This is a genomic window from Actinoplanes sp. NPDC048988 (assembly GCF_043197815.1).
GTDB lineage: Bacteria > Actinomycetota > Actinomycetes > Mycobacteriales > Micromonosporaceae > Actinoplanes.
In genome coordinates, this window is record NZ_JBICTW010000010.1 from 228,124 (window position 1) to 285,411 (window position 57,288).

General features: G+C 72.5%; 48 protein-coding genes (2 of these 48 cut by a window edge). 22 read left to right on the top strand and 26 right to left on the bottom strand.

Going from position 1 to position 57,288, the window contains the following annotated elements:
• A protein-coding gene (locus ACGFJ7_RS28700; protein WP_392644762.1) for an ATP-binding protein crosses the window boundary here: on the top strand, positions 1–916 show its end. 1,829 nt of this gene lie to the left of the window's left edge; 916 of the gene's 2,745 nt are visible here — the last part of the coding sequence; the start codon falls outside the window, past its left edge; the stop codon is at positions 914–916.
• Here the strand turns inward: ACGFJ7_RS28700 and ACGFJ7_RS28705 are convergent.
• Together ACGFJ7_RS28705 and ACGFJ7_RS28710 are read right to left on the bottom strand one after the other, a co-directional pair.
• Positions 903–2,285 (bottom strand): Na+/H+ antiporter, encoded by a 1,383-nt coding sequence (locus tag ACGFJ7_RS28705; protein ID WP_392644764.1) that lies wholly within the window; start codon positions 2,283–2,285, stop codon positions 903–905. The genes ACGFJ7_RS28700 and ACGFJ7_RS28705 overlap by 14 nt on opposite strands.
• A gap of 35 nt (positions 2,286–2,320) precedes the next feature.
• Positions 2,321–3,313: a DUF4331 family protein gene (locus ACGFJ7_RS28710; RefSeq protein WP_360255088.1), complete on the bottom strand. Its 993-nt coding sequence runs from the start codon at positions 3,311–3,313 to the stop codon at positions 2,321–2,323.
• Positions 3,314–3,492: 179 nt separating this feature from the next.
• Here ACGFJ7_RS28710 and ACGFJ7_RS28715 point away from each other — a divergent pair, with 179 nt between their 5' ends.
• Positions 3,493–4,596 (top strand): helix-turn-helix domain-containing protein, encoded by a 1,104-nt coding sequence (locus ACGFJ7_RS28715; RefSeq protein WP_360255086.1) that lies wholly within the window; start codon positions 3,493–3,495, stop codon positions 4,594–4,596.
• 71 nt (positions 4,597–4,667) lie between these two features.
• Positions 4,668–4,988: a nuclear transport factor 2 family protein gene (locus ACGFJ7_RS28720; protein WP_360255083.1), complete on the top strand. Its 321-nt coding sequence runs from the start codon at positions 4,668–4,670 to the stop codon at positions 4,986–4,988.
• Between the two features lie 80 nt (positions 4,989–5,068).
• Here ACGFJ7_RS28720 and ACGFJ7_RS28725 read toward each other — a convergent pair whose 3' ends face one another.
• The 6 genes from ACGFJ7_RS28725 to ACGFJ7_RS28750 all read right to left on the bottom strand — a co-directional run bounded on the left by ACGFJ7_RS28725 (position 5,069) and on the right by ACGFJ7_RS28750 (position 10,453).
• Positions 5,069–5,308, bottom strand: coding sequence for a MoaD/ThiS family protein (locus ACGFJ7_RS28725; RefSeq protein WP_360255081.1), 240 nt, complete (start codon positions 5,306–5,308; stop codon positions 5,069–5,071).
• A 32-nt stretch (positions 5,309–5,340) separates the two neighbouring features.
• Positions 5,341–6,357 carry a GTP 3',8-cyclase MoaA gene (gene moaA, locus ACGFJ7_RS28730; protein ID WP_392644767.1) on the bottom strand — a complete coding sequence of 339 codons (1,017 nt, stop codon included), beginning with the start codon at positions 6,355–6,357 and terminating at the stop codon, positions 5,341–5,343.
• Positions 6,354–6,794, bottom strand: a complete 441-nt coding sequence (locus ACGFJ7_RS28735; RefSeq protein ID WP_360255077.1) for a molybdenum cofactor biosynthesis protein MoaE — start codon at positions 6,792–6,794, stop codon at positions 6,354–6,356. Before ACGFJ7_RS28735 ends, moaA begins: the two co-directional genes overlap by 4 nt.
• Before the next feature lie 76 nt (positions 6,795–6,870).
• Positions 6,871–8,973, bottom strand: a complete 2,103-nt coding sequence (locus ACGFJ7_RS28740) for a xanthine dehydrogenase family protein molybdopterin-binding subunit (RefSeq protein ID WP_392644769.1) — start codon at positions 8,971–8,973, stop codon at positions 6,871–6,873.
• Positions 8,970–9,977 (bottom strand): FAD binding domain-containing protein, encoded by a 1,008-nt coding sequence (locus tag ACGFJ7_RS28745; RefSeq protein WP_392644771.1) that lies wholly within the window; start codon positions 9,975–9,977, stop codon positions 8,970–8,972. Before ACGFJ7_RS28745 ends, ACGFJ7_RS28740 begins: the two co-directional genes overlap by 4 nt.
• On the bottom strand, positions 9,977–10,453 hold the full coding sequence (locus tag ACGFJ7_RS28750; RefSeq protein ID WP_360255071.1) for a (2Fe-2S)-binding protein: 477 nt from the start codon (positions 10,451–10,453) through the stop codon (positions 9,977–9,979). The genes ACGFJ7_RS28745 and ACGFJ7_RS28750 overlap by 1 nt, the downstream gene beginning before the upstream one ends.
• A gap of 193 nt (positions 10,454–10,646) precedes the next feature.
• Between ACGFJ7_RS28750 and ACGFJ7_RS28755 the strand changes: the two genes are divergently transcribed.
• Positions 10,647–11,723, top strand: a complete 1,077-nt coding sequence (locus tag ACGFJ7_RS28755; protein ID WP_360255069.1) for a hypothetical protein — start codon at positions 10,647–10,649, stop codon at positions 11,721–11,723.
• A 24-nt stretch (positions 11,724–11,747) separates the two neighbouring features.
• The gene (locus tag ACGFJ7_RS28760) at positions 11,748–12,812 is read left to right on the top strand and encodes an XdhC family protein (protein ID WP_392644773.1); all 1,065 of its coding nucleotides are present in this window, start codon (positions 11,748–11,750) and stop codon (positions 12,810–12,812) included.
• Positions 12,813–12,970: 158 nt separating this feature from the next.
• Here the strand turns inward: ACGFJ7_RS28760 and ACGFJ7_RS28765 are convergent, their stop codons facing one another.
• Both ACGFJ7_RS28765 and ACGFJ7_RS28770 read right to left on the bottom strand, forming a co-directional pair.
• Complete coding sequence (locus ACGFJ7_RS28765) at positions 12,971–13,981, bottom strand: aldo/keto reductase (protein ID WP_360255064.1); 1,011 nt, start codon at positions 13,979–13,981, stop codon at positions 12,971–12,973.
• Between the two features lie 9 nt (positions 13,982–13,990).
• The gene (locus ACGFJ7_RS28770; protein WP_392644775.1) at positions 13,991–14,692 is read right to left on the bottom strand and encodes a response regulator; all 702 of its coding nucleotides are present in this window, start codon (positions 14,690–14,692) and stop codon (positions 13,991–13,993) included.
• A 101-nt stretch (positions 14,693–14,793) separates the two neighbouring features.
• Here ACGFJ7_RS28770 and ACGFJ7_RS28775 point away from each other — a divergent pair, with 101 nt between their 5' ends.
• Positions 14,794–17,403, top strand: coding sequence for a LuxR C-terminal-related transcriptional regulator (locus tag ACGFJ7_RS28775; RefSeq protein ID WP_392644778.1), 2,610 nt, complete (start codon positions 14,794–14,796; stop codon positions 17,401–17,403).
• On the opposite strand, the gene ACGFJ7_RS28780 is transcribed toward ACGFJ7_RS28775, so the two are convergent.
• The gene (locus ACGFJ7_RS28780) at positions 17,387–17,956 is read right to left on the bottom strand and encodes a histidine kinase (protein ID WP_360255058.1); all 570 of its coding nucleotides are present in this window, start codon (positions 17,954–17,956) and stop codon (positions 17,387–17,389) included. The two genes, ACGFJ7_RS28775 and ACGFJ7_RS28780, sit on opposite strands and share 17 nt — an antisense overlap.
• 80 nt (positions 17,957–18,036) lie before the next feature.
• On the opposite strand from ACGFJ7_RS28780, the gene ACGFJ7_RS28785 reads away from it, so the two are divergent.
• The 4 genes from ACGFJ7_RS28785 to ACGFJ7_RS28800 all read left to right on the top strand — a co-directional run bounded on the left by ACGFJ7_RS28785 (position 18,037) and on the right by ACGFJ7_RS28800 (position 25,863).
• Positions 18,037–20,745: an AAA family ATPase gene (locus ACGFJ7_RS28785; RefSeq protein ID WP_392644780.1), complete on the top strand. Its 2,709-nt coding sequence runs from the start codon at positions 18,037–18,039 to the stop codon at positions 20,743–20,745.
• 57 nt (positions 20,746–20,802) lie between these two features.
• On the top strand, positions 20,803–22,161 hold the full coding sequence (locus tag ACGFJ7_RS28790) for an FAD-binding oxidoreductase (protein WP_392644782.1): 1,359 nt from the start codon (positions 20,803–20,805) through the stop codon (positions 22,159–22,161).
• A gap of 99 nt (positions 22,162–22,260) precedes the next feature.
• Positions 22,261–23,880: a methyl-accepting chemotaxis protein gene (locus ACGFJ7_RS28795; protein WP_392644784.1), complete on the top strand. Its 1,620-nt coding sequence runs from the start codon at positions 22,261–22,263 to the stop codon at positions 23,878–23,880.
• A 90-nt stretch (positions 23,881–23,970) separates the two neighbouring features.
• On the top strand, positions 23,971–25,863 hold the full coding sequence (locus ACGFJ7_RS28800; RefSeq protein ID WP_392644786.1) for an acyl-CoA dehydrogenase family protein: 1,893 nt from the start codon (positions 23,971–23,973) through the stop codon (positions 25,861–25,863).
• Positions 25,864–25,866: 3 nt separating this feature from the next.
• Here ACGFJ7_RS28800 and ACGFJ7_RS28805 read toward each other — a convergent pair whose 3' ends face one another.
• Positions 25,867–26,187, bottom strand: coding sequence for a hypothetical protein (locus ACGFJ7_RS28805; protein ID WP_360255045.1), 321 nt, complete (start codon positions 26,185–26,187; stop codon positions 25,867–25,869).
• Positions 26,188–26,322: 135 nt separating this feature from the next.
• On the opposite strand from ACGFJ7_RS28805, the gene ACGFJ7_RS28810 reads away from it, so the two are divergent.
• The 3 genes from ACGFJ7_RS28810 (at position 26,323) to ACGFJ7_RS28820 (ending at position 29,463) form a co-directional block, all read left to right on the top strand.
• Entirely contained in the window at positions 26,323–27,009 is a 687-nt protein-coding gene (locus tag ACGFJ7_RS28810; protein ID WP_360255043.1) for a CBS domain-containing protein, read from the top strand.
• Positions 27,010–27,118: 109 nt separating this feature from the next.
• The gene (locus ACGFJ7_RS28815) at positions 27,119–28,813 is read left to right on the top strand and encodes a histidine kinase (protein ID WP_360255041.1); all 1,695 of its coding nucleotides are present in this window, start codon (positions 27,119–27,121) and stop codon (positions 28,811–28,813) included.
• 5 nt (positions 28,814–28,818) lie between these two features.
• The gene (locus ACGFJ7_RS28820) at positions 28,819–29,463 is read left to right on the top strand and encodes a response regulator (RefSeq protein ID WP_392644857.1); all 645 of its coding nucleotides are present in this window, start codon (positions 28,819–28,821) and stop codon (positions 29,461–29,463) included.
• On the opposite strand, the gene ACGFJ7_RS28825 is transcribed toward ACGFJ7_RS28820, so the two are convergent.
• On the bottom strand, positions 29,460–30,908 hold the full coding sequence (locus ACGFJ7_RS28825) for an alpha/beta hydrolase (RefSeq protein ID WP_392644788.1): 1,449 nt from the start codon (positions 30,906–30,908) through the stop codon (positions 29,460–29,462). The two genes, ACGFJ7_RS28820 and ACGFJ7_RS28825, sit on opposite strands and share 4 nt — an antisense overlap.
• A 24-nt stretch (positions 30,909–30,932) precedes the next feature.
• Positions 30,933–31,739, bottom strand: coding sequence for an ABC transporter ATP-binding protein (locus ACGFJ7_RS28830; protein WP_392644790.1), 807 nt, complete (start codon positions 31,737–31,739; stop codon positions 30,933–30,935).
• A 23-nt stretch (positions 31,740–31,762) separates the two neighbouring features.
• Here ACGFJ7_RS28830 and ACGFJ7_RS28835 point away from each other — a divergent pair, with 23 nt between their 5' ends.
• Positions 31,763–32,089, top strand: a complete 327-nt coding sequence (locus ACGFJ7_RS28835) for a hypothetical protein (RefSeq protein WP_392644792.1) — start codon at positions 31,763–31,765, stop codon at positions 32,087–32,089.
• On the opposite strand, the gene ACGFJ7_RS28840 is transcribed toward ACGFJ7_RS28835, so the two are convergent.
• The 3 genes from ACGFJ7_RS28840 to ACGFJ7_RS28850 are packed head-to-tail and all read right to left on the bottom strand — an operon-like array spanning position 32,084 to position 34,784.
• Complete coding sequence (locus ACGFJ7_RS28840) at positions 32,084–33,094, bottom strand: FecCD family ABC transporter permease (RefSeq protein WP_392644794.1); 1,011 nt, start codon at positions 33,092–33,094, stop codon at positions 32,084–32,086. The two genes, ACGFJ7_RS28835 and ACGFJ7_RS28840, sit on opposite strands and share 6 nt — an antisense overlap.
• Positions 33,091–33,822: a class I SAM-dependent methyltransferase gene (locus tag ACGFJ7_RS28845; RefSeq protein WP_392644796.1), complete on the bottom strand. Its 732-nt coding sequence runs from the start codon at positions 33,820–33,822 to the stop codon at positions 33,091–33,093. The genes ACGFJ7_RS28840 and ACGFJ7_RS28845 overlap by 4 nt, the downstream gene beginning before the upstream one ends.
• Positions 33,819–34,784, bottom strand: coding sequence for an ABC transporter substrate-binding protein (locus tag ACGFJ7_RS28850; protein ID WP_392644798.1), 966 nt, complete (start codon positions 34,782–34,784; stop codon positions 33,819–33,821). The genes ACGFJ7_RS28845 and ACGFJ7_RS28850 overlap by 4 nt, the downstream gene beginning before the upstream one ends.
• A gap of 67 nt (positions 34,785–34,851) precedes the next feature.
• Here ACGFJ7_RS28850 and ACGFJ7_RS28855 point away from each other — a divergent pair, with 67 nt between their 5' ends.
• Complete coding sequence (locus tag ACGFJ7_RS28855; RefSeq protein WP_392644800.1) at positions 34,852–35,181, top strand: hypothetical protein; 330 nt, start codon at positions 34,852–34,854, stop codon at positions 35,179–35,181.
• A 65-nt stretch (positions 35,182–35,246) separates the two neighbouring features.
• On the opposite strand, the gene ACGFJ7_RS28860 is transcribed toward ACGFJ7_RS28855, so the two are convergent.
• Complete coding sequence (locus tag ACGFJ7_RS28860) at positions 35,247–36,776, bottom strand: M4 family metallopeptidase (RefSeq protein WP_392644802.1); 1,530 nt, start codon at positions 36,774–36,776, stop codon at positions 35,247–35,249.
• Positions 36,777–36,821: 45 nt separating this feature from the next.
• Positions 36,822–38,012, bottom strand: coding sequence for a cysteine desulfurase-like protein (locus ACGFJ7_RS28865; protein WP_360255023.1), 1,191 nt, complete (start codon positions 38,010–38,012; stop codon positions 36,822–36,824).
• 78 nt (positions 38,013–38,090) lie between these two features.
• Here ACGFJ7_RS28865 and ACGFJ7_RS28870 point away from each other — a divergent pair, with 78 nt between their 5' ends.
• Together ACGFJ7_RS28870 and ACGFJ7_RS28875 are read left to right on the top strand one after the other, a co-directional pair.
• Positions 38,091–38,276, top strand: a complete 186-nt coding sequence (locus tag ACGFJ7_RS28870) for a hypothetical protein (protein WP_360255021.1) — start codon at positions 38,091–38,093, stop codon at positions 38,274–38,276.
• 276 nt (positions 38,277–38,552) lie between these two features.
• On the top strand, positions 38,553–38,741 hold the full coding sequence (locus ACGFJ7_RS28875) for an amidase family protein (protein ID WP_360255019.1): 189 nt from the start codon (positions 38,553–38,555) through the stop codon (positions 38,739–38,741).
• Here ACGFJ7_RS28875 and ACGFJ7_RS28880 read toward each other — a convergent pair.
• From ACGFJ7_RS28880 to ACGFJ7_RS28890, 3 genes are all read right to left on the bottom strand, one after another.
• Complete coding sequence (locus ACGFJ7_RS28880) at positions 38,731–41,370, bottom strand: FtsX-like permease family protein (protein WP_392644805.1); 2,640 nt, start codon at positions 41,368–41,370, stop codon at positions 38,731–38,733. The genes ACGFJ7_RS28875 and ACGFJ7_RS28880 overlap by 11 nt on opposite strands.
• A 68-nt stretch (positions 41,371–41,438) precedes the next feature.
• On the bottom strand, positions 41,439–42,170 hold the full coding sequence (locus ACGFJ7_RS28885) for an ABC transporter ATP-binding protein (protein ID WP_392644807.1): 732 nt from the start codon (positions 42,168–42,170) through the stop codon (positions 41,439–41,441).
• Positions 42,171–42,273: 103 nt separating this feature from the next.
• Entirely contained in the window at positions 42,274–42,999 is a 726-nt protein-coding gene (locus ACGFJ7_RS28890) for a hypothetical protein (RefSeq protein WP_392644808.1), read from the bottom strand.
• Positions 43,000–43,155: 156 nt separating this feature from the next.
• Here ACGFJ7_RS28890 and ACGFJ7_RS28895 point away from each other — a divergent pair, with 156 nt between their 5' ends.
• Genes ACGFJ7_RS28895 through fxsT form a run of 3 tightly spaced genes read left to right on the top strand, consistent with a single transcriptional unit; the run spans position 43,156 to position 48,482 of the window.
• Positions 43,156–45,888: an alpha-amylase family glycosyl hydrolase gene (locus ACGFJ7_RS28895; protein WP_392644810.1), complete on the top strand. Its 2,733-nt coding sequence runs from the start codon at positions 43,156–43,158 to the stop codon at positions 45,886–45,888.
• Between the two features lie 51 nt (positions 45,889–45,939).
• On the top strand, positions 45,940–46,350 hold the full coding sequence (locus ACGFJ7_RS28900; RefSeq protein ID WP_360255009.1) for a hypothetical protein: 411 nt from the start codon (positions 45,940–45,942) through the stop codon (positions 46,348–46,350).
• 50 nt (positions 46,351–46,400) lie between these two features.
• Positions 46,401–48,482: an FxSxx-COOH system tetratricopeptide repeat protein gene (gene fxsT, locus ACGFJ7_RS28905; RefSeq protein WP_392644812.1), complete on the top strand. Its 2,082-nt coding sequence runs from the start codon at positions 46,401–46,403 to the stop codon at positions 48,480–48,482.
• A gap of 326 nt (positions 48,483–48,808) precedes the next feature.
• Here fxsT and ACGFJ7_RS28910 read toward each other — a convergent pair whose 3' ends face one another.
• Positions 48,809–50,215: a protein kinase gene (locus tag ACGFJ7_RS28910; protein ID WP_392644814.1), complete on the bottom strand. Its 1,407-nt coding sequence runs from the start codon at positions 50,213–50,215 to the stop codon at positions 48,809–48,811.
• 197 nt (positions 50,216–50,412) lie between these two features.
• Entirely contained in the window at positions 50,413–52,338 is a 1,926-nt protein-coding gene (locus ACGFJ7_RS28915) for a Xaa-Pro dipeptidyl-peptidase (RefSeq protein ID WP_392644816.1), read from the bottom strand.
• A 132-nt stretch (positions 52,339–52,470) separates the two neighbouring features.
• Here ACGFJ7_RS28915 and ACGFJ7_RS28920 point away from each other — a divergent pair, with 132 nt between their 5' ends.
• Complete coding sequence (locus ACGFJ7_RS28920; protein WP_392644818.1) at positions 52,471–53,829, top strand: UTP--glucose-1-phosphate uridylyltransferase; 1,359 nt, start codon at positions 52,471–52,473, stop codon at positions 53,827–53,829.
• Here the strand turns inward: ACGFJ7_RS28920 and ACGFJ7_RS28925 are convergent.
• Positions 53,826–54,206, bottom strand: a complete 381-nt coding sequence (locus ACGFJ7_RS28925) for a nuclear transport factor 2 family protein (RefSeq protein WP_360254997.1) — start codon at positions 54,204–54,206, stop codon at positions 53,826–53,828. The two genes, ACGFJ7_RS28920 and ACGFJ7_RS28925, sit on opposite strands and share 4 nt — an antisense overlap.
• Before the next feature lie 180 nt (positions 54,207–54,386).
• On the opposite strand from ACGFJ7_RS28925, the gene lon reads away from it, so the two are divergent.
• A complete protein-coding gene (gene lon, locus ACGFJ7_RS28930; RefSeq protein WP_392644859.1) occupies positions 54,387–56,639 on the top strand; it encodes an endopeptidase La in 2,253 nt (750 codons plus the stop codon).
• 48 nt (positions 56,640–56,687) lie between these two features.
• Here lon and ACGFJ7_RS28935 read toward each other — a convergent pair whose 3' ends face one another.
• Positions 56,688–57,288 carry the 3' portion of a DNA-formamidopyrimidine glycosylase family protein gene (locus ACGFJ7_RS28935; protein WP_360254995.1) on the bottom strand. 203 nt of this gene lie beyond the right edge of the window, so only the last 601 of its 804 coding nucleotides appear in the window; its start codon lies beyond the right edge, outside the window — the gene reads right to left on this strand; the stop codon is at positions 56,688–56,690.

Here is a 57,288-nt window from a genome sequence, read left to right on the forward strand (position 1 = left end):
TTTCGTGACCGGGCGGTGGGCCGAGGGGCAGGAGCTCGCCGACGAAGGCCTCGCCCTGTGCCGCAGCCACAACTACGACTTCATCGTCTGGTACTTCCTCTATCACCAGGGCGTCCTGGCCGCCGTGCGCGGCGACCACCTGGCGGCGGCCCGCTGGGCCGACGAGCTGACCGACGTCGCCGAGCGGCGCCACGCGCGGGGAGCGGCGCGGTTCGCCCATCAGGCCCGGGCCCTGTCGGCCCTCGGCCGGGGTGATCACGAGGCGGCGTTCCGGCACGCGAGCGGCCTGAGCCCGGCCGGCGAGCTGGCCCCGTACACCCCGCACGCTCTCTGGGTCGTCCTCGACCTGGTCGAATCCGCATGGCACACCGGGCGCCGAGCGGAGGCCCGCGCCCACGTCGAGGCGATGCGGGCCGCCCGGCTGCCGGAGATCTCGCCGCGGCTGGCGCTGCTCACGGCCGGGTGCGAGGCGGTGGTGGGTCACGAGGAGCTGTTCGCCGTGGCCGAGGCGACGCCGGGCGCCGGGCAGTGGCCGTTCGATCTGGCCCGGATCCGGCTGCTGCACGCCGAGCGGCTGGTCGGGCGGCGGGCCGTCGTCGAGGCGCGGCCCATCCTGCGGGAAGCGCTCGCCGCCTTCGAGGAGCTCGGGGCCGCGCCGTGGGCCGAACGGGCCCGGCGGGCGCTGCGGGCGGCCGGCGGCGATCAGCGGCAGTCCGGACCGGAAAGCCTGACACCACAGGAGACGCAGATCGCCCGGATGGCCGCCGCCGGCCTCACCAACAAGGAGATCGCGGCCCGGTTGCGGCTGTCGCCGCGATCGGTCGGCGCCCACCTCTACCGGATCTTCCCGAAGCTGGGCATCGGCAAGCGGGCCGCGCTGCGGGACGCGCTGGACCGGGCGCCTACTGGCGCTTGAGAAGGGTCTCCTCGGCGTCCAGCCGCTCCTCGACGTACCGCAGGACGCTGTCGTCGATACGCCCGGCGTCGCGCAGGCCGACCAGCGCCCGGCGCCGGGCCGCGATCACCGCCAGACGCCGATCGGTGTCGCCGTCGCCGTTGGCGGCGACGTGCCGGGCGGCGTCGGCCATCTCGTGCTCGGCCAGGCGCAGCTCGTCGTCGAAGGCGGTGTCGGCCGGCAGCCGGGCCCAGCGCACGACACGGGGGAACAAGGCCGCCTGGACCAGCAGGGTGGCGATGATGACGCCGCAGACGGTGAAGACGATCAGGCCGCGCGACGGGTACGCGGCCGGGATCGACAGGGCCACGGCCAGCGACACCGCGCCCCGGAAGCCGGAGACGCCGCTGACCACCCGGGCCCGGGCCCCGACCCGGCGGGCCCGCTGGCCGGGGCGGCGGTCGAGGGCCCGGATGAGGTACGGGGTGGTGAACAGCCACAGGAAACGGGCACCCACCACGGCGATCGAGGTGGCGGCCACCGCCAGCAGGCCCCGGGTCACGGTCACGCCGGACAGGCCGCGGACCGCCGCGTGTGCCTGCACGCCGATGAGGACGAACAGGGCGCCGTTGAGCAGGAACGTGGCCAGCCCCCAGAACGCGAACGTCTGCTGCCGGGTGCGGGGCTTGCCCAGCCGGGGCCCGGCGTGGCCCATCATCAGGCCGGCCACCACGACCGCGATGACGCCGGAGGCGCGGGCCTGCTCGGCGATCAGGTAGGCCGTGAACGGGATCAGCAGGATGGTCACGTTCTCCAGCGTCGGATCGGTCAGTCGCCGGCGGATGCGGGTGGCGGCCGCGCCCACGAGCGCACCCGTGGCGCAGCCACCCGCGTACGACCAGATCAGCAACCACCCGGTCAGCGCGACGCCCGGGCGGCTCGAACCCACCGCCAGGCCGAAGATGACCAGCGCCGTGCCGTCGTTGACCAGGCTTTCCGCGCGCAGCACGGAGATCGTGCGGCGCGGCAGCGAGCCGGCCAGCGCGCCCACGGCGGTCGCGTCGGTCGGCGCGACCGCCGCCCCCAGCACCCAGGCCGGCCCCCACGGCAGGCCCAGCGCGTGCGCGGTGGCCGCGACGATCGCGGCCGTCGCGGCCACCAGCAGCGTGCTGGTCAGCACGATGACCCGCAGGTTGCTGCGGATCTCGCGCAGGGAGGTGGTCAGGCTCTCCCAGAAGAGCAGGGCCGGCAGGAACAGCAGCAGCACCGCCTCGGGCTCCAGCCGCACCCCGCGCAGCTGCGGGGCGAAGCCGGCCAGCACGCCCAGGCCGACCAGCAACACCGGCGGGGCCAGGCGCAGCCACGGCGACAGGAGGTTGCCGATCAGCAACGCCAGCCCGAGGACGACGACGAGCTCGAGGCTTTTCAGGACGCGGCGGGGACGTAAGGGAACGTCTCCCGCGGCTTGGCCGTGATCGATTCCTTGCCGATGCCCAGGGCGATCGGGGTGTTGGCGGCCAGGCTGAACATGACGTCCGGGGCGTTGTCGGTCAGCGAGCGCCCGTTGAAGCCGGCGAAGCCGAACACGGCCGGCGTTCCGACGGTGTAGGGCAGGATGTTCGGGAACAGGCGGCGGGTGACGGTCTCGGCGTATGCGGCCGGATCCTCCGCGGTGCCGTAGGCGCCCACGATGCCCGCGATCTCCTTGGTCACCAGGTCGCCGTAGACGGCCGGGTCGTCCTTCGGCTCGCCCGCGTTGAGCCGGTCGCCGAGGTCTTCGTTGTACTGGGTGAACAGTGGGTGGATCATCGGCAGGCCGATCCGGTTGATCGAACGCCAGCCGCCGGCGTCGGTCTGCAGCGACGCGACCGCCCAGACGCCGATCCGGCCGCTGACGACCGACTCCGGCAGCTCCAGCACGATCGCGTGGACGGTGTGGCCGGCGAACAGGTTCTTCGCCCGCGCCGGAGTCCAGTCGCCGAGGTCGAGCTTCGTGCCGTCCTGCACGGCGTGGCCCATGGCGTGCAGCACGTCCGGTTCGATCCAGAACGGGTCGCCGGCCTTGCCGGCCCACACCCGCAGGCCGTTGTCCGTGGTGACCTCGGCGCCGGTGACCCCGCTCGCGATCGGCGTCTCGGCGCCGCCGACCTGGACCAGGTCGTAGCGCTGCCGGCCCTCGGCGTCGCGCTCGGCGAAGGTGAACCGGTAGGTGATCTCCTCGACCGCGTCGCCGTTCGTGTCGATCTTGAACTCGTACTTGCCCTCGGGGTGGAAGCCCGGCTCCGGGATGTCACCGGCGATCGAGTGGCAGACGTTGATCACCAGGGCGGTGCCGGTCTCGCCGCGGAACGCGTACAGGTCGGTGATGTCCAGGCGGACGTCCTGCCGCGCGAGCGGCGAATCGAGATGGTGCGACATGGGATTCCTCTCCTCGCTTGCTGTCTCCTCATCGTGTGGCGGCCCCCGGCCGCCGTCTGTCGTGCCGGCCAGTGGTCCGGCGTGGGGTTTTCCCGAGTACGGGGTCAGGGCAGCGTCATGGCCGTCCGCCGTCGCCGGGCCGAGGATCGAACCCGTCGGAGGCAACAGTGGAGGAACACATGACGACGATCGACGCGGACGAGCGGCTGCGGCTGGTCGACGACCTCGTGGCGCTGGTGACCGGCGAGGAGCCGTCGGCCGGCCGGATCGTCCAGCTCCTCGGCCGGCACTTCGGCGGGGAGTGCCGGCTCCTGGACAGCGGCTTCCGGCTGGTCGCGGGCACGGCGCCGCGCGACCCGGAGGGCTTCCGCCGCCGGGTGCGACAGGCCGCCGACACCACGGCGGTCGTCGCCCTCGACCAGGGCCTGCTGGTGCTGGACACCGGCGAGCCGCTGAACGACGAGCGGCGCGTGGACCTCCACCGGGCCGCCCGGCTGGCCGGGCTCGGCCTGCGTCGCCGCGACGAGCTGGCCCGCGCCCACGCCCAGCTCCGCGGCGAGCTGCTCGACGAGTTGCTCGCCGCGCGGGGGCCGTTGCCGCCGGGCGTCAGCGCGCTGGCCGGGCTCCGCGGCTTCGACCTGGACACGCCGTACGTCGTGGTGTGCGTGCGAACCCGCGACGCCCGCGCGGTGACCGACGTGGCCGCGCTCCTTGAAGGCCTGGGCGGCCGGCACGGCGACGCCTCGGTGGCGGTCCTGCCCGGCGACGACCCGGTGGCCATCGGTCACCGGGTCGCCCAGCGCCTGCGGGCCCGCCGGCACGCCCCGGTGGCCATCTGCGTCTCCGACCCGGTGCTCCCGCGCCGCGACGGGCTGGCCGCGGCGGCCGCGGCCGCCGCGCACGGGGCCGAGCTGCTGGCCGCGCTCGGCGTCGACGACCGCGTGGTCACCGCGCACGACCTGGTCGTCTACCGCAAGCTGTTCGACGCCGAGCGGGCCGGAGAGCTGCGCACGTTCGCGCTGGGCACGCTCGAGCCGTTGCTGAGCCACGACCGCGACCACCGCGGCGACCTGCTGCGCACGGTGCGGGTGCTGATGGCCAACAACGGCAACGCGACCCGGGCCGCGCGCGAGCTCTACATTCACCCCAACACCATGGGCAAGAGGCTGGACCGGATCGGGCGGCTGCTCGGTCCGGACTGGCAGAGCGGCCCGTTCAACCTGCACCTCCGGCTGGCCCTGCACCTGCTGGAACTGGGCGCCGACATGGACCGGGCCGCATGACGCTGATCAGACAGGCCGCCGCGTTGCTGGCCGCATTGCCACCCCTTCGCCATCGCCACCGAGGAGAGAAGATGAACCACCTGACCGAACCCGTCCAGCGCGCGCTCGACGCGGCCAACGCCAACGACATCGACGCCTTCCTGGCCTCCTTCACCGACGACGGGGTGGTCGACGACTGGGGACGCGAGTTCCGGGGCGCCGAGCGCATCCGGGGCTGGAGCGACAACGAGTTCATCGGCAAGCAGGTCGCTCTGACCGTCAAGGACATCCACGTCCAAGGCGCCGACATCACCGTCACCGTCGAGGTCGGCGGCAACGGCTACACCGGCCCGGGTCACTTCACCTTCCGCGTGGACGGCGACCGCGTGTCCCGGATGACGATCCGGGCCTGACCGGCGGGCAGCTCCGTGGGGCGCGGGCCGGCTCGGCCGCGCCCCACGGAGCTTCGGCGTGACGCCGATGGATCTCGCGGCTATCCTCCGGCGAACGGAGGCAGGACATCGACGACGGCGCCGGCCGGCAGCGGCCGATGTGGATCATGACAGGCCGTGCTGTCGACCAGAAAGCTCGACGATGCCAGGACGGCGGCCAGACGCTCACCGTGGCGCGCGGCGAGAACGCGATTCATCTGGCCGAGGGTCGTCGCTGAGATCGTCTCCGACGAGAGACCGCCGGCGGCGGCGCGAGCCGCCGCGAAGTATCGAACTATCATGATCTGCCCCTTGTGTGAGCGCCGTGGCGACGTCATCCACCGATGGCGGACATCGGCCGGTCCGGCTGGCGGAACGAAGGATCATCGATGCCGTGGCCGACGGGCTTGCCCCGCATGGCGGCTCGCCAGGCGGCGGCGATTTCTTGGTCGGTGGCGCCGTTGCGCAGCAGCGAGCGCAGATCGCTCTCCTGCGAGGCGAACAGGCAACTGCGGACCTGCCCGTCGGCGGTGAGGCGGGTCCGGTCACAGGCGCCGCAGAACGGCTGCGTCACACTCGCGATGAGGCCCAGGCGTGCCGGTTCGCCGGCCGCGTCGACGTGCCCGGGCACCAGCCAGATTTCGGCCGGGGCGGCACCGCGCCGGTTCTGATCGGGGACGAGCCCATAGGAGACGAGGCTCGCCGTGATCTCCTCGGCGGTCACCATGTCCAGGCGGCGCCAGCCGTGCTGGGCGTCCAGCGGCATCTGTTCGATGAAGCGCAGCTGGTAGCCGTGGCGGAGGGCGAAATCCAGCAGCGCTGGTGCTTCGTCGTCGTTGACGCCGCGGATGAGCACCGCGTTGATTTTCACCGGGGTCAGGCCGGCGGCCGCCGCCGCGCTCAGCCCGCGCAGCACGTCGGCGTGCCGATCGCGCCTGGTCAGGGTGTGGAAGCGGTCGGGTCGCAGAGTGTCGAGGGAGACGTTGACCCGATCGAGGCCGGCCCCGCGCAGCGCTGCGGCGAGCCGATCGAGCCCGATGCCGTTGGTGGTCAGCGACAACGCCGGGCGTGGGCGGAGCCGGGCGATCCGGTCGACGATGCCGACGAGGCCACGACGGATCAGCGGTTCCCCGCCGGTGAAGCGAACCTGGGTCACCCCCAGAAGCTCGACCGCCACCCGAACCAGCCGCACGACCTCGTCGTCGCTGAGCTGTTGCTCGCGCGGCATCCAGGCGAGCCCTTCCTCGGGCATGCAGTAGCCGCAGCGCAGGTTGCAGCGATCGGTCAGGGACACGCGGAGGTCCGTGGCGACCCGGCCGAAGCGGTCGGTGAGCCCGCTGGTCGATGTCATGGGCAGTTCACCCATTCGTCGGTGCCGTCGAGGAACACTTGGTGCTTCCAGATCGGCAACCGCGCCTTCGCTTCCTCCACCAGCCGGGCACAGGCGGCGAACGCGTCGGCCCGGTGCGCGGTGCTCACCGAGGCCATCAGCGCCAGGTCGCCGACGCGCAGCGGGCCCACGCGGTGGGAGACGGCGAGGCGGACGACGTGGGGGTCGGCGGCGACGTCCTCAGCCACCTGGCGCAGGATCTCGTCGGCGTCCGGGTGGCATTCGTAGTTGAGCTCGAGGACGGCGCGGTCGTGGTCGTGGTCGCGTACGACACCGTGGAAGGACACGACGGCGCCGGCCCGCCGGTCGGCCACCGCCGCCTCGTGCTCCGTCGCTCGCAGCTTCGCCCGGGTCACCCGGGCGAGCGCGACCTTGGTGGCGAACGTATGAGTGGTCATGGTGCTACTCCTTCAGCCGGGAGGGTGGGACCGGTGACGGGCTGACGCCACCGGCCCCGCCCGACAGCGGACCCCGCTACAGCAGGTCCGCGAGGGTGATGGGCAGTTTTCGGATTCGCCGCCCGGTGGCGTGGAACACCGCGTTGGACACCGCGCCGGCGACGCCCACCATGGAGACCTCGCCCAGCCCTTTGACACCGACGGGATTGAGCTGATAGTCGGGCTTGTCGATGAAGTCGACGTCGATCTGCCCGATGTCGGCGTTGACCGAGACGGGGTATTCCTCCAGGGTCGCGTTGACGAACCCGCCGTAGCGGCTGTCGACCTCGAGGTGTTCCCGCAGAGCCGCGCCCAGCCCCCAGGTGACCGCGCCTCTGACCTGGCTCGCCGCTGTGACCGGGCTCGCCACGGCGCCACAGTCGGCGACGCTGACCACACGGGGCACCCGGATGCGGCGAGTACCCTTCTCGACGCGGACCTCCACGAAATGCGCGACATAGCTGAAGGTCACGAAGCTGTCGTATACCGGGCCGGCCAGTGTCACCAGGCCGGTGCGCGCTCGCTCGACCATCGCCTCGGGCAGGCCGTTGCTCGCGGTCACCGTGACCGGCAACGTGCCCCCGAGTTGCGGCCGCAGTTCCAGGACGGCGGCGCGGACCGCGGGCAGCGCCGAAGCGGTGCCCCACGAACCGGCGGTCAGATGCTGGGTCGCGACTCGGGTGTCACCCACGCCGACGCGGATCAGAGCCGGGTCCGCCTCGAGGAGCTCGGCCGCGAGCAGGGCGATCGCCGACCGGATGCCCTGGCCCATCTCGTGGCCGTCCACATCGATCTGGAACGTGCCGTCGGCGTTGGCCGTGACCCGGGCGACGGCCGGGGTCATCGAGGCCGGATAGGCTCCGATGGCCACGCCCCAGCCGATCTGCGCGCCGTCCGGGTCCAGCCAGCTCCCCGGCCGCGCCGGCCGCCGGGACCAACCGAACATCTCCGCCCCTCGGCGTAAGCACTCGGACACATGCCGGGAGGAGAAGGGCAGGCCGGTGACGGGGTCGTGCGTGGCGTCGTTGGCCAGTTTGAGCTCGAGTGGGTCCATGCCGAGCTGGTACGAGATCTCATCGACGGCCGATTCGACCGCCCACGCCGCGGGATGCTCGAACGGCGCCCGCATGTATCCCGGCGTCTGCACATCCGTTTGCACCAGCCGTTGGCGCCCGCGGAACGCGGGCACGCCGTACAGCCGCGAACTGACCTCGGTGAAGGTGGCCGGGAACAGATCGTGCCTCGACGTCTGCTGGTCGGCCTCGTGCACGATCGCCGTGAGACGGCCGCCGCGGTCGGCGCCCACTTTGATGCGGTGACGGCTCTGCGGCCGAAAGCTTCCACTGTGGAACGTCTGAGGCCGGGTCAGGACGAGTTTGACGGGACGGCCGAGCCGGCGGGCCGCGACGGCGAGCGGTCCGGTGTGATTCTGCAGGGAGTTCTTCTGGCCGAAGGCGCCACCCAGGTAGGGGGAGATGACCTCGATCTTGGATGCGTCCAGGCCGAGCTGTTGCGCCAGGCCGTTACGGACGGCCGCGGCATTCTGGGTGCCCTCGTGCACGACCAGCGTGTCACCGCGCCACTCGACCACACTCGCCAGCAACTCCATCGGAGCGGGGTTCTGCGGCGGATGGTCGTAGGTCTGCTCGACTCGGACGTCGGAGCCGGCGATCGCGGCGTCGGCGTCGCCGAACTTGATGTCCTTGAGGAACGGCAGGGGGATCGCCTCCTCCTGCACCACGGCCGTCGCGCCGGGGTCGTCCAGGCTCACCGCGAACGGTTCCGTGACGTACGTGGCGCCGATCAGAGACGCCGCGTAGGTCGCGGTGACCGGGTCGTCGGCGACCACGAGCGCGATGGGCTGGCCCTTGTAGGCGATCCGGTCGGTGGTCAGCGGCTGGAAGCTCTGCACGGCGAAGCCGCCGCCCATGACGAATCCCGCCGGGCGCAGTTCGTCGATGTGGGTGAGAACCAGGCGCACGCCGGGCACCTCGGACGCCCTGGTGGTGTCCACCTCGGTGATCTGGCCGCGGTCGATGGTCGCGGTGGCGAAGGCGGCGTGGGCCAGCCCGTCCGGCACCTGATCGGAGCCGTACAGTGCGGCGCCGCGCACCTTGTCTCGGGCATCTACGCGGCTCACGACTCACTCCTCGACAGGCTGAGCAGGGACTGGGCGACGGTGTGAACGCCCAGCTCGACCTTGAACGCGTTGGCCCGCCCCGGTTCCGCACCGCGCATGGCGATCTCGCCGGCGGTCCGGGCCGCGTCCTCGGTGAGCGGCCGGCCGATCAGCCATTGCTCCGCCGCCGCGGCACGCCACGGCACAGTCGACACGCCCCCGAGGGCGATGCGGCACTCGATGACCGCGGCCTCCGCCGGCGAGCCGGCCAGCACCAGGCCGACCGCGGCCGAGGCGAACGCGAACGCGTAGCTCTCCCGTGGCCGGATCTTCAGGTACGCCGATTTCGCAGCCACGGCGGTGATCGGCAGCCGGACCTGGGTGATCACCTCGCCCGGCCGCAGGACGTGCTCGACGTGCGGGGTGTCGCCCGGCAACGGGCGCAGCTGGGCCACCGGCAGGCTCCGTGCGCCGTCGGGCCCGAGCACGTCGACGACGGCGTCGAACGCGACCAGCGCGACAGCGAGGTCCCCGGGGTAGGTGGCGATGCAGTCGTCGCTGGTGCCCAGCACCGCCATACCGCCGTCCACGCCGTCACGCGCCGCGCAGCCGGTACCGGGATCGCGCTTGTTGCACGGGTACGGCACTCCACCGCGGAAGTACGCACACCGGGTGCGCTGCATCAGGTTCCCGCCGATGGTGGCCATGTTGCGCAGCTGCTGCGACGCCGAGCGCCACAGCGACTCCGAGACCGCCGGGAACAAGCGGCGCACCTCGGGATGAGCCGATACCGCCGACATCCGCGCGCCCGCGCCGATCACCAGTTCGCCGGCGCGAACCTCGAGGTGGTCGAGCTCACGCAACAGGTGGATGTCGACCACGGCCGCCGGTGCCTCGACGCCGATCTTCATCAGGTCGTACAGCGTCGTTCCGCCGGCCAGGAGCTTGGTGGACTCCCCGCCCGCGCGCAGCGCCTCGATCGCTTCGTCCAGCGTCCGCGGGCGGAAGTAGGTGAACGGCAGCATCAGGAAGCCTCCGTACGGTGCGCGCACTGCCGGATCGCCGCGACGATGCCCGGGTAGGCGCCGCACCGGCAGACGTTTCCGCTCATGTACTCGCGGATGTCGTCGTCGGTGCCGGCGTTGCCCTCGGCGATGCAGGCGATGCCGGACATGATCTGTCCCGGGGTGCAGTAGCCGCACTGAAGGGCGTCGTTCTCGATGAACGCCTCCTGCAGCGGGTGCAGGCCGCCGCCGGGCCCGCTGATCCCCTCGATGGTGGTGACGTGCCGGCCCTCGACCTGTACGGCCGGAGTCAGGCAGGACAGCACGCGCTGCCCGTCCAGGTGCACGGTGCATGCCCCGCAGTGCCCCTGATCGCAGCCCTTCTTGGGGCCGGTGATCCGCAGCCTTTCCCGTAGCACGTCCAGCAGGCTCTCGCGCGGATCGAGGTCGAGCTGCTGGTGGGTGTCGTTGACGGTGAACGTTGTCGGTACGACCACGACGAGTCCCTCCAAATGTCGGTGACGGACGTCCACCTCAGGGTGCGCGCCACGGGCGGCCCGGTCTGTATGGCCTTCTGTACGGCGAGCAGGGGTTTTCCGCGGGCGGCCGTGGGGTTTACCCCATGGCCGGTGCCGCGTCACCGCCCAACACTCGACTCGAGACGATCGGAGCGGCTCAGGGGGAGAACCGGTGACACATCACATCAGGCTGCGGCAGCCGGCGGCGGGAGCTGCCGGGCTCCTGTTCGTCCTGCCGGTGTTCCTCGTGCTGGTTTTCGCCGCCGGAGGTGCCGAGACGGCACTTCGGGTGGTCGGCCCGGTCGCCACCTTCGGGCTGCCGACGGTGGCGATGATCGCCTTCTGGTGGGACGACTGGCCGGGTACCGGCCTGCCGGGGGAGTGGTCGGCGGTGACGGACACGGTGATGGCGCTGGTCGCGGCGGTTCTGTTCACCCTGCTCGGTCAGGCGGTGATCGACCGTGTCGACGTGACCGCTCTTGTGCATCCCTACCCCGGGCCGGGTCATACGGCCATCTGGCCCGCGACGCTGCCTCTGGCGGCCGGAGTGTTCACGGCGATGCTGCAACTGACTCTGGTCGGGGAGGGCTTTCCCGTACGCCACCTGCCGCGGGCTGCGGCCGGGGTGACCGCACTGACGCTGTGCTGGGTCGTCGGCGCGGCCGGCTACCTGCTGGTGGTGCGAGGTCACCTGATGGAGCCCGGTGCCTACGGCGCTTGGCTCACGGTGATCGGTGCGTGGCAGGTGGTCCCGTACGTGGCGTTGCGCGGCTGGCCGATCACACTGATCCGCCGACCCCATCTGCGCAGGTTGACCGGCAACCTCGTGGTCCTGGGCGGCGCGAGCCTCACCTATCTCGTGGCCCGGCACGGGGCGGCCTGGCCCGCTACCCGCATCACCGCGATAGCCGGATGCGCCGTAGCCGGATCGCTCCTGGTCGGCATGCTGTTCGACTCATGGATTCTCGACCGGCTCCGGCCGGCTTCCGGGCGCGCGACCGTCCTGGGGGCCGTGGTCTCGGCCACCGCCGTGATCTATGGCCTGCTCCGTCTCTGCGTGGCCGGACACGTCTGGCGGCCCGGCGCGAACACCGATGACTGGATCGCCTTCGCGGCGCTCAACGGCATCGGCTTGGCGATCATCCTGCACGTGGCGATCTGGCACCGCTGGCCCGTGACAGTGGCCGAGGACAAGCAAACCCGCGGGACCGACGGCGCCGCGGCGCCGGCTGGTACCGGCGCCAACTGACATCAAGCGGCATAGGAGCCTACGGTGCTCGACGTATTGGACGATCTCTTGCGATGGTGGAACGACGGGCAGCCCGTCGGCGTCGCCACGGTGGTGAGCACCTGGCGTTCGGCTCCGCGGCTGCCGGGCGCGACCATGCTGGCCGGACCGGACGGCACGGCTGTCGGCAGCCTGTCCGGCGGTTGCGTCGAAGGAACGGTGTACGAACTGGCCCGCGAAGCAGCCGAGACGGGAATCTCCGGCCTTCACCGCTTCGGCGTGAGCGATGATGACGCCTTCGCCGTAGGGCTCACATGCGGCGGGACTCTTGAGGTGTTCGTCGAACGTGTCGACCGGGCGACCTTCCCGCAACTCGGGTCGGTCGCCGCCGCGATCCGGGCCGGAGCGCGGGTGGCCGTGGCCACCACCGTCTCCGGACCCCCGCGGCGCGCCGTGATCTGGCCACGGCACACCGACGGCGACCCAGGGCACGGTGAGGCCGTCCGCGCCATGTGGCAGCAGGGCCGCACCGGCCTGGTGGAGCAGGACGGAACGCAGGTGTTCGTAGCTTCCTACCAGCCGCCGCCCCGCCTCATCATCTTCGGCGCGACCGATTTCGCGGCAGCCCTGGCTCGGGTCGGGAAGATCCTCGGATACCGGACGACCGTGTGCGACGCCCGCCCGCTCTTCGCCACCGAACGGCGCATGCCCGGCGCGGACGAGGTGGCGGTGGACTGGCCGCACCGATATCTCGAGGCTGAGGCCGAGGCCGGCCGTATCGACGAACGCACCGCGATCTGCGTTCTGACGCACGATCCCAAGTTCGACATCCCCGCCCTGCGGGTGGCCTTGCGGTTGCCTGTGGCCTACGTGGGGGCCATGGGATCCCGCCGCACACACGACCAGCGACTCGAACGTCTGCGCGACAGCGGTGTGCCCGCCGAACATCTGGCTCGGCTGTCATCACCGGTCGGCTTGGACCTCGACCCGCGAACTCCCGAGGAGACGGCGGTCAGCATCGGCGCCGAACTCCTGCTGCTTCGCTCCGGCCGCAGCGGGCGCCGGTTGTCGCACACGAGCGGGCCGATCCACCACCCGGCTGCCCCATGAGCGCCCGCCGTGACCGCGACGGCGGGCGCTCGTTTTCTCTCCTCGAGGATCAGCTTCAAGGGGCGCTGGTACGAGAGGGCCGACTTGGACCGCGTGTCAGTTCAGGTTCCCTTTTTAAGGGCGCGCACGTGCATGCTGTCGATGCTTGCCCGCGACCCTTAACGCTCGCTGTCGAGCATGGCCATCATCGGGGCGGCGTAGCGGTCGCCGGCGGCGGACCCGGCCGGGACGGCCTCCTCGATCTGGCGCAGCACGGTCTCGCTCAGTGTGAGGTCGGCCGCGTGCAGCGACTCGGCCAGGCGGTCGCGGCGGCGGGCGCCGACCAGCGGCACGATGTCGGCGCCCTGGGCCAGCACCCAGGCGATGGCCACCTGGCCGGTCGTGGCGCCCAGCCGCTCGGCCACCCGGGACAGCGCCTCGACCAGGCGCAGGTTCGCCTCGAGGTTCTCGCCCTGGAAGCGGGGGCTGTGGGCCCGGAAGTCGGCGCCGGTCAGTGCCCGCTCGGCCGACCAGTGGCCGCTGAGCAGACCGCGGGAGAGCACGCCGTACGCGGTGAGGCCGATGCCGAGCTCGCGCAGCACGGGCAGGATCTTGCGCTCGGGGCCGCGGGACACCAGCGAGTACTCGATCTGCACGTCGCTGATCGGCGCGGCCGCGGCGGCCCGGCGCAGGGTGTCGGCGCCCACCTCGGACAGTCCGATGTGCCGGATGTAGCCGGCCTGGCGCATCTCGTCGAGCGCGCCGATCGTCTCCTCGACCGGGATGTGCGGGTTCAGCCGTGACGGCCGGTAGATGTCGATGTAGTCGGTGCCGAGGCGGCGCAGCGAGTACGCCAGCCGGTCCTTCACGGCGGCCGGTGACACGTCGTACGGCACCTGCTGGAAGCCGCCGTCGGGAGTCCGCCGGGCGCCGAACTTGACGCTGAGCACCACCTCGGACCGGTCGCGTTCGCGCAGGGCGCGGCCGATCAGCATCTCGTTGTGCCCGGAGCCGTAGAAGTCGCCGGTGTCGATGAGCGTGACGCCGGCGTCGATGGCCGCGTGCAGCGTCGCGATGCTCTCCCGCTCGTCGGCCGGGCCGTACAGGTCGGACATGCCCATGGCGCCCAGGCCCAGGGTGGAGACCTCAGGCCCGTACGAGCCGAGCTTGCGTGTTCCGATCGTTGTCATGGTGCCATCTCACCTTCGGGTGCGGCCGGCGTCAGTGTGGAAAGCACACTGCTCCGAGCTCAGATAGTGGAGAACGGCCTGGACCCGGCGGTGCTGGTGACCGCCGGGACCGCCCAGGCCGAGCTTGGCGAAGACGCCGGTGACGTGCCGTTCCACGGCCGGGACGGTGATGAACAACTGGGCCGCGATGCCGGTGTTGGAGCGGCCCTCGGCCATCAGGGCCAGGACCTCGCGCTCGCGGGCCGTCAGGTGGGCCAGCGGGCCGTCCTTGCGCCCGCGCCGCAGCAGGCCGGAGATGACGTCGGGGTCGAGCGCGGCGTCGCCCGCCGCGACCCGGCGGACCGCGTCGACCAGGGTGTCGGCGACCGCGATCTTCTCCTTGAGCAGGTAGCCGACGCCGGTCGGGCCGGCCGCGACCAGTTCGAGGGCGAAGTCCTCCTCGATGAACTGCGAGACCACGACCACCGCGCACGCCGGGTCGTCCCGGCGCAGTTGCAGGGCGGCCCACATGCCGTCGCGGCCGTCGCCGGAGGGCATGTGCAGGTCGGTCACGACCACGTCCGGCCGATACGCGCGGGCCTGCCCGAGCAGGCCGTCGGCGGTGGCGGCGGTGCCCAGCACGTCGACCCCGCCGCGTTCCAGCACGCGCACCATGCCCTCGCGGATCAGCGCGTGGTCGTCGGCCACGACGACCCTCAGCGTGCTGTTCATCCAGAAACCTCCTCATTCGGCGATCCTCTACACCATGATTGACGCCACCGCGAGGTGAGAGCACCAGTCGTTTGACTCGAACGACGGGGAGAATCGCCACCGTGAACGTTCTCGTGGGCCGGTCGGCGGACCTGGACTACCTCACCGCCTTCCTCGCCGAGCGGGGCGGCACGCTGCTGCTGACCGGCGAGCCCGGTGTCGGCAAGACCGCGCTGCTCGACGCGGCCGAGGCCACGGAGACCGGCGTCATCCGGGTTCCGGTGGCCGAGTACGAGGCGGAGGTCGCCTTCGCCGGCCTCAACCGCGCCCTGCTGCCGCTGCTCGACGAGATCGAAACGCTGGGCGAGGCCCACGAGCGGGCCCTGCGGGTGGCCCTCGGCCTCGGCGCCGGGCCCATGCCGGAGCCGCTGCTGCTGGCCAGCGCGGTCACGCTGCTGCTGCGCCGCGGCTCCCATCTGCTCATCGTGGACGACCTGCAGTGGATCGACCGGGCCAGTGCGCAGGTGTTCAGCTTCGTGGCCCGCCGGCTCGGCGGCAGCCGGGCGGCCGTCCTGGCCGCCTTCCGCACCGGTGGTTCCGGTTTCTTCGACCGTTCCGGCCTGCGGGAGTACGAGGTGAGGCCGCTCGACGAGCAGACGTCGGCCGTCCTGCTGGCCGAGCGGTTCCCCGCCCTCGATCCGCGAGCGCGCGACCGCGTGCTGGCGACCGCGCGGGGCAACCCGCTGGCGCTGCTGGAGTTGCCACAGGCACTGGGTGACGACCTCCCCTCGGTGCTCCCGTTGGGGGAGCGGCTGCAGCGGTTGTACGCGGACCGGATCGCCGCCCTGCCCGCCGAGACGAGGGCCGTGCTGCTCACCGCGGCCCTGGAGGGAGCGGCCGCCGCGGGCAGCCCCCGGCTGCTCGACGCCTTGGAGCCGGCCGAGCGGGACGACCTGGTCCGCGTCGACGGCGGCGCCGGGCGGGTGGTCTTCCGGCATCCCCTGATCCGTTCCGCGGTCGTGACCGGCTCCACCGCGGCCGAGCGGCGGCGCGCCCATCAGGCTCTCGCGGCCGCGTTCCCCGGTGACGTCGAGAGGCGCGCCTGGCATCTGGGCGAGGCCGCCACCGGCCCCGACGAACAGGTCGCGGCCCTGCTCGAGGAGGCGGCCCAGAGCCAGCTGCGCCGGGGCGACTACCAGGCCATGCTGGCCACGCTGACGCGGGCCGCCGACCTGAGCCCGCACGCCGCCGAGCGGGCCCGCCGGCTGGCCGAGGCCGCGTACGTGGGCGCCGAGTACATGGGTGAGGCCCGCAGCGCCGCCCAGCTGCTGGCCGAAGCCCGCCGGGCGGCGGGCGAGGCGGACGCGTCGCTGCACTACGCGGCGGCGGCCGCCCTGGTGATGCTCGACTCCGGCACCCCGGTCGACGTCGCGCACGCCTTCGTGCTGCGCGCCCTGCGGACCGGGGAGGGGCCGCGTGAGGGCGCTCAGTGGATGGTCGCCCTGCTCGCCTTCTTCGGCGGCCGGGCCGAGATGTGGGCGCCGCTGCACGACGTCCGGCAACCCGATCTGCGGCTGGCCATGGACCTGTTCGGTGATCCGGTCCGTACCGGCGTGGCCGCGCTGCCCCGGTTCGAGGCCGGTCTGGCCGCCGCCCAGCACGACACCAACCTCGACGCGGTGCTCAACCTGGTCGCCTGTGGCTGGTTCACCGACCGCATCGGCGTGCTGCGGGGCCGGCTGCTGGAGGCCGTCCACGACGGCGGACCGGCCCGGCTGCGCCTGGTCACGCTCATGAACCTGAGCGTCGACGACTTCCACCGCGGGGCCTGGGCGGAGCAGGCCGAGCTGGTCGCCGAGGGCCTGAGCGTCAGCGCGGCGCCGGGCACCCGGTTCTTCCGGTTCTACTTCTGGTACCACGAGGCGCTGCTGCACGCGGTGCACGGCCGGTCGGCCGAGTGCCGGGCCCGGGCCGAGCACATGCTCGACTGGGCGGCGCCGATCGGGGTCGGGCTGGCGGCCACGATGGCGCGGCACGCCCTGGTGCTGGAGGCGTACAGCCGCAACGACTTCGACGAGGCGTACCGGCACGCGGCCCGGATCAGCCCGCCCGGCACGTTCGCCCCATACGTGCCGATCGCGCTGTGGGTGGCCTTCGACCTGGTCTACGCGGCGCTGCGCACCGGCCGCCGGCACGACGCCGAGGCGCACGTGCGGGCCATGCGGGAGGCGGACGTGGCCGCGCTCTCGCCGCGGCTGGCGATCCTGTCGGCGGCGTGCGAGGCCCTGGTCTCCGACGACGACACGCTCTTCGCCCGGACGCTGGCAATGCCCACTGTGGAGCGGTGGCCGTTCGACGCGGCCCGCATCCGTCTGGCGTATGGGGAGAGGCTGCGCCGATCGCGCGAGGCGGTCGAGGCCCGGCACCAGCTGGAGATCGCCCACGCGGCCTTCCGCCGGCTCGGCGCCGGCCCCTGGGCCGACCGGGCCGAGGCCGAGTTGCGCGCCGCCGGGCAGGCCACCCGCACGCCGGCCGGCGCCCGTGGGGTCGAGTCGCTGACCCCGCAGGAGCTCCAGATCGCGCGAATGGCGGCCGGCGGCATGACCAACAAGGAGATCGCCGAGCGCCTGTTCCTGTCCCCGCGCACCGTGGGCGGCCATCTCTACCAGGTGTTCCCGAAGCTCGGCATCACGAAGCGGGCGGCCCTGCGCGACGCTATCGGTGACCTCTGAGCACCGCCGTCACCCGGGTTCCGGCGCCGGCCGGAGATTCGACGAGCAGGGTTCCCCCGTACGCGGCGACCCGGTCCCGCAGCGACCGCGGGCAGGCGCCACCCACCCCGTCGTCCTGCACCACGATCGTCAGCGTGCCGTCGTCCTCGGTGAGGGTGACAGCGGCCTGGTCCGCCCGCGCGTGCTTGGCCACGTTGGTCAGCGCCTCGGCGATCACGAAGTACGCGTTCGACTCCAGGTCGGCGTCGAACCGGCCGCTGGTGGCGTCGGTGACGGTCACCGGCACCGGCGAGCGGGCCGCGAGCGCCCGCACGGCCGGCACCAGCCCGCGCCGGCTCAGGATCGGCGGGTGGAGCCCGTACGAGAACGCGCGGATCTCCTCGATGGCCCGGGTCGCCGCCGCGATCGCCTCGTCCAGCGGCGCCGCCGCCGGTGACGAGTCGGGCAACGACCCCCGGGCGATCCGCAGATTGATCATCAGCGCCACGAGGCTCTGCTGGGCCCCGTCGTGGAGATCGCGGGCCAGCCGCCGGCGTTCGACTGCCTGGGTCATAGCGGCACTCTGCGCGCCCGGGCGCCCGCGAACACCGGCCATATGACCTAGGTGCCGCAGGTCACGCGTAAAATTCGCCGGTGACGTTGGTGGGACGGGACAGCGAGGTGGCGCGGCTCTCCGCGATGATCCACGCCGTCCGCGACCACGGTGCCGCCCTCGTGTTGCAGGGCGAGGCCGGCATCGGCAAGTCGGCCCTGCTCGCCCGGGCCGCCGCCACCGCCCGTACGGCCGGACTGCGGGTCCTGACCATGGCCGGCACCGAGGCCGAGGCCCATCTGCCCTTCGGCGGCCTGCACCAGATGCTCTATCCGGTCCACGACGCGTTCGGCCTGCTGCCGGCGGGGCAACAGGCGGCCCTGCGGGCGGCCCTGGGCCTGTCCGACGAGACCGTGCCCGACGCCTTCCTGGTCGGTTTCGCCGTGCTCAACCTGCTGGCCGAGCTCGCCGACACCACACCCACCCTGATCGTGGCCGAGGACGCGCATTGGCTCGACGCCGCCACCGCCGACGTGCTCAGCTTCCTCGCCCGCCGGCTGGAGTCCGAGCCGATCCTGCTGCTGGCCGCGGTGCGCACCGGCGCCGGCGTCACCCGCTGGACCGGGGCCGGCCTGCCCGAGCTGACCGTGCGGCCGCTGTCCGACGCCGCCGCGGCCGACCTGCTCGGCCAGTCGAAGGCGGGCCTCACCCCGCCCGAACGGCACCGGCTGCTGGCCGAGGCGGCCGGCAACCCGCTCGCCCTGATCGAGCTCCCGGCCGCGGTCGCCGCCACCCGCGGAACGCTGGCCGCGCCGTGGCTGCCGCTGACCGACCGGCTGGAACGGGCCTTCGTCGACCGGGCCGCCGGCCTGCCGCCCGACACGCTCGCGGCCCTGCAGGTCGCCGCCCTCAACGACGGCGCCGCCCTGGCCGAGATCGAGGACGCCACCGCCGCCCTGACCGGCCACCCGGTCGGGGCCGAGGCGCTGCGACCCGCCGTGGACGCCCGCCTCGTCGAGATCGATGACGACCGGCTGACCTTCCGCCATCCGCTGATCCGTTCGGCCGTCCATCAGAACGCCGGGCCCGCACGCCGTCGCGACGTGCACCAGGCCCTGGCCGGAGTGCTCACCACCGACCCCGACCGGCGGACGTGGCATCTCGCCTCGGCCGCCGACCGGCCGGACGAGACCGTCGCCGCCGCGCTGGAGGCGGTGGCCGCCCGTGCCCAGCGGCGGGGCGGCGCGGCCACGGCGGTGGCCGCCCTCGACCGGGCGGCCCGGCTCAGCCCGGACCCGTGGCGCCGCGCCGACCGGCTTCTCCGCGCGGCCGACGCCGGGGTCGACCTGGGCCGCACCGAGGTCGTCGACCGGCTGCTCGGCGCCGCCCGGGAACTCGACCTCACGGCCGGCCAGCGGGCCCGGGCCGCGTGGATCGGCGCCGCCTTCGACGACGGCATGCGCGACCGGGAGACCGACGCCACCACCCTGGCCGGTCTGGCCGGGGAGACCGCCGCCGCGGGTGACCTCGACCTCGGCGTGCGCATCCTGTGGAGCGCGGCCCTGCGCTGCTTCTGGTCCGAGCCCGGGCCGGACGCCCGCCGGCGGATCGTGGCCGTGGCCGAGGGCCTGCCGCTGGACCCGCACGACGCCCGGCTGCTGGCCATCCTGGCCTACGCGGCGCCGATCGACCGGGGCGCCGTGGTGATCGAACGGTCCCGGGAAGTGCTGGCCCAGCCGCTGCCCGACCCGCGGGCGGTGCGGTTGCTGGGCAGCGCCGCCGTGCTGGTCGGCTCCTTCGACGTGGCCCTCGCCCAGTCGGCCGCCTCGCTCACCGGGCTGCGTACGCAGGGCCGCCTGCAATTGCTCGCGCGAGCACTGGCCGCCCAGGCCTGGAGCGCCGTGCATCTGGTCGACCTCGCGGTCGCCATCCCGGCCGCCCAGGAGGCGAGCGACCTGGCCGAGGAGACCGGGCAGCCGTACCTGCTGGGGCTGATCCGGGCCAGCCAGGCCAAGCTGGCCGCCCTGCGCGGCGACTTCGACGGCGCGCGGCGGCTGGCCGGCGAGGCCGAGCGGCGGGGCCTGCCGGTCGGCGCCCGGCCGGTGCTCGCCACCGCCCAGCACGCCCGGGCCCTGGCCGCTCTCGGCGAGGGCGACCATGCCGAGGCTTTGGAGCGGCTGCTGCGCCTGCACGACCCGGGCGACCCGTCCTATCAGCCGGCGCTGCGCTGCCACACGATCGGCGACCTGGCCGACGCCGCCGCGCACGCCGGCCGCGCCGAGCTGATCGCACCGGTCATCGCCGAGATGGAGCGGGCGGCGGCCCGCACCCCGTCGCCGTCGCTGCACGACGGTTTGCGGCTGGCCCGGGCCCTGCTGGGCGACGACCCCTCGGCATATGAGGACGCCTTGGCCCAGGATCTGGATCGGCGGCCGTTCACGCGGGCGCGGGCCGAGCTGGCGTACGGGGAATGGCTGCGCCGCCGGCGGCGGGTCGCCGAGTCCCGTCAGCCGCTGCGGGCGGCGCGCGACGCCTTCGACGCGCTCGGCGCCGTGCCGTGGGGCGACCGGGCCCGGCGCGAGCTGCGCGCGGCCGGTGAGCGCAGCGGTCAGCGGGCCGCCGCCGCGACCGACCGGCTCACCGCCCACGAGTTCCAGATCGCCCAGCTGGCCGCGCAGGGCCTGACCAACCGCGACATCGGCAAGCGCCTCTACATCTCGCACCGCACGGTCGGGGCCCACCTGGCGAAGATCTTCCCCAAGATCGGCGTCACCTCACGCGTACAGCTGCGGGAGGCCCTGGAGGGTTGAGGTCTCCCACTCTCGCCGTCGTTTGGTGGTGGCATCACCCGATGCCCGGGTGCCGGGGTGCGCCGCATCATCGACGGCGTGGACAACCTTGATCAACTTCGTGTCTTCCGGCCCGGCGAGCCGGAGTACGCCGCCGCCTGCGCCACCTTCAACGTGCTCGCCCCACTGCATCCGGCGCTCGTCGTCGACGCCGCGAGCGCGGCCGACGTCCAGCAGGCCGTCCGGTACGCGGCGGCCAACGGCCTCGCCGTGGCCGTCAAGGGCGGCGGGCACCTCCAGCCGGTTCCCGGCGACGGCGCCGTCCTGATCATTCTGGACCGGATGGCCGGCGTCACCGTCGACCCGTCGTCGGCGGTCGCCCGGGTCACCGGCTCGGCGCGCTGGGGCCAGGTCCTGGACGCGGCCGCCGAGCACGGCCTGGCGCCGCTCAACGGGTCCACGCCGACCGTCAGCGCCATCGGCTACGTCCTTGGCGGCGGTCAGAGCCCCACTCTCGGCCGGCAGTACGGCTACGCCAGCGACCACGTCACCGAGTTCGAGGTCGTCACCGCCGACGGATCGCTTCGGGTCGTGAACGACACTCAGGAGCCTGAGCTCTTCCACGCCCTCAAGGGCACCCGCGGCAACCTCGGCGTGGTCACCCGGATGGACATCGGCCTGCTGCGCCACCCCACCATCTACGCCGGCGGCATCTTCTTCCCCGGCGAGCAGATGACCACCCTGCTGCCGCTGTGGCGCGACTGGGCGGCCACCCTGCCCGAGAACGCCGGCACCTCGGTGGCCGTCGACCGGCTTCCTCCGGTGCCCGACCTGCCGCCGCACCTGCGCGGCGCCTTCCTGCTGCACGTACGGTTCGCCTTCACCGGCCCGGCCGACCAGGGCGAGGCCCTGCTGGCCCCGATCCGGGCCGCCGGCACCGCCGTCGACGACTCGGTGGCCGAGGTGCCGTACCGCGACTCCGCCCTGATGCACGCCGACCCGCTGAACCCGCTGCCGTACGTGGACAAGGGCCTCGGCGTGCGGGAACTCACGGACGAGGCGCTGGCCGCATTCCTGGGCGCCGTCGGCCCCGGGGTGGACTGCCCGCTGGTCACCGTCGAGATCCGGGCCCTCGGCGGCGCCCTCGACCGGGCCCCCGCGGCCCCGGACGCGGTGCCCTCGCGCGGGCTGCCCTTCCAGGTGCTCGGCATCGGCGCGGGCGGGCCGGACGACCTGCCGCGTCTGCGGGCCGCCCTGGACCGGCTCGTCGAGGCGCTGCGACCCTGGCGGTACGACCACCAGATGGCCAACTTCATGACCGCCGGCGGAGCCGGGCTGCGCGACGTGTACGGGCCGGAGCTCTATGACCGTGTCCTCGCCGTCAAGCACAAGTACGACCCGGACAACCTGTTCCGCGTGAACTTCAACTTCGTCTGACGGATTCGCCGATAGCGGTGAGGGGCGGGGCCGGGCACTTGCATAGTGAAGGTGGTAGTGGGTCTCCCTATCCTCGGATTCATCCGGAAGAGGACTGTTATGAGCACGATGACCCTTTCCGCCGCGCCGCGCCGGGCCTCGTTCGCGGATCTCAGCGTCAGCGTGAAGGTGATCGCCTCGGTCGCCACGGCGGCCCTGGTGGCGCTGGTCGTCGGGATCGTCGGGCTGGTGTCGCTCGGCCGGGCCAGCGACTCCGCCCAGCTGATCTACGCCAGCAACGTCGCCAGCATCAAGGCGATCGGGCAGATCAAGTTCGTCATGACGAAGACCCGCTCGGACGTCGCCAACCAGGCCCTCTCCCTCACCCCCGAGACGACGAAGCAGTTCACCGACGACGTCAAGACCGACATCACGGACGCCAACGCGGCCCTGAAGGCGTACCGCGGCACCATGCCGGCGGCGAACACCACCCAGATCGACGCGCTGGAGAAGACCTGGGACACCTACACCGGGCTGGTCGAGAACAAGCTCCTGCCCGCCGGCACCAGCAAAGACATCAAGACCTGGGTCTCGGTACGCAAGAACGAGACCCTGCCCGCCCTGAACTCGATCTACGACCAGCTCACCGACCTTGACAAGATCGAGACGGCCGACGCGGCCAAGAACGCCGCGAGCGCCCGGTCGGGGTACGAGTCCAGCCGGACCACCGCGATCGTCATCCTGGTCATCGGGCTGGCGCTGGCCCTGCTGCTCGGCTTCCTGGTCGCCCGCAAGATCGTGCAATCACTTTCCAAGGTCACGTACGTCTGTGACGGCCTCGCCGACGGCGATCTGACCCGCGCGACGGGCCTGACCACCCGCGACGAGCCGGGCCGGATGGGACGCTCGCTGGACGCCGCGATGGCCCGGCTGCGCGCCACCATCGCGACCATCGAGGGCTCCGCCGCGTCCCTGGCCGGGGCGTCCGAGCAGATGACCGGCACATCGGCCCAGATCGCCGCCTCGGCCGAGGAAGCGTCGGTGCAGGCGCAGGCGGTGTCGGCCGCGGCCGAGCAGGTGTCGCGCAGCGTCGAGACGGTGTCGGCCGGTAGCGAGGAGATGGGCGCGTCGATCCGGGAGATCTCGCAGAACGCGGCCGAGGCGGCCCGGGTCGCGGCCGAGGCGGTGACCGTCACCGCGGCCACCTCGGCCACGATGAACAAGCTGGGTGACTCGTCGGCCGAGATCGGCAACGTCATCAAGACGATCACCGCGATCGCCGAGCAGACGAACCTGCTGGCGCTGAACGCGACGATCGAGGCGGCGCGGGCCGGTGAGATGGGCAAGGGCTTCGCGGTGGTCGCCTCCGAGGTGAAGGACCTGGCTCAGGAAACGGCGCGGGCGACCGAGGACATCTCCAAGCGGGTCGAGGCGATCCAGGCCGACACCAGCGGCGCGGTCACCGCGATCGAGGAGATCTCTCTGGTCATCGGCCGGATCAGCGAGTTCCAGACGACCATCGCGTCGGCGGTGGAGGAGCAGACGGCGACCACGGCCGAGATGAACCGCAGCGTGGCCGAGGCGTCCGGCGGCACCGGCGAGATCGCGCAGAACATCACCGGCGTGGCCGAGGCGGCCCGGATGACCAGCCAGGGCGTCGCCGAGACCCAGCAGGCCAACGCGGAGCTGGCCCGGATGTCGACCGAGCTGAGCAGCCTGGTCTCCTCGTTCCGCGTCTAGCCTGGGGGCGAAATCGCGGCATGCGCCAGACGCCTACCGCTTGGTAACACCGTTCAGTAGCGTGACGGCGAGCCAGGTCAGGGGGTAGCCGTGACGGCAACGCAGCCAACGCAGGCCCATGTCTCGGAGAAGCAGGCGCGGCAGGTCGCCGAGGCCGCTCGCGAGACCGAGTGGCGCAAGCCCAGCTTCGGCAAGGAGCTGTTCCTGGGCCGGTTACGGCTCGATCTGATCGACCCGTGGCCGGCCGCCGAGCCCGATCCGGCGTTCCTGGGCCGGCTCCGGGAGTACCTGCGTACCGTCGACGGGGCCCGGATCGAGCGGGAGGACCGGATCCCGGACGAGGTCTTCCACGGCCTGGCGGAGCTGGGCGCCTTCGGCATGAAGATCGACGAGACGTACGGCGGCCTCGGCCTGTCGAATCTGCATTACTGCAAGGCGCTGACCCTCATCGGGTCGGTCAGCCCGGCGGCCGGCGCGCTGCTGTCGGCGCATCAGTCGATCGGGGTGCCGCAACCGCTGAAGATCTTCGGCACGGCCGAGCAGAAGGCCGAGTTCCTGCCCCGGCTGGCCGCCGGCGAGGTGTCCGCGTTCCTGCTCACCGAGCCCGACGTGGGCTCCGACCCGGCCCGCCTGGCCACCGTGGCCGAACCGGTCGAGGGCGGCTACCGGCTCAACGGGGTGAAGCTCTGGGCCACCAACGGCACCGTCGCCACCCTGCTGGTCGTCATGGCCCGCGTGCCGGGCCGGGGCATCACCGCCTTCGTCGTCGAGGGCGACGCGCCCGGCATCACCGTCGAGCGGCGCAACTCGTTCCTCGGCCTGCGCGGGCTGGAGAACAGCCTGACCCGCTTCCACGACGTCTTCGTGCCCGAGCGCAACGTCGTCGGCGGCCCCGGCAAGGGCCTGCGGATCGCGCTCACGACGCTCAACACCGGCCGGTTGTCGCTGCCCGCGATGTGTGTCGGGGCCAGCAAGCGGGCGCTGGCGATCGCCCGCGAATGGTCGGCCCAGCGCGTGCAGTGGGGCCATCCGGTCGGCCGGCACGAGGCGGTGGCGGGCAAGCTCGCCTTCATGGCCGCCACCACGTACGCGATGGAGTCGATGCTCGACCTGAGCTGCGCGATCGCCGACGACGACCGCAACGACATCCGCATCGAAGCGGCCCTGGTCAAGCTGTACGCCAGCGAGATGGCGTGGCGGATCGCGGACGAGCTGATCCAGATCCGCGGCGGGCGCGGTTACGAGCGGTCCGACTCGCTGGAGGCCCGGGGCGAGCGGGCCGCCGAGGCCGAACAGCTCCTGCGCGACCTGCGGATCAACCGCATCTTCGAGGGCTCGACCGAGATCATGCACCTGCTCATCGCCCGCGAGGCGGTCGACGCCCACCTCGCGGTCGCCGGCGACATCATCGACCCGGAGGCCGGCCTCGGCCGCAAGACCCGGGCCGGGGTACGGGCGGGGGCGTTCTACGCGAAGTGGCTGCCCACCCTGGCCGTCGGCCGGGGCCAGGCCCCTTCGGCGTACGCCGAGTTCGGGCCCCTGGCCGGCCACATGCGCTACGCCGAGCGCGCGTCCCGCAAGCTCGCCCGGTCGACGTTCTACGCCATGTCCCGCTGGCAGGGCAAGCTCGAACGCAAACAGGGCTTCCTGGGCCGGATCGTCGACATCGGCGCGGAGCTGTTCGCGATGTCCGCCGCCTGCGTCCGCGCCCGGGGCGAACAGGCCCACCGCCCGGAGGGCGTGGAACTGGCCGACCTGTTCTGCCGGCAGGCCCGTCTGCGCGCCGAGGCGCTGTTCGCCGCGCTCTGGGCGAACAACGACAGCGTGGACGTCCGAGCCGCCAAGCGCCTCCTGGCCGACCGCTACGCCTTCCTGGAAGAGGGCGTCCTCGCCCCGCACGCGGACGACCACCCGTGGGTCGCCGCCTGGGAGGCCGGCCCGTCCACGGCCGAGGACGTCCGCCGCCGCATTCCGCCCCGCTGACCGTCAGCGGTAGGTGGGCGTCGTCCGGTCACGCGTGTGGCAGCGCCGGCACTCGCGCACCTGCGGCGCGTTGAACTCGGTGTTCGCGTAGAGCCACGGCCCCCAGTCGTGCTCAGGCCAGGAGTCCGTCGCGCCGCACCGCAGGCACCGGCGGACCCGGTCGCAGCCGCCGGCGGCCGCGAACGCGCCCCAGTCGTGCCGGCCCCGCTCCTCGGTGCGGCCGCAGACCGCGCAGACGCGGACCGTCTCGCAGCGGCTTCCCGGGTGGGACCACTCTCCCGAATGCCGTCCCAGCGCGCACAGAGCCCGGCGAAAGATGTTCATCCCGGCCTCCTTCGTGGAGTGCTCACGTCCAGGCTAGGACGCCGCCCGGAGTGGCGGGAGGGCCGATCGGCTCTGACGCGCGCGGGCGCACCCCCGTACTGTGTCAGGAATTGAAGTCTGTCGAAGGAGGACGCCGTGAAGACCTGGACCGTCGATGACGTCATGACCAGGAAGGTCGTGTCGGTGAAGACGGCCGACTCCTACCGGGACGTGGTCGACCTGCTGATCGCCAACCGGCTGAGCGCGGTGCCGGTGGTCGACGACGCCCTGCAGGTGGCCGGTGTGGTGTCCGAGGCCGACCTGCTGCGCAAGGTCGAGTTCGCGGGCGAGGAACCGCGCATGTTCGAAGGCCGCCGGCGCCGGGACGAGCGGCGCAAGGCCGAGGCGAGCACGGTGGCCGACCTGATGAGCGCGCCGGCCGTGGTGACGGTCAGCGGCACGTCGATCGCCTCGGCGGCGAGGTTGATGGACCGGGAGAAGGTCAAGCGGCTGCCCGTGGTCGACGACGAGGGGCGGCTGGTCGGCATCGTCTCCCGCTCCGACCTGCTCAAGGCCCACCTGCGGCCGGACGACGAAATCCTCGCGGACGTGGAGTCGGGGGTCCTGCTGCCCTACGTGGACGACGAGGGCACCACGGTGACCGCGGCTGTCGTCGACGGCGTGGTGACGCTGTCCGGGCGAGTGCAGCGATACACCTCGGCCGAGATCGCCGAGCGGCTGACCCGGCAGGTGGCGGGCGTGGTCGAGGTGCGTTCCGAACTCGGGCACGACTACGACGACCGCCAGTTCCTCGACGTCCGCAAGGGCACCGTGGCCGGCTGACCACCCCCGTCAGCCGTCCAGCGGGGCGCGCGGGCCGCCACGTTCCCGGCGGGAAAGCGCGCGGGTGAGGCGGTTTTCTGGTGTATCCGAGGGGCGTAGCGTCAACCGGGTGCGGACGCTCCGCCCGACGACCACTGTGCTCGCCACGCTCGGCTCGGTGTTGCCGGCCGCGTGGGTGGGCGTCGTCGCGCTCGGAGTGAGCGAGGGGATCCCGCGCGCGCACGTCGCGGTCGTCGCCTGGATCGCGGCCGGGTACACGGTCGGCGGGCTGGTCGCGTGGCGTTGCCGGCCGGGCAACCGGTTCGGGCCGCTGATGATCGTCACCGGTGTGAGCAGCATGGTCGGGGCGCTGAGCTGGTCGGGCGGCCGGATCCCGCACACCGTCGGGCAGGCCGTGGACGTGCTTCCGCTCGTGCTGATCGTGCACGTCTTCCTGTCGTTCCCGACCGGCCGGCTGCGGGGGCGGGCGGAGCGGATCCTGCTGGCCGCCGGCTATCTGGCCGCGATCGCCGGTCAGCTCGCCGCGATGCTGCTCGGCGTCCTCGAACCGCACGTTCTGGCCGTCGTCGAGCGGCACACGCTGGGCACGGTCATCCATCAGACAGAACTGCTGGTGGTCAGCGCGGTCGCGCTGGGCGGCGCCGTGCTGCTGGTGCTGCGCCGCGGGCATCCGCTCCGCCGTTCGCTGTCGCTGGTCATCGACTCGTTCACCGTCGGCCTCATGATGATCGCGGTGTTGCTGATCGTCGGTGTCCTGGGTGGACCGGTGTTCCCTGTCGTTCAGCGGATCTGCCTGCTGCTGGTCGGTGTCGCCCCGGTCGCCTTCGTGGCCGGGCTGCTCCAGGCCCGGCTCGCCCGCAGCTCGGTCGGCGATCTGATCGTCGAGCTGCGGGCCGGGCCGGCCGACCTGCGCGGCCCGCTCGTCCGCGCGCTGCGCGACCCGTCGCTGGTGCTCACCTACTGGCTGCCGCAGTTCGGGGTCTGGGGCGACCAGGAGGGCCGGCCGGTGCGGCTGCCGGGCGACGCCACCCGAGTCACCATGATCTCCGACGACGGCCGGCCCATGGCGGCACTTGTGCACGACGCGGCCCTGCGCGACGAGCCGGCCCTGCTCGAGGCGGTCAGCGCGGCGGCCGCGATCGCGCTGCGGACCGGCCGGTTACAGGCCCAGCTACGGGCCAACGTGGAGGAGCTGCGCGGGTCGCGGGCCCGAGTGCTCGAGGCCGGTCAGCGCGAACGCCAGCGGCTGGAACGGGACCTGCACGACGGCGCCCAGCAACGGCTGGTCGCCCTCTCCCTCAACCTGGGCGTGCTGCGGACCCGGCTCGACGGGGACCCGGAGGCGGGTGCGCTGCTCGACCTGGCCCGTACCGAGATCGCGGTCTCCCTGGAGGAGCTGCGCCATCTGGCCCGTGGGCTGCACCCGGCGGTGGTCAGCGCGCACGGGCTGGCGGTGGCCCTGGAATCGCTGACCGCCCGGGCCGCCGTGCCGGTGCGGCTGACCGTCGACCTGCCGGGCCGGGTCGACGAGGCGATCGAGGTCGCCGCCTACTACGTGGTCTGCGAGAGCCTGACCAACATCGGCAAGCACGCGCAGGCGTCGTGCGCGGCCGTCGTGGTCACCCCGGCCGACGGCGCGATCGTCATCGAGGTCGTCGACGACGGGCGCGGCGGCGCGGACACCGAGCGGGGGACCGGCCTGCGCGGGCTGGCCGACCGGGTGGAGGCCCTCGGCGGCCGGTTGCGGGTGTGCACGCCGGCCGGTGGCGGCACCCGGGTGCGGGCGGAGCTGCCGTGCCGGTAGCAGCGGTGCGGGTCGGTATCGCGGAGGACAGCGTCCTGCTCCGCGAGGGGATCGGGCGGTTGCTGGCCGACGCCGGATTCGACGTCGTGGCCCGGTGCGGCGACGCGGTCCAGTTGCGGGCCGCGGTGCGGGCGGCCGTGCCCGACGTCGTGATCGTCGACATCCGGTTGCCGCCCACGCACACCGACGAGGGCCTGCGGGCGGCCATCGAGCTGCGGGCGGCGTACCCGGGCCTGGCCGTTCTCGTCCTGTCCCAGTACGTCGAGGTCGGTCTGGCGATGTCGTTGCTGGCCGACTCGGCCGACGGGGTGGGATATCTGCTGAAGGACCGGATCAGCAACGTGCCCGAGTTCCTGGCGGCGGTACGCCGGGTCGCGGCCGGTGGCTCGGCCGTCGACCCGATCATCGTCGCCACGTTGCTGTCGCGCCGCCGTCGCGACGACCCGCTGGCCGCGCTCACCCCGCGCGAGCGGGAGGTGCTGACCCTGATGGCCGAGGGCACCTCGAACCAGGGCATCGCCGACCGTCTGGTGATCACGCTGCGGGCGGTGGAGAAGTACGTGTCCAGCATCTTCGGCAAGCTCGGCCTGCCCGCCACCGGCAGCGAGAGCCGCCGCGTCCTCGCGGTCCTGCTTTTCCTGCGCCGCTAACGGCACACCGAACCCGGAGCCGGCATCACCCCGTCGATCAGGTAGCGGTCGATGGCGGCGCGGGCGCAGGCGTCGTGCATCGAGGACGTGTGCCCGTCGCCGATCCGGGTCAGCACCACGCTGCCGCGCACCTGAGACTTCAACTGCCAGGCCCACTTGTACGCCGTGGAGGCGTCATGGGTGGCGTTGACCATCAGGATCGGCGGCGCATTCCGAACGTCGAGCCGTCGCGGCGGGTTCGTCGCCCGCACCGGATATCCGGTGCAGCGCAGCAGCGTCCAGGACTGCGACGCCCCCTGAAGGTGCGGCGCGATCCTCTTCGCCCGCTGGGCCAGCCGCTGGTACTCGTCATAGGTGCGGATCTCGGATGGGTTGTCCATGCAGGCCGGGCCGGTGGCCTGAGAGCTCTGCGGCCCTTCGGGCGCGGGAATCGCGAAGCCCTCGGCGTTGCCGGCGAGCGTGGCGCTGATCGCCTGCCCGAGCTGGAGCCATCCGGAGACCGGGCGGAAGAAGTTCGGCTCCTTGAACACCAGGTATTCCTGCGTCAGCAGGCGAATGTCCTCACCGCTGACCGGCCGGGCGGCGCCCGGCACGGGCATGGGGTTCCGGTCGGCGGCGGCCACGATCCGGTCGAACAGCGCGCCGGCGTCCTGCCCGTGCAGGGCGCAGGCGGCCGTGGCCGTGCACCATCGGGTGAACCGGTTGAACGAGTCCTCCACGGTGGCGGCCTCGTCCAGCAGCATCTGCTCGGTGCCCATGCTGTGGTCGAGCACGGAGTCGAAGACCATGGCCCGCACGCGGTGCGGGAACAGGTTCGCGTACTGCACCCCGATCTGCGTGCCGTACGACAGCCCGAGCCAGTTGAACTCCTTCTCGCCGAGCGCCACCCGCGCCGCCTCGTGGTCGCGGGCCACCGACACCGTGTCGACGTGACTGATCAGCGGCCCGGTGGCGTCGGCGCAACTCTGCCCGAAGACCCGGTTGGCCTCGACGAACCGCCGGAACTCGGCGGCGCCGCGGGGAAAGAGCGTCAGACCGGGTGGGTACGGATCTCCGTCGCACAACACCGGGGTGCTGCCCGCGATGCCGCGCGGGTCCACGCCGACCAGATCGAAGTGCTCGGCCAGCGCGGGCGAGAAGACGAGATCGCCGTAGAGGGCGAGAATGGTTCCCGGCCCGCCCGGACCGCCCGGGTTGAGGAACAGGGTGCCGACCCGCTTCGAGGGGTCGTCGACCGGGTTCCGGGCAACGGCGAGCGAGATCTTCGGACCGTACGGGCGGGCCCAGTCCAGAGGAACCCGCAGCGTTGCGCACTGCACGTCGGGCCGGTCGGCGCACGGCTTCCAGTCGGTGATGCCGGGCGCCGCCGCGGCGGCCGGCGAAGACAGGCCGGCCGCGGCCAGGACACCGATGCACAGAACGCTGATGACGCGACGGATCCTCATGCGCGCCAGTGTGTGCACGCCCCTTCACTGATCGCCACGAATCGACCAGAAACCCGAATCACCCTGATCGGGTGCCCGCAGCAGAATCCGGACCCGGCCCGCCGGGGCGGCGATGACCTCGGCCGCGACGCCGAAGACCCGGGCGATCGTCTCCGCGGTGAGCACATCGGCCGGCGTGCCGGCGGCCTCGACGCGACCGCCGGCGAGCAGCACGATCCGGTCGCAGTACTGGCCGGCCAGGTCCAGATCGTGCAGGGCGGCGACCACGGTGACCGGCGCCCGGGCCAGGTCGGCCAGCAGCGCGAACCGGTGCCTGATGTCCAGGTGGTTCGTCGGCTCGTCGAGCAGCAGCACCTCCGGTTCCTGCACCAGCGCACGGGCGATGGCGACCCGCTGGCGTTCACCACCGGACAGCGAGGTCCACCGGCGCCGCTCCCACCCGCTGAGCCCGGCCCCGTCGAGGGCGTCGGCGACCCGCCGCTCGTCGTCGGCGCCGGCCGGCGCCAGCAGCGCCCGGTGCGGGATACGCCCCAGCCGAAGCACCTCACCCACGGTCATGTCGGCGTCGGCGGGCGTGTGCTGGGTGACCACCGCGACCCGCCGGGCGATCTCCCGGCGTGGCCGCTCCGCCCGATCCACCCCGTCGAGCAGAACCCGCCCGGCGTCCGGCCGATCGAGCCCGGCCAGCACCCGAAGCAGAGTCGACTTGCCGGAGCCGTTGGGCCCCAGCAGCCCGACCGTGCTGCCGGGCGGCGCGTCCAAAGCCACCGCCCGGAGCAGCGCCACGTCACGAACCCGCCGGTCGACGCCCCGCGCCTCAACCCTCACCATGCACCTTCCCGTTCATCGCGACCATGTTCATCGAGACCCTGTTCATCGCGACCCGGCCTGTCGACCTCGACGGACCCGTCGCGCTTCCGAGCGGCCTCGCAACGTCGGCTGTGGATGTCCTGCGCTTCAACCCGCACAACGCGCCTCCCGCGCAGCGGGAGGAGGCGCTGATGGCGCGGTCCGAGTTGTGGGAGAGCAGCGTGGCGACCGTTTCGCGGCGGGTGAGGGCGGACGGGCCGAGGCGGCGTCAGGGCTTGTCTCTCGGACAGGGGCGAAAGCAGCGGCCGTGGCGTCTGTTCCCGGCGGCGCGGAAGCCGGCCGCCTGGGCGGCGGGGGACTGGTGCTCATGATGGGCCTCCGGAACGGCGCAGGAGCAGGGCGAAAGCCGGCACGCCGAGCAGGGCGGTGACGACGCCGACCGGGAGCTCCTGTGGGGCGAAGACGGTTCGGGCCGCGGTGTCGGCCCAGATCAGCAGGACCGCGCCGGAGACCGCGCACGCCGGCAGCAGCAGGCGGTGACGGGAGCCGGTCAGGCGGCGTACCGCGTGCGGCACGATCAGGCCCACGAAGCCGATGGCGCCGCTGGCCGCCACCAGTACGGCCGCCAGCAGCGCGGTCACCCCGAACAGGATCGCGCGTACCCGGGCCGGTGAGAAGCCCAGCGTCTGGGCCACGTCGGCGCCGAACGCGAAGGCGTCCAGGGCGGGCGCGGCCGCCCAGCAGGCCAGCACGGCCGCGCCGCCGACCGCCGCCGTCACCGCGACCGACGGCCACGAGGCCGCGGTCAGGGAGCCCAGCAGCCAGAACATGATGCTCCGGGTGCTGTCGGGGCTGGCCTGCCCGACGACGACCAGGCTGGTCAGCGCCGAGAACAGCTGGGCCGTGGCCACGCCGGCCAGCAGGATCCGGGCCGGTTCGGTCCAGCGGCGGCCGGCCAGCAGCACGGCCGTCGCGAACGCGGCCACCCCACCGGCGAACGCGCCCGCCGACAACGCCACGGTTCCGGCGCCCACCCCCAGCACGAGCACCCCGACCGCGCCGGTCGACGCGCCCGCCGAGATGCCCAGCAGGTACGGGTCGGCCAGCGGGTTGCGGGTCAGCGCCTGCAACACCGCCCCGCACACCGCCAGCCCGGCGCCGACGGTTCCGGCCAGCAGCACCCGCGGCGTGCGCAGTTCCCACACGATGCTGTCGGCCAGCGGCGGCAGCCGCCGCACCGGCAGCCCGGCGTGCGCGGCCAGTGTCCGCAGCACCTCGCCCGCGCCCAGGTCGGCCACGCCGATGGTGACCGACACGGCGACGCTGAGCAGCAGGACGCCGGCCGCCGCCGGAAGCAGCAGAAGGCGACCGGTCACCGTCGTGCGTAGACGACGTAGTCGTCCAGGTACTGCCACACGGTGCCGGCCTCGGTGAAGCCGGCCGCCCGCAGAGCGGCGAGGTGGAACTCGAGCGGCGCGAGCGGCTGCGGGGGACGATCGGCGAACCGCTTCTCCCGTACGGGCACGAGCGCGGCCAGATCCGGTTCCCGGGCCGCCTCGGCGTACCAGGCGGCGTAGTCGAGCGCCCCGGCCGCGAACGCCGCCCGCTGCGTGTCCTCGTCGTGCCGGGCCGACAGGTCGCGTAGGGCCGGCGAGCGGTCGTCGAAGCGCAGGTGGTCGGCGTTGAGCAGGATCCCGCCGGGCGGCAGCAGGCCGGCGACGTCCCGGTAGACGGCGAGCAGCTGATCGGGGGAGAGCCAGTGCAGCGCGGTCGACGTCAGCACCGCGTCGAAACCCTCGAACCGTGCCGGCCAGCCCGGGTCGATCAGGTCGACGTCCAGAACCCGTACCCGGTCGCCGAATTCTTGCAAAGCCCCCGCGGCCACGCTGAGCAGGATCGGGTCGTAGTCGACGGCCGTCACCCGGGCGCCGGGGAACGCCTCGAGCACGCGGCGCGAGATGGCCCCCGGCCCGCACGCCAGGTCCAGCACCCGCGGCTGCTCCCCGTGCAGGCGCAGGATGTCGAGCATGACCTGGAAGCGGTTCTCGCGGTGGGCCACGTACGCCGACTGCTGTTCGTCCCAGAGATCCAGCAACCGCTTCATCGGCCCAGCTCCGCCAGCCCGGCGCCGACCGTCTCGACGGCCGCGACGCTGCGCACCGAGGGGTCCATCGAGGACCCCGGCACGGTGATGAACCGCCCGGCCCTGACCGCGTCCAGCTCGGCCGTGACCGGGTTCGACCGCAGGAAGTCGATCTTCGACTGGGCGCTGTCGCCGTCGCCGCCCCGAGTGAGGTCGGCCAGCACGATCACGTCCGGGTTGCGGGCCGCGATCTGCTCCCAGCTGCCGGCGGGCCAGGTCTGCTTGGCGTCGCCGTACACGTTCTCCGCGCCCAGCTGCTCGGTGATCGCGGCTGGAACGCCACCCGGCCCGGCCACGTTCGGCGTGCTGGTGCCCGAGTAGTACCAGAGCAGCGAGGTCCCGCTGTGCTTGCTCGTCAGCGCCGCGGCGAGCCGGGCCCGCTCGCCGGCGACCAGCTTCCGCCCGCGCTCGGGCACGCCGAACAGGGTGGCGACCTCCTCGATCTCACTGAAGAGACCCGCGAAGGCGAACGCGGCGGGATCCTTCTCGCAGGCGAACCGGGACAGGTACGCGGGTACGCCGAGCTTCGCGAGCTCCGGCCGCGGCCCGGCGGCCTCACCGGCGTACGCCGAAGTGAATGTCGAATAGACGAAATCGGGCCGCGCCTCGAGCACTTTCTCGCGCGACGGATAGAGCTTGGCCAGGACCGGAACGCTGTCGTAGCCGCCCTTCAGTGCCGGCAGCACCGGGTCGGTCTGATAGCTGGTCCCGGCCATCCGCCCGGCCAGCCCGAGGCTGAGCAGGATCTCGGTCGCGTTCTGCTCCATGGCGATCGCCCGCTGAGGCGCCGCCTTGACGGCGACGGTGACCCCACAGTTAGCGACCGAAGCCGCCTCCGCGCGCGGCGCGGGTGCCGCCCCGGCGCCGGCGCACCCGGCCAGCAGCCCCACCGCCGCCGTAAGTGAAATGAAAACGGTTTTCATGAGCGGCAAGCTACTGTGATCTACTTCCACCCGTCAAATAGACAAGCGCCGCGGTCGGGAGGAACGCATGACCGAAGAAGGGCTGGACTACGCCGAAGTTCTGGTTCTGGATCCCCTGGAGGACTCGCCGCGGCCGCTCTGGGAACTCCGCCGGCACGAGGAGACGACGCTGCGGGAGCTCGCTGACATCCTGGCGCCCGGTCTGATCTCGCTGGAGTCTCGCGGCTTTGTCGAGGTACGCCGTTTCTCCGGCTGGCCGGCGAGGTGGGATGAGGGCGTTCCGCTGACCGGGGATGACCTGGCGCGGGAGAGCTCACGAGCGGAGGTGTGGTCCGAGGAGCCGGGAGGCGTCGTACTGGCCGCTCACATCACCGAGGCCGGCTACAGATTCCTGTAGGGAGCGCGAAGACGCTCGGCTGGACGGGTGTCCAGCCGAGCGTCCGAGCGTTGCTGCGTGGTGGATCAGCAGGTGGGCTCGCCGGACTGGGCCGGCAGGCTGACCGCGTTCCAGGCGGCCTTGACCGCGTTGAACTGGGTGCAGTTGCCCGGGGTGAGGTTCTTCGCGGCCTGCAGCGTCCATACCCGGTACTTGGCGTACGAGGAGCTGGAGGTCTTCAGCAGCATCGCGTTGTACATGATTTTGATGGCGCTCTGGATGCCGACGCCGGTCACCGTGCTGCCGTTGCAGGTCGAGCTGGCCGGCTGGCCGTTGCCGCCGCTGCCCTGGGCCAGCAGGTAGAACCAGTGGTTGCCCGGACCGGCCGCGGCGTGCACCTCGGAGCCCGGCGTGCTGCTCGAGTAGCAGTTGCTGTCGCCGGCCAGCGACGGGTTGTACATGTACCGGATCGGGCCGCTGCCGACCAGGTTGACCTCCTCGCCGACCTGGTAGTCGAACGGGTCGTTCGGGTTGGCCGCGTACGCCTCGGTGGCCGCCCCGATGGTGTCGGCCACGAACTCCTGCGTGCCGCCCTTCGAGATGCCGCCGGGGGTCTTGTCGTCGATGCCGTGGCCCAGCTCGTGACCGACCACGTCCAGCGACGAGATCCACTTGCCGGCGGTGTTCTTGCCGATCTGGACCTGGGTGCCGTCGTAGTAGGCGTTCTGCTGGTTGAGGCCGACCCGGATCGGCCAGGCGCCGCCCGAGCCGTTCTGCGCGTTGCGGCCCAGCCACGCCGACAGCATCGCCTTCTGCTTCTGCGCCACGTACAGCGCGTCCACGCAGCCGGTCTCCTTGCTGGTGCCGTTGCCGTTGCCCCAGACGTTGTCGGAGCCGCTGAACGTGGTCCGGGTCGAGGCGTCCTGGCAGCTCAGGTTGGTGACCGAGGGGTCCTTGAGCGAGTACGTGGAGCCGGACTGGGTGGTGTTCAGCGACACCGAGCCGTTGATCCAGCCGGTGCCCGTGCCGGTGGCCTCGGTGACGTGCTCCTCGGTGGACAGCACCTTGCCGGTCACCGCGTCGACGTCGACGGTGAGCCGGCTGACGCCGCCGGCGCCGGTGCCGTTGACGGTCGTCTCGTACGCCAGCTTGGCCGTCTGCCCCTCTCCGGCGACGATCACCAGGCGGGTCGTCTCGACGCCGCTCACGGTCTTCAGCTGCTTCTTCGCGGTCGCGACGGCCGCGACCTCGGAGACCGTGGGCACCGTCGACAGTTCGCCGATCGGGCTGCTCTGCGCCACCGACGTGTAGCGGGTCTGCCCGGCGTCATCGGTGACCACGACGAAGTCGCCGCCCTTGACCGGAAAACCCTTGTAACTGCGGTCGTACGCCGCGTACGTGAGGCCCTGCGACCGGTAGACCTGACTGCGGTGGAAGGTGTCGTGGGCGCCGGCCTTGAGAACGGACGGGCGGCCGGCGACGACGGCGTCGGCCTGCGCGACCGCGTCCACCGATGGCGTGGGTGCCTGCGCGGCGGCCGGTCCGGACACCGCGACCATCGCGGAGGCCGCCGCGGTACCGGCGGCCAGCGCGAAGACCAGGGGCTTTCGTAGCATTTGTGTGCTCCTCTCGGCTACAGGAGCGACGCTATCTACGGATATCTATCCCCGAATCAGGGAAAACCCTTGCAGGAGGCGGTCGACCTCTTCCTCGGTGTTGTAGTGGTAGAGGCTCACCCGGACCGCGCCGCCGGAGGCGCGCAGGCCGATCGCGTCGAAGTACTCGACGGCGTAGTAGTCGCCGTGGGAGACGCAGACGCCCTGCCGGCCGAGGGCCTGGGCGGTCTCGGCCGGTGTCACGCCGTCGAGGCGGAACGAGACCGTCGGGCAGCGGTCGGCCGGGGCCGGCAGAACCGTGATCCCCTCGATCGTGGCCAGGCCGGTCAGCAGCCGGTCGAGCAGCCGGGACTCGTGGTCGGCGGCCGCCGACATGCTCGCCAGCAGGCGGGTGCGGCGGTCGCCCTCGGCCGGGACGAGGCCGGCCAGGTGGTCGACGGCGGCGGTGACGCCGGCGAGGAGCTCGAAGCTCAGCGTGCCGTGCTCGAACCGGCCCGGGACGCTGTCCGGGGAGGGGACCAGCTTCCGCGGGTGCAGCGGCTCCCACACCGCCGGGTCGGCGATGACCGCGGCGTAGTGCGGGCCCGACCACTTGTAGGCGCTGGTCACGTAGAAGTCGGCGCCCAGGGCGGCCACGTCGGTCGGCCGGTGCGCGGTGGCGTGTACGCCGTCCACGAAGACCGGCGCGCCGGCCTCGTGCGCGAGGTCGGCGATCTCCCGGACGGCCGGGACCGTTCCGACCGCGTTGCTGGCCGCCGTCACCGCCACCAGGCGGGTGCGCGGGCCGATCAGCTTCCGGTACTGGGCCACGTCGAGCCCGCCGGTGGCCGGGTCGAACTCGGCCCACCGGACCGTCGCGCCGGTCTGCACCCACGGCCGGACGTTCGCGTCGTGGTCGAGCCGCGACAGCACCACCTCGTCGCCCGGCTCCCAGCCCTCGGCGAGCGTGCGGGCCACCAGGTAGGTCAGCGCGGTCGCGCTCGGCCCGAACACCACGCCCGCCGGGTCGCCGCCGAGCAGGTCGGCCACCGCCGACCGGGCCGCCTCGACGATCTCGCCCGAGCGGCGGGCGGGCTCGCTGGCGGTGCCGCGGTTCGACACCGCCGTGCGCATCGCCGCGGCGATCGCGTCGATCACCGCGCCGGCCGGCTGGGTGCCGCCGGCGCCGTCGAGCTGGGCGAAGCCTTCGGCCAGGGCGGGATAGCCGGACCGGATGCGGTTCACGTCGAAGATCATGGACCGATCAGATCACGCCGCCTACGGCGAAACGGCGTGACCCCGCCCCGTGGCCCGCACGCTTGCACGGTCGGCGACGTGCGCCGGATCGACCGGGTCATCACCAGCTCACGTCCCGCCCTCGACCTGTCCGGCCTGGCCGGCGTCCGGCTCGGCGTGCCGCGCGGCCGGTTCGACGACATCGACCCGCGGGCCGGCGCGGTGCTGACGGCCGCGCTCGACAAGCTCGCCGCCGCCGGGCCGACCTCGTCGAGGTGGAGCTGAAGGACGACTTGGCCCCGGCCGGTGAGGCCGGCCTGCCGATCGTGCTCTTCGTGCGGCTCCTGCGGGCCCGTACCACCCATTCTTTCGATCTCGTGGCCTCATCCGACGTCAAGGGCAACGTGCAGATCATGGTCGGCCAGCCCGTCCCGGCCGCCGGCTACGAGGGGCATCGGGCCCAGCGCTGGCGGCTGCGGCAGGCGTACGCGGAGATGTTCCAAGGCGTCGCCGCCGCCGCTGGTCGGCGAGGGCGTCACCTTCGAGCACAACGGCCGCCCCGTGCCGGCCTTCGCCACGGCGATCCGCAACGCCGCCCCGGGAACGGTGGCCGGTGGGCCCATGCTGTCGCTGCCCGCCGGCCGTACGAGCGAGGGGCTGCCGGTCGGCCTCACCCTCGAGGGCCCGATCTTCGAGGACCCTGCCCTGCTGGCGGTGGCCGAGGCCGCGGAACGGGCGATCACTCCGTAGCCCGTTCCACGGGAAGGCGTGACCGGGTGAGAAGGCCGGCGCCGGCCATCGCGATCAGCGGCACGCCGAGCGCGGCGGCCACGTTCGGCCAGGCGATCTCCAGCGGGTACGGCACGACGACCGGGTAGGCGCCGGCCGTCGACCGGTTGTACGCGGCCAGAACCGCCAGGCAGGCGGCGCCACCGGCCACCGTGCCCAGCACCGCGCCCACCCCGGCGATCACGCCGGCCTGGGTCAGCGACAACCATCGGCGCAGGCCCGGCGCCGCGCCGACCGCCGCCAGCGTCGCCAGGTCGCCCCGCCCGTCGGCTGCCGCGAGCCCGGTCGCGATGAAGGTCGCCCCGATGGTGATGAACGACGCCACCACCGCCGCGATCAGCAGCCGCGGATCCGTGGTGGTTCGCGCGCCCCGCTCGATGACCAGGTTGGCCGCCGCCGGCAGGGAGACCGGCAGCAGCGCCGCGCGCAGCCGGTCCTCGCCGGCTTGATCGAGCACGCCCGCCCCGCCGCCGGCCGGCAGCGCGATCAGCCCGGCCGGAACGGTCGCGAAGCCGAGCCGGCGGATCAGGCCGGGGGAGTAGACCGCCAGATCCTCCGGCCCGCCGCCCGAGGTCACCACGTAGGCCGGCGCCTGGATCCGGGGCAGCTTCTCGTCCGGCACGTCCTGGCCGGAACCCGGCCGGCGCGAGTCCCGGACCGCGATCGTGATCCGGCCGCCGGTCACGTAGCGCCGGTCGCGCACCACCACGCCGCCCGCGTCGAGCACCGCCTTCGCCGCCCGCCGGTCGGACCCCGAGACCCGCAGCACCCTGTCGAGGAAGTCGGCGTCGCCGACCTGCTCGGTCACGCCGTCACCGACGCGGACCCGGCCGCTGTCGGCGTCGCAGCGCGGGTCGGCCAGGGCCCGGCGTTGCTGATCGGAGGTGTAGGGCGTGCTCACCTCGGCGAGGAAGCACCGCTGGTCCCGCGGCAGGACACGCTCCAGTGAGCACGTGGCGCCGGCCGTCCGGGAGCCGCCGCAGCGGTAGCCGTTGACGACGACGATCGGCGACTCGGGCAGCGCGCTCCGGACCGCCGCGACGGCGGCCGGCATCCCGCCGGCCGGCGGCTCGCCCAGAAAGTTCACGTAGCTCGCGCCGACCGGGATGCCCGGACGGTAGTTGTCCACCGCGGCCAGCCCAGCGCTGGTGAAGTAGATGCCGATCGCCACGCTCGCCGCGACCGCGGCCATGACCGCCGCGACCGCCGGCGCCGCCGATGCCCGGTTCCGTGCCGTGTCGCGCAGCGCGATCCGCAACGGCAGCGGCAGGACATGCCCGATCCGGCCGAGCAACCCGATGATCCCCGGCGTGACCAGGACCAGTCCGGCTTCGAGGGCCACCACCGCGACCAGGATCCCCGCCGGCGAGGCGGTCACCGCGCCGACCACCGCGAGCGCTCCGCCCACGACCAGCAGCGCCACCCCGGCCACGATCCACCGGCGCCGCGACCGCACCACGCCGGCCCGGCCGGTCAGGCCGTGCACGACGTCGTGGCGTCCCGCCGTGATCGCCGGAACCAGCGCCGCCAGCGCCGCCGTGACGACGGCCAGCGCTGAGATCGCCAGCAGCGCGGACGGGAAGATCCGGTACCCGCCGGCCCTCTCGTGCATGAGGGACGTCTCGATCAAGGGCCGGAGCGCCAGCGCCGCCACGGCGCCGATCGTCACCCCGGCCGCCGCGCCCAGCCCGCCCAGGACCACACCGTCGGCCAGGACGATCCGGCGCAGGTGGGCCGGCGTGCCGCCGTTCGCGGCGACCAGGGCCAGCTCCCGCCGCTGGCGCCGGGCGCCGACCGCGAAGGCCGGCCCGGCCAGCAGAACCACCTCGAGAACGCCCAGACCGCCCACGAGAACAGCCATGTCGATGCCGGCCGGCCGGTCCGCCGCCGCCTCCGCCTTCGGCGGGTTCGCGTAGACGGCGCGGGACGCGACCGAGACGCCCTTGCGGTTGAAGTCCGGCACCCGGTCCCAGGTGATCGGCGAGGCGACGGCGGCCAGCCACCGGGTCGGCTGCCGGTTCTGGACCGCGGCCGGCATCGCGCCGGCCGCGAAGAGCAGTCGCTCGCTCAGGTCGGCCGGGAACTCGGCGACGCCGGTCACCCGCCACGACTGTGCGCCGTCGGGTGTGGTCACACTGCCGCCCGGTCGCACCCCGAGCCGGTCGGCCGCCGCCGCGGACACCGCGATCTCGCTGGCCCCGGCCGGAGCCGTCCCCGACACGATCGAGACGATGCCCCGGGTCAGCTGATCCGCGGCGTTCGTCGCGAAGGCCTCGATGCCGCCGGCGCCGTTCCTGGTACGGACCACGAGATAGCCCTCGTCCAGCGGCACGACAGCGCTTCCCGGCGGCAGCAGGCCGAGCACGGACCGGTCGGTCACGCCCGCCGGCGCCTCGATGTCCCCGCCGGGGCTGCTGATGACACGGGCCCGCCAGTCCTGCTCGATCGCCTTGCGGGAACGCCACACCAGGACGGCGTCGGACCGGCCGCCCTCCCGGGCGTAGGTCTCACCGGGCCGGAGCGTGAACATGTCGTACGTCGCGGCGCCGAACGACAGGGCCAGAACCGGAATCGCGATCAGGGCAGCCACCAGGAGAGCGCGGCCTTTGTGGGCAAGGGCCTCGCGCCGGGCGATGCGGAGCGCGGGCCGCCAGGACCTCATCGCGCCCGGCCGGCCGGGATCACCGGCATCGGCACGGTCACCGCCGTGGCGCCGCTGACGACCCGTCCGTCGCGGAGGTGGACGACCCGGTCGGCCCACCGCGCGTGCCCGGGATCATGGGTCACGAGCACTCCGGCGGCGCCGGCGTTCACCCGCTCACGCAGCAGCCTGAGCACCGCGTCGCCGGTCGCCGTGTCGAGCGCGCCGGTCGGCTCGTCGGCCAGCACCAGCCGGCGCCGGCCGACCAGGGCACGGGCGATCGCCACCCGCTGCTGCTGGCCACCGGACATCTCGTGGGGGAACCGGCTCTCCAGACCGGACAGCCCGACCGCCGACAGGGCGCCGACCGCCTCCCGTCGCGCGGCCCGCACCCCGACTCCGTCCAGCTCCAGCGGCAGCATCACGTTCTCGATCGCGTTGAGGCTGGACAGCAGGTTGAGCGCCTGAAACACATAGCCGACGCTGTCGCGGCGCAGCTTGGCCAGCGCCTTGCGCGACATCGAAGCCAGCGACGCCCCCTCGACCAGCACGTCACCGCTGGTCGGCCGGTCGAGGCCGCCGGCGATGGCCAGGAGGGTCGACTTGCCCGAGCCGGAGGCGCCCATGATGGCGACGAGCTCTCCGGGCGACACGGACACCGACACGTCGTCGAGCGCGCGGACCATGGTCTCGCCCGAACCGTGGGTTCGGGTGACCGAGCGCAACTCCAGCACGGGGGCGACGAGCATCCGGAGATTATGGATCATGGTCGTCGATCCCTGAATACACCCCACGTCATAGGCGGAGGCGCGTAAGCGGCGACCGGCGCGCTCGGCCCGACAGCCGCTCTTCTCACCTGACGGCCGGCCGTACGACGGCCCAGACCACCTTGCCGTTGTGCAGCGCCGAGGCGCCCCAGACGTAGCTGCGGGCGGTGACGACCGGCAGCCGCGCCGTCGACCGCCGCAGCGGCGGCAAGGTGGGGTCGCGGTCGCGCAGGGCCAGGTAGAGGCTGCTGCGGCGGCGGCAGACGGTGAACAGCATGGCCGTGCCGGCGAACGCCAGCGAGTCCTCGACCAGGTCACGCGCCACGTCCTGGGCGGCGCCGGCCAGCGCGGGGACGCCCCAGGCGCGGCCGGCCAGCGCGATCAGGTCGTGAACGGAGGCCAGCGCGTCGAGGTGCGGCGGCATCCAGCGCAGCTGGAGACGGTCGGCCGGCGGCAGCGCCCCGGTCACGGCCGAGCGGGCCTGGTCGACGTTGACGAACAGCGACATGAAGCGGGCGCAGCCGAGCTGGCGGAGTCGTTTCACCAGCCGCCGGGTCGGCGGGGCGCAGATCGCCACCTTCGCCGGCGGTTGCAGCGTCATGGCCGCCTGGCTGGCCGCGATCCAGATGGGAGCGCTGCGGCAGTCGAGATCGCTCATCTCGTGCAGGTCGATGATGATCGCCGAGGGGCGTTCGGCGAGCCCCTGGCACAGCGCCTGATGGACGTCGGCCGCGCTGCGGCGGGTCCACCGGCCGCGCACGGTCAGTTCGACGGTCGCGTTGTCCACGGCGTGGGTGAGCGTGAGCGTCACAGTGACCTTCCCGGATCGGCCGGTTCAAGCAGACAGTCTTGAAACGTTGCTTGTGCGAGGTCAACCATCGCGGTGCCTAATCACGCGCTTGGGGGATAGCGAATGCATCCGACATTCCGCGACCGGCCGAGCTGATCATCTATTACGGTCGATGACATGCGCTTACGACGAGGACTGGCCGCACTCACGTCCGCCGTTCTGGCCGCCACCGCTCTCAGCACGCCCGCCGCGGCCGGCGGCGGCGCGCTGCCGGGGCGGCATTCGCTGCGGGCGCCGGTGACCGACGAGAACTTCTACTTCGTCATGGCCGACCGCTTCGACAACGGCAGCACGGCCAACGACCAGGGCGGCCTCGGCGCCGATCCGCTGGTCTCCGGCTTCGACCCCACCCGCAAGGGCTTCTACAACGGCGGCGACCTGGCCGGGCTGCTGCGGCGCCTCGACTACATCCAGGGCCTGGGCACCACGTCGATCTGGCTGACGCCCAGCTTCAAGAACAAGGCCGTGCAGCTGGAGGACGGCCCGTCGGCCGGCTACCACGGGTACTGGATCACCGACTTCACCCAGATCGACCCGCACCTGGGCACCAACGCCGAACTGCGGTCGCTGGTCGACGCCGCGCACACCCGCGGCATGAAGGTCTACTTCGACATCATCACCAACCACACCGCCGACGTCATCGGGTACGAGCCGGGCGCGCGTCAGCCGTACGTCTCGAAAGATGTCTCGCCCTATCGCGACGCCGCGGGCCGCCCGTTCGACGATCGTGACTACGCCGGCAAGGCGAGCTTCCCGGCGCTGGACCCGAAGAAGTCGTTCCCGTACGTTCCCGTCCTCGACCCGGCCGAGCAGAACCTGAAGGTCCCGGCCTGGCTCAACGACGTCACGCTCTACCACAACCGCGGCGACACCACGTTCACCGGCGAGAACTCGCTCTACGGCGACTTCTTCGGCCTCGACGACCTGTTCACCGAGCATCCGCGCGTGGTCAAGGGCATGACCGAGGTGTACGAGAAGTGGATCGCCGACTTCGGCATCGACGGCTTCCGGATCGACACCATGAAACACGTCAACGACGAGTTCTGGCAGAAGTTCGGTCCCGAGGTGCTGTCGTTCGCCCGCCGGCACGGCAAGCCCGAGTTCTTCATGTTCGGCGAGGTCTTCGACACCTCCCGCAGCTTCACCTCGCAGTTCACCACCCGCGACCGCATGCAGGCCGTGCTCGACTTCCCGTTCCAGGACGCGGCCCGCAACTTCGCCTCACGCGGCCAGTCCGCGTCCGCGCTGGGCTCGTTCTTCGCCGCCGACGACTGGTACACCGACGCCGACTCGAACGTCTACCAGCTGCCCACCTTCCTCGGTAACCACGACATGGGCCGGATCGGCTCGTTCGTGCGGGCCGACAACCCCGGCGCCGGGGACGCCGAATGGGTCGCCCGCGACCGGCTCGCGCACGAGCTGATGTACCTCTCCCGCGGCAACCCGGTCGTCTACTACGGCGACGAACAGGGCTTCACCGGCCCCGGCGGCGACCAGGACGCCCGGCAGACCCTGTTCGCCAGCCGCGTGCCCGACTACCTCGACGACGACCTGCTCGGCACCACCGCCACCCACGCGCAGGACAACTTCGTCAGCACCCACCCGCTCTACCGGGACATCGCCGCCCTGGCCGCCCTGACCCGCGAGCACCCCGCGCTGCGCGACGGCGCCCACCAGCACCGCTACGCCGACGAGGGCCCCGGAATCTACGCGTTCTCCCGCACCGGCCAGCGCGAATACGTCGTCGCCCTCAACAACAGCGAGCAGCCCCGCACGGCCGCCGTCCCGACCTACTTCGCCAAGGGCGATTTCCAGCGTGTGTACGGCTCCGGCCCCGCCACCGTCCGGTCGGCAGGCGACCGGACGATCACCGTCACCGTGCCGCCACTGTCCACGGTCGTCTACGCCTCGTCCGGCCGGGTCCCGCCCTCGAAGGCGGCTCCCGCGGTGTCGCTCGGCCGGCCCACCCCGTCCGAGTCGCCCAGCCGCATGCGCGTCCCGGCCACCGTCGCCGGCTCGTCGTTCGCCGAGGTCACCTTCTACGCCCGGACGGCGGGCGGCGGCTGGCAGCCGATCGGCACCGACGACAACGCCCCCTACCAGGTCTTCCACGACGTCTCGGGCCTGCCCGCCGGCGCAGCCGTGCAGTACCGCGCGGTGGTCCTCGACAACGCCGGCCACAGCAGAACCAGTTCGTCCCGTACGGCCCGGGTCCCGGCCCCGTCCCTGACCATCGAGGCCCCGGCCGAGGCCGCCAACGTCCGCGGCACCGTCGAGGTCCGAGCCGTGGCCGACCCGGAACGCGCGGGCCACGTGGTCCGCTTCGAACGCAGCATCGCCGGCGCCCCCTGGACCACGATCGGCCGCGACGACTCGTCCCCCGCGTACACGGTCTTCGACGACCTGACACCGCTCAACCTGGCCGCCGGCACCCAGATCCGCTACCGGGCGGTGCTCCGAGAACCGTCCGCGGTGAGCGCGGTCCGCACGGTCCGCTACGCCGGCCCGCCGCTGACCACGGCCACGGTGCACTACTACCGCCCGGCCGGCGACTACACGGGCTGGGGCCTGCACCTGTGGGGGGACGCGGTCGACCCGGCCACCCTGGCCCAGATCGCCTGGGACAAGCCGTGGCCCCCGACCCGCGTCGAGAACGGCTGGGCCTCGTACGACATCCCTCTCAAGGACGACACCAAGCCGATCAACTTCATCATGCACCAGCCCAACGGCGACACCGTCCCCACGACCAGAGAGCCCGGCGGAGACCGCGCCTTCACCCCCATCGACCACCCCCAGATCTGGCTCAAGCAGGGCGACCCCACCGTCTACACCACAGCCCCGCCCGTTTGACCGAGGCGGCTTTACTCATGGTGACGACTCGCTCGACGCTGGGAGGCAGGCATGGATCCTGAGGTGGCGGCGGTGACGGCGGCGGTGGTGCCGTACGTCTCGGCGGCGGTCGGCGCGTACGGGGCCGCGGTGGTCGAGCGGGTCCAGGAGGCGGCGGCCGACTCCACGGTGGGTTTGGGCGGCCGGTTGCTGCAGCGGTTCCTGAACCGCGGGCGTTCGGCCGCCGGAGTGGAGGAAGCGGTGGCCGATCTGGCCGAGGACGTCTCCGACGAGGACCGGGTAGCGGCCCTGCGGGTGCAGGTCCGTAAGGCGCTCAATGCCGATCCGGAACTGGCGGCCGAGGTTCGGGGCCTGCTCGCCGAGGCCGGGGTGACGGTGACCGCGTCCGGTGAGCGTTCGATCGCCGCGCAGACGATCAGCGGCGTGGCCGTCACCGGTGACGGCGCCCAGATCACCCGATGACGGCTTCCCCGCCGGGCCCACGCTCGCTGGCGGCCCAGACGATCAGCGGGGTGGCGGTCACCGGTGACGGCGCCCGCGTCGACGCCCGCCGGATCGAACTGCGCCGGCCGTCAGCGGCACCGGACATCGTGGGGCGGTTGACCAACCTGCCCCGGCCGCCCGTGCGGTTGTTCGTGGGCCGGGAGGACGCGCTGGCCGCACTGGACGAGGTGATGGCCGGCGGTCGCGGCGTGATCACGCAGGCGGTGCACGGTCTGGGCGGGGTCGGCAAGAGCGAGATGGCGTTGCAGTACGCCCATCGGCACCGGGACCGCTACCAGGTGCGGTGGTGGATCAGCTGCGACAACCCCGACACGATCACGACAAGCCTGGCCGACCTGACCACCCGCCTGAACGCCGACCTGATGGTCACAGCGACCCCGCTGGAGGCGGCGACGTGGGCGATAGGCTGGCTGCAGAACCAGTCAGGCTGGCTGCTGATCCTCGACAACGTGGAGGAACTGGCCGACGTAGAGCAGCTACTGGCCCAGCTCGACACCGGCCACGTCCTGATCACCACCCGGCGTGACCTCGACTGGGAGCACCTCCTCGACGGCTGCTTACGCTTGGAGCTGCTGGACCGAGAGCCGGCCGTACGACTGTTGCTGGAACGCAGCGGCCAAACAGATCAGCTGACGGCGGCCGTCCTGGCCGACGAGCTGGGCTACCTCCCGCTGGCGCTGCAACAGGCCGCCGGATATCTCCGCCAGACCCGCACCCCGATGGCGGCCTACCTCGATCGCCTCCGGTCCCAACCGGAGACCGTGCTGAATGCCATCGCACCCGGCACCCGGGCGGAACGGGCGGTGGCCCAGGTCTGGCTGGTCACGCTGAACCGGCTCCGCGAGCAGCGGCCGGCCGCCATCGAACTGCTGCGGCTCCTGGCATGCTTCGCCCCCGACGAGGTGCCGAGGGCTTACCTGGCCGACGAGCCCGACAGCGAGCAGGAGCTGGCCGTTCTTGCTTCCTATAATTTACTAGTTTTAAGGGATAAAACCGTCGGCATGCATCGGCTCCTCCAGTGGGCCGTTCGAGAACAGGCCAAGCAGGACGAAGCCGCCGACCATACACTCGACCGGGCGATTGCCGTGCTCCACAACGCGATGCCGGGTGGCAACCCTTCCGAGGCGGTCGAGACTTGGCCCGAATGGGCCTTGTTGGCACCGCATATTGACGCGGTAGAGCGTGTGGTCCCGGATGAACTCGCCGACGTCAATTTCGGGTCTTTGATAGGCCAGCTTGGCTTCTTCTATTCCACCCAGGGTCGTCACACTGCCGCATTAGAGGTTGAGCGTCGTGCCCTCGCCATCATAGAAGCGGGAGTTCCCGAAGGGGATCCGCACATCGCGCTCCGGCTGGACAATCTCGCGTACACATTAGGGTCTTTGGGCCGGGCGGGTGAGGCGCTGCCGTTGCAGCAGCGAGCGTTGCGGATCAGCGAGTCTGCGCTGCCGGAGGGGCATCCTAGTATCGCGCTCCGGCTGGACAATCTCGCGTACACGTTGGGCGCTCTGGGCCGGGCGGATGAGGCGCTACCACTGCGAGAGCGGGCGTTGCGGATCAGCGAGGCTGCGCTGCCGGAGGGGCATCCGGACATCGCGATCCGGCTGGACAATCTCGCATACACGCTGGGGGCTCTGCGCCGGGCGGATGAGGCGCTACCACTGCGAGAGCGGGCGTTGCGGATCAGTATGGCTGCGCTGCCGGAGGGGCATCCGGACATCGCGATCCGGCTGAACAATCTCGCGCGAACGCTGGCGGACTTGGGGCGTGCGGGTGAGGCGCTGCCGTTGCAGCGGCGGGCGTTGCGGATCAGCGAGGCTGCGCTGCCGGACGGGCATCCGGACATCGCGATCCGGCTGGACAATCTCGCGCAAACGTTGGTGGGTTTGGGGCGTGCGGGTGAGGCGCTGCCGTTGCAGCGGCGGGCGTTGCGGATCAGCGAGGCTGCGCTGCCGGAGGGGCATCCGGACATCGCGATCCGGCTGGACAATCTCGCGTACACACTGAAGGCCCTGAGGCGGACCGCCGAGGCAGTGGGGCTGCGTCAGCGGGCGGCCGCAATACGCGGCAGAACGGCAAATCAGGAATGATCCCCACGGGGCCAGCCCTGGCGTTACTGCACGGGGCGGGCGACGACCACCGGAGTGGCAGCCCCAGCGTAAAGGCCTGGGCCGGCGCTTCCGGCTGATCCTTTTCGACCTTCCGGGGGCGAGCTGGCCCGCACCGACCTGAGCCAGGTCCGCGCGGACACTCGTCCTCTGCGGCGCCAAGGACAAGCTCAACCAGGCGGCCTCACGCGCGGCGGCGGCCGGGATAGCCGGCGCCGAGCTGCGGATCGTTCCCGGCGCCGGGCATCCCTGGCACCAGGAGCTGCCCGAGCCGCTCGAACGCACGCTGACCGAATGGATCGGGGAGCTCAGGCGACCGTCTTGCCGTCGACCGGGTCGGCGGGCTTGGTGGTCGGTGGGGTGGTGTCCTCGGTGGTCGGCGGGGTGGTCGGGTCCGCCGGGTCGTCGGTCGGCTCGACGGGGGGCTTGGTGTCGTCAGGGGACTTCGTCGGGGTCGGCTCGGTTGAGGGCTCCGACGTCTCCGGCGCGCTGCTCGGGGACTTCGACGGCGTTGCGGACGGCTTGGCCGGCTTGGAAGTGGGCTTGGCCGCCGGCGCCTTCGTGTGGGTGGTGTTCCTCTTCCGGCCGCCGTACCTGGTCGTTGTCGTCGCTTCCTCCTCCTCGGCCGGCTCCGTGGTCGGGGCGGTGGAGGGGGTCGGGCTGATCGTCCGCGGCGGGGTGGCCGGTGGCGTGGTGGCCTCGACGGCGGCCTCGGCCGTTTTGCCGCCGGGGGTGCCGGTGCCGTTGATCAGCTGGACGCCGACGATGCTCAGGAGCACGGCGACGGCCGCGGCCGACGCCACCACCGTGACCCGGCGGCGGGAGCGGCGCGGCGGGCGGGACGGTGAACTGGCCACTGTCGGCGGGGCCGGGTGGGCGGCGGAGCGGATCGGCGGGATGTGGCTGGCCGGGCGGGTCAGCGGGGTCGGGGCGAAACCGCGGAAGACCTCGGCGACCTCGAGGGCCGTGGGGCGCGCCGACGGGTCCTCGGCCGTGCACGACTCGTACAGCCGGATGATGTCGCGCGGCAGGCCGGAGATGCGTGGCAGGCGCGGGGCGGGGCGGCCGTGGCGGGTGGCCAGGACCTCGACCAGGCTGGCGCCGGGCCAGGCCCGCGCGCCGGTGAGGCACTCGAACAGCAGCAGGCCCAGCGCGTAGATGTCGGCGGCCGGGAAGCTCGGTTCGCCGCGCAGCTGCTCGGGGGCCAGGTGGGCGGGGCTGCCCCACAGGGCGCCGCTGATGTCGATGCTGTTGTGGCCGGCGGCGATGGCGATGCCGAAGTCGAGGACCTTCACGCCCTCGGAGGTCAGCATGATGTTGCGCGGGTTGACGTCGCGGTGGACCAGGTCCTGCGCGTGGGCGGCGGCCAGCGCCGAGGCCGTCTCCTTGCCGATCTCGGCGGCCTGGCGCCAGCGCAGGGCGCCGGTGCGGGCCAGCCGGTCGGACAGGGTCTCGCCGTCGACGAACTCCATCACCAGGTACGGGGTGCGGTCGCTGCCGTCGACGGCCTCGCCGTAGTCGTAGACCTGGGCGATGTTCGGGTGGCTGAGCCCGGCCGCCGTACGGGCCTCACGCAGAACGTCGGTGGCGGACTCGTCGAAGATCTTGATCGCGACGGGGCGCTTCAGGGTCGTGTCGAAGCCGTAGTGCACCACCGAACTGCCGCCTTGGCCGAGGGCTTCCCCCAGCCGATATCTTCCCGCGAGCAATGGCACTGCGACCTCCCCATGGCCGACCCGGAGCCGATGTCACTCCGCTCCGCTGCAGCTACCCACAGTGGTAAATCTGCGCTGGTGGTGACGGGTGATCAGTTCCGTGGCAGCAGCATACCCGGGAGGTATGACGGGAAACTGCGTCGGCGGTCACTGTTGGGAAACAGCACCCCAACAGTGACCGCACAGCTGCCGGAGAGTCAGGGCACCAAAGGATCGAATCGCGGCGGGGCGAACGTCCTCGGCGCGGGCGCCGTCGACACCGCCGGGGCGCTGGCGCCGGGCCGGGGCAGGCGGCCCACCAGCGGCAGGGTCAGGGAACTGCCGCGCAGGTCGAGGCCGATGGTGGCGCCGGTCGACTGTGGCGTCGAGTACTCGTTGTCGCTGGCCTGCAGGATCAGGCCCAGCACGTGGCCGGCGGGCAGGCGCTGGTCGGTCGCCTGCATCGGCACGGTCACCGTGTACCAGCGGTCCGGCCGCAGCGGCGTGGTGAACCGCAGCGACACGTGGTGGGCCGCGTCCTGCCAGCCCCGGGTCAGGATCGCGTGGTCGGCAGTGGTCAAGCTCGGGGCGGTGTCGCGGTAGCAGGCGTCGTCGGCCGTGGTCGAGGCGCCCCAGCACGATTCGGTGGCCAGTGTGGTGATGCCCTCGCCGCGGGCCAGGTAGTTGACGCGGGTGGCGGTGCCGTAGTCGACGAGCCGGGCGGTCAGCTCGGTCGTCGGCTTGTCGACCCGCACCCGGAGGGTCACCGACGGGGTGCCGGAGACGCGAAGCTCACGGGTCAGCGGTGCGGACAGGAAGGCCAGGCGGCCGGCGACCGCGGCTCCGGGGTTCGCGACGGCGGTGGCCTCGTCGAGGGCGGGCGCGTCGGTCCACGTACGGACGGCTCGGCCGGACTGCCCACCCAGCGTGCCCGTCGTCCCGTCGCCGTTGCCGAGCGTGATGCGCTGCGACGTCACGCGGGCGGCCGGCCAGGTCCGCTCGTTCACCCACGTACCGGGTGTCGTCTCGATCGACACCGCCGGCTCGCGGTCGATCCCGTTGCGCAGGCCCTGCAGATAGCGGTCGAACCACCGGTGCAGGGTGTCGACCCAGTCGGCGCGCCGCAGGTCGAAGGGGTCCACGTGGCCGGCTTGCGAAAGCCACATCTTCTTGGGTACGCCGAGACGGCCCCACCATTGAGCGAACTGATCGGTCGTCACGTTGGTGTCGTTCAGCCCGTGCGCGATGAACACGCTGGCGTGCACGCGGCGCGCGTCCGGCCGGAAGTTCCGCTCGGCCCAGTACGCGTTGTAGTCGCCGGTCGCGTCGTCGCTGCCCTCGTCCAGCCGCTCAAGCGTCGCCGCACAGGCGGAAGCGGGGCGCCCGTTGACGTACGAGAAAAGGTATTCCGGATAGTCCTCGACCCGCGGCACGCCGTTGTAGCGCTGGTAGTCGTACCAGCTCGAGATGGCCGAGATCGGCACGATCGTCTCCAGGCCCTCGACGCCGGTCGCGGCCACGCCGTTGGCCACCGAGCCGTCCCAGGACTTGCCGATCATCCCGGTACGCCCGTTGGTCCAGCCGGTGGCGACGGCCGGGGTGCCGTCGGCGTACGTGGCCTCGGCCCGCCCGTTCAGCCAGTCGACGACGGCCTTGCCGCTGAGCACTTCCTCGCGGCCGCCGACGTCCATGCACCCGGTGGAGCGCCCGGTGCCGGCCAGGTCGGCGGCGACGAACGCGTAGCCACGCGGCACGAAGTAGTTGTCGTAGTAGAGCGGCTGCTTGACGATGGTGCCGTCGGCGTCGTACTGCTTGCGCTCGCTCTCGTTGCCGCGCCCGCAGCAGGAGTAGTAGGGCGAGCCCTCGAGGATGACCGGCACCTTCAGGTGCCGCTGGGCCGCCTCGCGCGGCCGCACGATGTCGACGGCGACCTTGTCGGGCACCCCGTCCTCGTCGTTGTCCAGCCGCGTCTGCACCCAGACGCTTTCCCGGACGGCGTTCTCGTAGGAGTAGACCGGCACGGTCTCCCCGCCTTGGATGTGCGGCACCGCGCTCGCCTCGGCCGGCCCGGCCGAGACGATCAGGGTGGCGCCGACCCCGGCCACGACGGCCAGGGCGAGCCTTCGCTTCAAAGTTCCGGACATCGACGCATCGTAAATCATCGATGACGCTCGGCCGCGCGGCTGTCCGCGGGCGGACCCCAATCACCCCGTCGCGGTGTGGCGTCTGGGCTGAGCCCCGATAATGGGGAACGTTGCCAAATCTCGGAGGATCACATGGACACGCCCGGTTACGTGGCGGCGACGCTGGCCAAATCGGAGAAGGACGGCGCCCACCCGGCCGAGCTGGCCGCGCTGCGCCGCCGGCTCGAGCAGCTGGAACAGCCGCGGGCCGGGCTGCTCTCGGGTGACGACCTGGAGCCGCTCGACGACGTGACCGCGCTCGAGGACCTGCCCGAGCCGCCGGCCGAGCGGGCCCGCGAGATCCTCGACCGGCTGGTCGTGGTCAAGCTCAACGGCGGGCTCGGCACCAGCATGGGCCTGACCGGGCCGAAATCGCTGCTCGAGGTCAAGCCCGGCCGCAGCTTCCTCGACATCATCGCCACCCAGGTCACCGCCGTCCGCGAGCGGTACCACGCGCGCCTGCCGCTGCTGCTGATGAACTCGGCCGCCACCCGCGGTCCGTCGCTGGCCGCGCTCGAACGCTACGACGGCGTCAGCGACTTCCTTCAGGGCCGCGAGCCCAAGCTGCGCGCCGACGACCACTTCCCGGTCGAGTGGCCGGCCGATCCCGAGCTCGAGTGGTGCCCGCCCGGGCACGGCGACCTGTACACCGCGCTGACCGCCTCCGGCAAGCTCGACGAGCTGCTCGACGCCGGCCTGCGCTGGTGCTTCGTGTCGAACTCCGACAACCTGGGCGCCACCGTCGACGTGCGGCTCGCCGCCTGGATGGAGGACGAGCAGGTCCCGTTCGCGATGGAGGTCGTCCGGGGCACGCCGGCCGACCGCAAGGGCGGTCACCTCGCCCGCCACGAGGGCCGGGTCGTGGTCCGCGAGACCGCTCAGGTGCCCGACGGCGACACCTCGTTCACCGACGTCGAGCGGTGGCGGTTCTACAACACCAACAACCTCTGGATCGACCTGGAGACGCTGCGGCGGTTGCAGCGGGACGACCCGGGCGCGCCGGTTCTCCCGCTCATCGTCAACCACAAGACCGTCGACCCCAAAGACGCTTCCAGTACGCCCGTGGTCCAGCTCGAGACGGCGATGGGCGCCGCCATCGGCTCCATCGACGGTGCCCGCCCGGTGCTGGTCCCGCGTACCCGCTTCGCGCCCGTCAAGACCACGAACGACCTGCTGGTGGTCCGGTCGGACGCCTACGAGCTGGGCCAGGACGGCCAGATGCGGCCGGTCTACGAGGGCCGCGGCCCGGTCGTGACCCTCGACCCCGAGCTCTTCAAGCTGATGCCCGGTTTCGAGCAGCGCTTCCCGGCCGGCCCGCCGTCCCTGCGCCGCGCCACCCGCCTCACCGTCGACGGCGACGTCACCTTCGGCGCGAACGTCGTCGTCGAGGGCGAGGCCCACGTGACCGGCCCCCGGCACATCCCCGACGGCGAGGTTCTCCAGGGCGGCTAGCGCTCCACCAGATGCTCGCGCCCCGGCGGGGGATCGTAGGCCTCGGGCCAGTAGTCGACGATCCGGCTGATCAGCCCGTGTTCCGACATGTCCAGCCACACGCAGGCGTCCACCCGCTCGTCACCCACCCGCACATCGAGCCACAGGGCGGCGGCACGGCCGTCGGCGATCACCCGCCGTACCCGCAAATGCCAGTCACCGGGATAGTCCGCGTTGAAGCCGACGAACGCGGACCGTCCCCGGATGCGCTCCCGGGTCTGCGGCATCTCGTAGACGACATCCTCGGCCAGCAGCTCGGTCAGGCCCGGCCAGTCCCGGCTCTCCATCCGCGCGACGTAGTCGGACGCGGTCTGCCGGCTTCTCGAGGTCTCGTCCACCCGGGCGACCGTACCCAGCGTGGGCAAGCGGCGGAGCTGCCGGTTCCGCTCCCAGCGAACGGTGGAAGATCCTCGGAGGCCGTGAGGTTGAGCCCCGCATACTCAACTTTTCGGAGGTGCCGGGTGGTTAGCAAGCGACTCCCCGTGTTGTTCCTGGACGACATCGTTCTGCTGCCGGGCATGGTCGTGCCGGTCGAGCTGGACGAGCCGGCCCAGGCCGCCGTCGACGCGGCCCGCACCTCGGCCGGCTCCGAGCTGCTGATCGCTCCGCGGCTCGAGGACCGGTACGCGTCGCACGGTGTCGTGGCCAGCGTCCAGCAGGTCGGCAAGTCCCGCGGCGGAACGCCCGCCGCCGTTCTGCGCACCGGTGTGCGCGCCCGCATCGGCGGCGGCGTGACCGGGCCCGGCGCGGCCCTGTGGGTCGAGGCCGAGCCGGTCGCGGCCGGTGTGCCGAGCGAGCAGGCCCGGGAGCTCGCCGCCGCGTACAAGAAACTGGTCGTCTCGGTCCTCCAGCGCCGCGAGGCGTGGCAGGTCATCGACTCGGTCAGCGCCATCGACGACCCCGGCGACCTGGCCGACACCGCCGGCTGGGCGCCCTATCTGACCAACGACCGCAAGCGTGAGCTGCTGGAGACCCCCGACGTGGAGGCCCGGCTGCGGCTGCTGATCGAGTGGACCGGCGACTTCCTGGCCGAGTCCGAGGTCAGCGACAAGATCGAGCACGACGTTCGCGAGAACGTCGAGAAGCGCAACCGCGAGTACCTGCTCCGCGAGCAGCTGAAGGCCATCCGCAAGGAGCTCGGCGAGGACGAGGCCGAGGGCAACGACGACTACCGCGCCCGCGTCGAGGCGGCCGACCTGCCCGGCGATGTCCGCGAGGCGGCGCTGCGCGAGGTCGGCAAGCTCGAGCGGGCCGGCGACCAGAACCCGGAGGCGGGCTGGATCCGCACCTGGCTCGACACGGTCCTCGACCTGCCCTGGAACGTGCGTACCGACGACAACACCGACCTGGCCGCGGCCCGGGCTGTGCTCGACGCCGACCACCACGGCCTGGACGAGGTCAAGGACCGCATCGTCGAATACCTGGGCGTCCGCGCCCGCCGCGAGTCCCGCGGCCTGACGACGGTCGGCGGCCGCGGTTCCGGCGCGGTGATCCTGCTGGCCGGCCCGCCCGGAGTCGGCAAGACGTCGCTGGGTGAGTCGGTCGCCCGTACCCTCGGCCGGAAGTTCGTCCGGGTCGCCCTGGGCGGCGTCCGCGACGAGGCGGAGATTCGAGGCCATCGGCGCACGTACGTCGGCGCTCTTCCCGGGCGCGTCGTGCGGGCCATCCGCGAGTCCGGCTCGATGAACCCGGTCGTCCTGCTCGACGAGGTCGACAAGGTCGGCAGCGACTACCGCGGCGACCCGGCGGCGGCCCTGCTCGAGGTGCTCGACCCGGCGCAGAACCACACGTTCCGCGACCACTACCTCGACCTGGACCTCGATCTGTCGGACGTGCTGTTCATCGCCACCGCGAACGTGCTCGACACGATCCCGCAGGCGCTGTTCGACCGGATGGAGCTCATCTCGATCGACGGCTACACCGAGAGCGACAAGGTCGCCATCGCCCGCGACTTCCTGGTGCCGCGGCAGCTGGAGCGGGCCGCGCTGTCCGAGGGCGAGGTGACCGTCACCGAGGACGCGCTCCGCGAGATCGCCGCCAATTACACCCGAGAGGCCGGCGTACGGTCGTTCGAGCGCCTGCTGGCGAAGGCGTTCCGCAAGGCGGCCCTGGGCGACCTGCCCGTCACGGTGGACGCGGGCGACCTCAAGGACCTGATCGGCCGGCCCCGGTTCACCCCGGAGTCGTCCGAGCGGACCGCCGTCCCCGGCGTGTCGACCGGCCTGGCCGTGACCGGCATGGGCGGTGACGTGCTCTACATCGAGGCGTCGCTGCTGCCCGGCGACAAGGGCGGCCTGTCGGTCACCGGCCAGCTCGGCGACGTGATGAAGGAGTCGGCCCAGATCGCGCTCTCGTACGTGCGGGCGCACGCCGAGGAGCTGGGCATCTCACCCGAGCAGCTGGACCACCCGATCCACCTGCACGTGCCCGCGGGCGCGGTGCCGAAGGACGGCCCGTCGGCCGGCGTCACGATGACCACGGCCCTGGTCTCGCTGCTGCTCGGCCGCAACGTGCGGGCCGAGGTCGGCATGACGGGAGAGGTGTCGCTGACCGGCCGGGTCCTGCCCATCGGCGGCGTGAAGCAGAAGCTGCTCGCCGCTCAGCGGGCCGGCCTGACCGAGGTCTACCTGCCCCAGCGCAACGAGCCCGACCTGGACGACGTGCCGGCCGACGTGCTCGAGGCCCTGACCGTCCACATCGTCTCCGATGTCCGCGAGATCCTGAGCACGGCCCTGGAGCCGGTCTCGGCCGGCCTGGTCACCGCCGCCTGATCCACCGAGCTTCACCAGAGGCCCGTCCGGGTAACGGACGGGCCTCTGCTACAGGGTCTGCTCGGCGGTGCACCACCAGCTGGTGCGGCCGCCCACCTTGCTCATGGACATCGGGGCGCCGTCTCGGGGGCAGTGGGCGCCGGCGACGCGGTAGGGGATCACCTTCAAGGTGTGTACGCCGCCGTCTCTGATGGCGGCTCGGACGGCCTGGCGGGTGGCGCGCAGGAGGCGGTCGATGTCGTCGGGGGTCAGGCGGTCCACCCGCCGGGCGGGGTTCAGGCGGGCCGACCACAGGATCTGGTCGGCCAGCAGGTTGCCTATGCCGGCGATCGCGTCCTGGTCGAGCAGGCGGGCCTTGACCGGGGCGGTGCCGAACGTCAGCGCCGCGCGGAACTGGGCGGGGGTCACCGTGGCCGCGTCGGGGCCCAGGGCCTCGACCGGTGGATCGAGGCGGACGCGGCCCAGGCGGCGCGGGTCGACCAGCATGAGGCGGCCGCCGTCGGCGAAGAGCAGGGCGAAACGCGACCAGCGGTAGTCGCCGGGCACGCGGCGGCCCTCCCAGTAGTCGCCGCCGTCGATCTCGCCGCCGTCCGGGTCGGCGATCACGATCTTGCCCGACATGCCCAGATGGATGCCCAGCTCGGGGCCG

What these genes read in the sequence shown, in the direction of transcription:
- ACGFJ7_RS28725 (WP_360255081.1), bottom strand. Translation starts at nt 5,308, where the DNA reads ATGATAGTTCGATACTTCGCGGCGGCTCGCGCCGCCGCCGGCGGTCTC.
- ACGFJ7_RS28770 (WP_392644775.1), bottom strand. Translation starts at nt 14,692, where the DNA reads ATGAACAGCACGCTGAGGGTCGTCGTGGCCGACGACCACGCGCTGATC.
- ACGFJ7_RS28885 (WP_392644807.1), bottom strand. Translation starts at nt 42,170, where the DNA reads ATGCTCGTCGCCCCCGTGCTGGAGTTGCGCTCGGTCACCCGAACCCAC.
- moaA (WP_392644767.1), bottom strand. Translation starts at nt 6,357, where the DNA reads ATGACATCGACCAGCGGGCTCACCGACCGCTTCGGCCGGGTCGCCACG.
- ACGFJ7_RS28850 (WP_392644798.1), bottom strand. Translation starts at nt 34,784, where the DNA reads ATGAAAACCGTTTTCATTTCACTTACGGCGGCGGTGGGGCTGCTGGCC.
- ACGFJ7_RS28780 (WP_360255058.1), bottom strand. Translation starts at nt 17,956, where the DNA reads ATGACCCAGGCAGTCGAACGCCGGCGGCTGGCCCGCGATCTCCACGAC.
- ACGFJ7_RS28795 (WP_392644784.1), top strand. Translation starts at nt 22,261, where the DNA reads ATGAGCACGATGACCCTTTCCGCCGCGCCGCGCCGGGCCTCGTTCGCG.
- ACGFJ7_RS28735 (WP_360255077.1), bottom strand. Translation starts at nt 6,794, where the DNA reads ATGACCACTCATACGTTCGCCACCAAGGTCGCGCTCGCCCGGGTGACC.
- ACGFJ7_RS28745 (WP_392644771.1), bottom strand. Translation starts at nt 9,977, where the DNA reads ATGCTGCCGTTCACCTACTTCCGCCCGCGGACGCTGGACGAAGCGATC.
- ACGFJ7_RS28825 (WP_392644788.1), bottom strand. Translation starts at nt 30,908, where the DNA reads ATGAGGATCCGTCGCGTCATCAGCGTTCTGTGCATCGGTGTCCTGGCC.
- ACGFJ7_RS28920 (WP_392644818.1), top strand. Translation starts at nt 52,471, where the DNA reads ATGGACACGCCCGGTTACGTGGCGGCGACGCTGGCCAAATCGGAGAAG.
- ACGFJ7_RS28895 (WP_392644810.1), top strand. Translation starts at nt 43,156, where the DNA reads ATGCGCTTACGACGAGGACTGGCCGCACTCACGTCCGCCGTTCTGGCC.
- lon (WP_392644859.1), top strand. Translation starts at nt 54,387, where the DNA reads ATGGTCGTGCCGGTCGAGCTGGACGAGCCGGCCCAGGCCGCCGTCGAC.
- ACGFJ7_RS28720 (WP_360255083.1), top strand. Translation starts at nt 4,668, where the DNA reads ATGAACCACCTGACCGAACCCGTCCAGCGCGCGCTCGACGCGGCCAAC.
- ACGFJ7_RS28715 (WP_360255086.1), top strand. Translation starts at nt 3,493, where the DNA reads ATGACGACGATCGACGCGGACGAGCGGCTGCGGCTGGTCGACGACCTC.
- ACGFJ7_RS28855 (WP_392644800.1), top strand. Translation starts at nt 34,852, where the DNA reads ATGACCGAAGAAGGGCTGGACTACGCCGAAGTTCTGGTTCTGGATCCC.
- ACGFJ7_RS28830 (WP_392644790.1), bottom strand. Translation starts at nt 31,739, where the DNA reads ATGGTGAGGGTTGAGGCGCGGGGCGTCGACCGGCGGGTTCGTGACGTG.
- ACGFJ7_RS28835 (WP_392644792.1), top strand. Translation starts at nt 31,763, where the DNA reads ATGTTCATCGAGACCCTGTTCATCGCGACCCGGCCTGTCGACCTCGAC.
- ACGFJ7_RS28915 (WP_392644816.1), bottom strand. Translation starts at nt 52,338, where the DNA reads ATGTCCGGAACTTTGAAGCGAAGGCTCGCCCTGGCCGTCGTGGCCGGG.
- ACGFJ7_RS28765 (WP_360255064.1), bottom strand. Translation starts at nt 13,981, where the DNA reads ATGACAACGATCGGAACACGCAAGCTCGGCTCGTACGGGCCTGAGGTC.
- ACGFJ7_RS28860 (WP_392644802.1), bottom strand. Translation starts at nt 36,776, where the DNA reads ATGCTACGAAAGCCCCTGGTCTTCGCGCTGGCCGCCGGTACCGCGGCG.
- ACGFJ7_RS28900 (WP_360255009.1), top strand. Translation starts at nt 45,940, where the DNA reads ATGGATCCTGAGGTGGCGGCGGTGACGGCGGCGGTGGTGCCGTACGTC.
- ACGFJ7_RS28710 (WP_360255088.1), bottom strand. Translation starts at nt 3,313, where the DNA reads ATGTCGCACCATCTCGATTCGCCGCTCGCGCGGCAGGACGTCCGCCTG.
- ACGFJ7_RS28805 (WP_360255045.1), bottom strand. Translation starts at nt 26,187, where the DNA reads ATGAACATCTTTCGCCGGGCTCTGTGCGCGCTGGGACGGCATTCGGGA.
- ACGFJ7_RS28865 (WP_360255023.1), bottom strand. Translation starts at nt 38,012, where the DNA reads ATGATCTTCGACGTGAACCGCATCCGGTCCGGCTATCCCGCCCTGGCC.
- ACGFJ7_RS28845 (WP_392644796.1), bottom strand. Translation starts at nt 33,822, where the DNA reads ATGAAGCGGTTGCTGGATCTCTGGGACGAACAGCAGTCGGCGTACGTG.